The organism is Nicoliella spurrieriana (genome assembly GCF_023380205.1).
GTDB lineage: Bacteria > Bacillota > Bacilli > Lactobacillales > Lactobacillaceae > Nicoliella > Nicoliella spurrieriana.
Window position 1 is genome coordinate 461,372 of record NZ_CP093361.1, and the last position, 57,671, is coordinate 519,042.

General features: G+C 40.8%; 58 protein-coding genes and 1 other annotated feature. Of the genes, 35 read left to right on the top strand and 23 right to left on the bottom strand.

From position 1 onward, the window contains the following. Positions 1-189 precede the first annotated feature (189 nt). From MOO44_RS03730 to MOO44_RS03745, 4 genes are all read left to right on the top strand, one after another. On the top strand, positions 190-1,083 hold the full coding sequence (locus MOO44_RS03730) for an ROK family protein (RefSeq protein WP_260117079.1): 894 nt from the start codon (positions 190-192) through the stop codon (positions 1,081-1,083). Between the two features lie 41 nt (positions 1,084-1,124). Continuing rightward, a complete protein-coding gene (locus tag MOO44_RS03735) occupies positions 1,125-2,528 on the top strand; it encodes a glucose-6-phosphate isomerase (protein ID WP_260117080.1) in 1,404 nt (467 codons plus the stop codon). 245 nt (positions 2,529-2,773) lie between these two features. Further along, positions 2,774-3,211, top strand: a complete 438-nt coding sequence (locus MOO44_RS03740) for a GNAT family N-acetyltransferase (protein WP_260117081.1) — start codon at positions 2,774-2,776, stop codon at positions 3,209-3,211. A gap of 11 nt (positions 3,212-3,222) precedes the next feature. Beyond that, complete coding sequence (locus tag MOO44_RS03745) at positions 3,223-3,741, top strand: GNAT family N-acetyltransferase (RefSeq protein WP_260117082.1); 519 nt, start codon at positions 3,223-3,225, stop codon at positions 3,739-3,741. A 31-nt stretch (positions 3,742-3,772) separates the two neighbouring features. Here the strand turns inward: MOO44_RS03745 and MOO44_RS03750 are convergent, their stop codons facing one another. Together MOO44_RS03750 and MOO44_RS03755 are read right to left on the bottom strand one after the other, a co-directional pair. Continuing rightward, a complete protein-coding gene (locus MOO44_RS03750; RefSeq protein ID WP_260117083.1) occupies positions 3,773-4,558 on the bottom strand; it encodes a DUF4811 domain-containing protein in 786 nt (261 codons plus the stop codon). Positions 4,559-4,571: 13 nt separating this feature from the next. After that, positions 4,572-6,014 (bottom strand): MDR family MFS transporter, encoded by a 1,443-nt coding sequence (locus MOO44_RS03755; protein ID WP_260117084.1) that lies wholly within the window; start codon positions 6,012-6,014, stop codon positions 4,572-4,574. A 136-nt stretch (positions 6,015-6,150) separates the two neighbouring features. On the opposite strand from MOO44_RS03755, the gene MOO44_RS03760 reads away from it, so the two are divergent. Beyond that, positions 6,151-6,759, top strand: coding sequence for a TetR/AcrR family transcriptional regulator (locus MOO44_RS03760; RefSeq protein ID WP_260117085.1), 609 nt, complete (start codon positions 6,151-6,153; stop codon positions 6,757-6,759). A 15-nt stretch (positions 6,760-6,774) separates the two neighbouring features. On the opposite strand, the gene MOO44_RS03765 is transcribed toward MOO44_RS03760, so the two are convergent. Next, on the bottom strand, positions 6,775-7,383 hold the full coding sequence (locus tag MOO44_RS03765; RefSeq protein ID WP_260117086.1) for a cation efflux transmembrane domain-containing protein: 609 nt from the start codon (positions 7,381-7,383) through the stop codon (positions 6,775-6,777). Continuing rightward, a complete protein-coding gene (locus MOO44_RS03770; RefSeq protein WP_260117087.1) occupies positions 7,373-7,708 on the bottom strand; it encodes an ArsR/SmtB family transcription factor in 336 nt (111 codons plus the stop codon). Before MOO44_RS03770 ends, MOO44_RS03765 begins: the two co-directional genes overlap by 11 nt. Before the next feature lie 336 nt (positions 7,709-8,044). On the opposite strand from MOO44_RS03770, the gene MOO44_RS03775 reads away from it, so the two are divergent. The 5 genes from MOO44_RS03775 (at position 8,045) to MOO44_RS03795 (ending at position 13,228) form a co-directional block, all read left to right on the top strand. Next, positions 8,045-9,781 carry a DUF262 domain-containing protein gene (locus MOO44_RS03775; protein WP_260117088.1) on the top strand — a complete coding sequence of 579 codons (1,737 nt, stop codon included), beginning with the start codon at positions 8,045-8,047 and terminating at the stop codon, positions 9,779-9,781. Positions 9,782-9,793: 12 nt separating this feature from the next. Then, positions 9,794-11,629: a DUF262 domain-containing protein gene (locus MOO44_RS03780; protein ID WP_260117089.1), complete on the top strand. Its 1,836-nt coding sequence runs from the start codon at positions 9,794-9,796 to the stop codon at positions 11,627-11,629. A 73-nt stretch (positions 11,630-11,702) separates the two neighbouring features. Continuing rightward, positions 11,703-12,176, top strand: a complete 474-nt coding sequence (locus tag MOO44_RS03785; RefSeq protein ID WP_260117090.1) for a hypothetical protein — start codon at positions 11,703-11,705, stop codon at positions 12,174-12,176. 60 nt (positions 12,177-12,236) lie between these two features. Then, positions 12,237-12,941, top strand: a complete 705-nt coding sequence (locus MOO44_RS03790) for a hypothetical protein (RefSeq protein ID WP_260117091.1) — start codon at positions 12,237-12,239, stop codon at positions 12,939-12,941. 56 nt (positions 12,942-12,997) lie between these two features. After that, complete coding sequence (locus MOO44_RS03795; protein ID WP_260117092.1) at positions 12,998-13,228, top strand: SHOCT domain-containing protein; 231 nt, start codon at positions 12,998-13,000, stop codon at positions 13,226-13,228. 47 nt (positions 13,229-13,275) lie between these two features. Here MOO44_RS03795 and MOO44_RS03800 read toward each other — a convergent pair whose 3' ends face one another. Next, a complete protein-coding gene (locus MOO44_RS03800) occupies positions 13,276-14,556 on the bottom strand; it encodes an MFS transporter (RefSeq protein WP_260117093.1) in 1,281 nt (426 codons plus the stop codon). A 220-nt stretch (positions 14,557-14,776) separates the two neighbouring features. Here MOO44_RS03800 and MOO44_RS03805 point away from each other — a divergent pair, with 220 nt between their 5' ends. Next, positions 14,777-15,676, top strand: coding sequence for a tyrosine-protein phosphatase (locus MOO44_RS03805; protein WP_260117094.1), 900 nt, complete (start codon positions 14,777-14,779; stop codon positions 15,674-15,676). Positions 15,677-15,929: 253 nt separating this feature from the next. Here the strand turns inward: MOO44_RS03805 and MOO44_RS08720 are convergent, their stop codons facing one another. The 7 genes from MOO44_RS08720 to argF all read right to left on the bottom strand — a co-directional run bounded on the left by MOO44_RS08720 (position 15,930) and on the right by argF (position 21,876). Beyond that, on the bottom strand, positions 15,930-16,040 hold the full coding sequence (locus MOO44_RS08720) for a putative holin-like toxin (protein WP_423802919.1): 111 nt from the start codon (positions 16,038-16,040) through the stop codon (positions 15,930-15,932). Positions 16,041-16,317: 277 nt separating this feature from the next. Beyond that, entirely contained in the window at positions 16,318-16,464 is a 147-nt protein-coding gene (locus MOO44_RS03815) for a putative holin-like toxin (RefSeq protein ID WP_423802920.1), read from the bottom strand. Between the two features lie 255 nt (positions 16,465-16,719). Continuing rightward, the gene (locus tag MOO44_RS03820; RefSeq protein ID WP_260117097.1) at positions 16,720-17,850 is read right to left on the bottom strand and encodes an acetylornithine transaminase; all 1,131 of its coding nucleotides are present in this window, start codon (positions 17,848-17,850) and stop codon (positions 16,720-16,722) included. An 11-nt stretch (positions 17,851-17,861) separates the two neighbouring features. Beyond that, positions 17,862-18,587 (bottom strand): acetylglutamate kinase, encoded by a 726-nt coding sequence (gene argB / locus MOO44_RS03825; protein ID WP_260117098.1) that lies wholly within the window; start codon positions 18,585-18,587, stop codon positions 17,862-17,864. A 5-nt stretch (positions 18,588-18,592) separates the two neighbouring features. Further along, on the bottom strand, positions 18,593-19,780 hold the full coding sequence (gene argJ, locus MOO44_RS03830; RefSeq protein ID WP_260117099.1) for a bifunctional glutamate N-acetyltransferase/amino-acid acetyltransferase ArgJ: 1,188 nt from the start codon (positions 19,778-19,780) through the stop codon (positions 18,593-18,595). Between the two features lie 11 nt (positions 19,781-19,791). After that, positions 19,792-20,820 carry an N-acetyl-gamma-glutamyl-phosphate reductase gene (argC, locus tag MOO44_RS03835; protein WP_260117100.1) on the bottom strand — a complete coding sequence of 343 codons (1,029 nt, stop codon included), beginning with the start codon at positions 20,818-20,820 and terminating at the stop codon, positions 19,792-19,794. A gap of 18 nt (positions 20,821-20,838) precedes the next feature. Beyond that, a complete protein-coding gene (gene argF, locus MOO44_RS03840) occupies positions 20,839-21,876 on the bottom strand; it encodes an ornithine carbamoyltransferase (protein WP_260117101.1) in 1,038 nt (345 codons plus the stop codon). Positions 21,877-22,140: 264 nt separating this feature from the next. On the opposite strand from argF, the gene MOO44_RS03845 reads away from it, so the two are divergent. From MOO44_RS03845 to MOO44_RS03860, 4 genes are all read left to right on the top strand, one after another. Next, a complete protein-coding gene (locus tag MOO44_RS03845; protein ID WP_260117102.1) occupies positions 22,141-22,683 on the top strand; it encodes an NAD(P)-dependent oxidoreductase in 543 nt (180 codons plus the stop codon). Then, entirely contained in the window at positions 22,655-23,104 is a 450-nt protein-coding gene (locus MOO44_RS03850; RefSeq protein ID WP_260117103.1) for an NAD(P)-dependent oxidoreductase, read from the top strand. Before MOO44_RS03845 ends, MOO44_RS03850 begins: the two co-directional genes overlap by 29 nt. A gap of 162 nt (positions 23,105-23,266) precedes the next feature. Continuing rightward, positions 23,267-23,498, top strand: a binding site (T-box leader). 61 nt (positions 23,499-23,559) lie between these two features. Further along, positions 23,560-24,705 carry a 5-methyltetrahydropteroyltriglutamate--homocysteine S-methyltransferase gene (locus MOO44_RS03855; protein WP_260117104.1) on the top strand — a complete coding sequence of 382 codons (1,146 nt, stop codon included), beginning with the start codon at positions 23,560-23,562 and terminating at the stop codon, positions 24,703-24,705. A 50-nt stretch (positions 24,706-24,755) separates the two neighbouring features. Then, a complete protein-coding gene (locus MOO44_RS03860; RefSeq protein WP_260117105.1) occupies positions 24,756-25,229 on the top strand; it encodes an S-ribosylhomocysteine lyase in 474 nt (157 codons plus the stop codon). Positions 25,230-25,393: 164 nt separating this feature from the next. Here the strand turns inward: MOO44_RS03860 and MOO44_RS03865 are convergent, their stop codons facing one another. Beyond that, positions 25,394-25,945, bottom strand: a complete 552-nt coding sequence (locus MOO44_RS03865) for a TetR/AcrR family transcriptional regulator (RefSeq protein ID WP_260117106.1) — start codon at positions 25,943-25,945, stop codon at positions 25,394-25,396. A 136-nt stretch (positions 25,946-26,081) separates the two neighbouring features. Here MOO44_RS03865 and MOO44_RS03870 point away from each other — a divergent pair, with 136 nt between their 5' ends. The 3 genes from MOO44_RS03870 to MOO44_RS03880 all read left to right on the top strand — a co-directional run bounded on the left by MOO44_RS03870 (position 26,082) and on the right by MOO44_RS03880 (position 28,214). Further along, a complete protein-coding gene (locus MOO44_RS03870; RefSeq protein ID WP_260117107.1) occupies positions 26,082-26,933 on the top strand; it encodes a hypothetical protein in 852 nt (283 codons plus the stop codon). 116 nt (positions 26,934-27,049) lie between these two features. Continuing rightward, the gene (locus tag MOO44_RS03875) at positions 27,050-27,913 is read left to right on the top strand and encodes an NAD(P)-dependent oxidoreductase (RefSeq protein WP_260117108.1); all 864 of its coding nucleotides are present in this window, start codon (positions 27,050-27,052) and stop codon (positions 27,911-27,913) included. 82 nt (positions 27,914-27,995) lie between these two features. After that, the gene (locus MOO44_RS03880) at positions 27,996-28,214 is read left to right on the top strand and encodes a hypothetical protein (RefSeq protein WP_260117109.1); all 219 of its coding nucleotides are present in this window, start codon (positions 27,996-27,998) and stop codon (positions 28,212-28,214) included. Between the two features lie 80 nt (positions 28,215-28,294). On the opposite strand, the gene MOO44_RS03885 is transcribed toward MOO44_RS03880, so the two are convergent. The 3 genes from MOO44_RS03885 to MOO44_RS03895 all read right to left on the bottom strand — a co-directional run bounded on the left by MOO44_RS03885 (position 28,295) and on the right by MOO44_RS03895 (position 31,006). Next, on the bottom strand, positions 28,295-29,218 hold the full coding sequence (locus MOO44_RS03885; RefSeq protein WP_260117110.1) for an ABC transporter permease: 924 nt from the start codon (positions 29,216-29,218) through the stop codon (positions 28,295-28,297). A gap of 73 nt (positions 29,219-29,291) precedes the next feature. Further along, positions 29,292-29,912: an ATP-binding cassette domain-containing protein gene (locus MOO44_RS03890; RefSeq protein ID WP_260117111.1), complete on the bottom strand. Its 621-nt coding sequence runs from the start codon at positions 29,910-29,912 to the stop codon at positions 29,292-29,294. Further along, complete coding sequence (locus MOO44_RS03895) at positions 29,912-31,006, bottom strand: hypothetical protein (protein WP_260117112.1); 1,095 nt, start codon at positions 31,004-31,006, stop codon at positions 29,912-29,914. Before MOO44_RS03895 ends, MOO44_RS03890 begins: the two co-directional genes overlap by 1 nt. Positions 31,007-32,112: 1,106 nt before the next feature. Here MOO44_RS03895 and MOO44_RS03900 point away from each other — a divergent pair. Then, entirely contained in the window at positions 32,113-32,304 is a 192-nt protein-coding gene (locus tag MOO44_RS03900) for a hypothetical protein (RefSeq protein ID WP_260117113.1), read from the top strand. Between the two features lie 354 nt (positions 32,305-32,658). Here the strand turns inward: MOO44_RS03900 and MOO44_RS03905 are convergent, their stop codons facing one another. Together MOO44_RS03905 and MOO44_RS03910 are read right to left on the bottom strand one after the other, a co-directional pair. Continuing rightward, the gene (locus MOO44_RS03905; protein WP_260117114.1) at positions 32,659-33,891 is read right to left on the bottom strand and encodes an ABC transporter permease; all 1,233 of its coding nucleotides are present in this window, start codon (positions 33,889-33,891) and stop codon (positions 32,659-32,661) included. Between the two features lie 2 nt (positions 33,892-33,893). After that, the gene (locus tag MOO44_RS03910) at positions 33,894-34,781 is read right to left on the bottom strand and encodes an ABC transporter ATP-binding protein (protein ID WP_260117115.1); all 888 of its coding nucleotides are present in this window, start codon (positions 34,779-34,781) and stop codon (positions 33,894-33,896) included. A 277-nt stretch (positions 34,782-35,058) separates the two neighbouring features. On the opposite strand from MOO44_RS03910, the gene MOO44_RS03915 reads away from it, so the two are divergent. The 3 genes from MOO44_RS03915 (at position 35,059) to MOO44_RS03925 (ending at position 38,369) form a co-directional block, all read left to right on the top strand. Next, positions 35,059-35,577 carry a GNAT family N-acetyltransferase gene (locus MOO44_RS03915; RefSeq protein ID WP_260117116.1) on the top strand — a complete coding sequence of 173 codons (519 nt, stop codon included), beginning with the start codon at positions 35,059-35,061 and terminating at the stop codon, positions 35,575-35,577. Positions 35,578-36,115: 538 nt separating this feature from the next. After that, positions 36,116-37,312, top strand: a complete 1,197-nt coding sequence (locus tag MOO44_RS03920) for an MFS transporter (protein WP_260117117.1) — start codon at positions 36,116-36,118, stop codon at positions 37,310-37,312. A 52-nt stretch (positions 37,313-37,364) separates the two neighbouring features. Next, positions 37,365-38,369 (top strand): SEC10/PgrA surface exclusion domain-containing protein, encoded by a 1,005-nt coding sequence (locus MOO44_RS03925; protein ID WP_260117118.1) that lies wholly within the window; start codon positions 37,365-37,367, stop codon positions 38,367-38,369. Positions 38,370-38,505: 136 nt separating this feature from the next. On the opposite strand, the gene MOO44_RS03930 is transcribed toward MOO44_RS03925, so the two are convergent. Continuing rightward, complete coding sequence (locus tag MOO44_RS03930) at positions 38,506-38,679, bottom strand: hypothetical protein (RefSeq protein WP_260117119.1); 174 nt, start codon at positions 38,677-38,679, stop codon at positions 38,506-38,508. A gap of 1,121 nt (positions 38,680-39,800) precedes the next feature. Between MOO44_RS03930 and MOO44_RS03935 the strand changes: the two genes are divergently transcribed. The 13 genes from MOO44_RS03935 to MOO44_RS03995 are packed head-to-tail and all read left to right on the top strand — an operon-like array spanning position 39,801 to position 52,539. Further along, positions 39,801-40,982: a 2-isopropylmalate synthase gene (locus tag MOO44_RS03935; protein WP_260117120.1), complete on the top strand. Its 1,182-nt coding sequence runs from the start codon at positions 39,801-39,803 to the stop codon at positions 40,980-40,982. Beyond that, positions 40,972-42,006, top strand: coding sequence for a 3-isopropylmalate dehydrogenase (gene leuB, locus MOO44_RS03940; protein ID WP_260117121.1), 1,035 nt, complete (start codon positions 40,972-40,974; stop codon positions 42,004-42,006). Before MOO44_RS03935 ends, leuB begins: the two co-directional genes overlap by 11 nt. Positions 42,007-42,017: 11 nt before the next feature. Next, a complete protein-coding gene (gene leuC, locus MOO44_RS03945; protein ID WP_260117122.1) occupies positions 42,018-43,391 on the top strand; it encodes a 3-isopropylmalate dehydratase large subunit in 1,374 nt (457 codons plus the stop codon). Then, on the top strand, positions 43,392-43,976 hold the full coding sequence (leuD, locus tag MOO44_RS03950) for a 3-isopropylmalate dehydratase small subunit (protein WP_260117123.1): 585 nt from the start codon (positions 43,392-43,394) through the stop codon (positions 43,974-43,976). A 17-nt stretch (positions 43,977-43,993) separates the two neighbouring features. Beyond that, positions 43,994-44,794: a Fe-S cluster assembly ATPase SufC gene (gene sufC, locus MOO44_RS03955; protein WP_260117124.1), complete on the top strand. Its 801-nt coding sequence runs from the start codon at positions 43,994-43,996 to the stop codon at positions 44,792-44,794. Between the two features lie 15 nt (positions 44,795-44,809). Next, positions 44,810-46,093: a Fe-S cluster assembly protein SufD gene (sufD, locus tag MOO44_RS03960; protein WP_260117125.1), complete on the top strand. Its 1,284-nt coding sequence runs from the start codon at positions 44,810-44,812 to the stop codon at positions 46,091-46,093. After that, a complete protein-coding gene (locus MOO44_RS03965; protein WP_260117296.1) occupies positions 46,086-47,318 on the top strand; it encodes a cysteine desulfurase in 1,233 nt (410 codons plus the stop codon). Before sufD ends, MOO44_RS03965 begins: the two co-directional genes overlap by 8 nt. Continuing rightward, on the top strand, positions 47,305-47,760 hold the full coding sequence (gene sufU, locus MOO44_RS03970; RefSeq protein WP_260117126.1) for a Fe-S cluster assembly sulfur transfer protein SufU: 456 nt from the start codon (positions 47,305-47,307) through the stop codon (positions 47,758-47,760). The genes MOO44_RS03965 and sufU overlap by 14 nt, the downstream gene beginning before the upstream one ends. Further along, positions 47,753-49,156, top strand: a complete 1,404-nt coding sequence (sufB, locus tag MOO44_RS03975) for a Fe-S cluster assembly protein SufB (RefSeq protein WP_260117127.1) — start codon at positions 47,753-47,755, stop codon at positions 49,154-49,156. Before sufU ends, sufB begins: the two co-directional genes overlap by 8 nt. A gap of 14 nt (positions 49,157-49,170) precedes the next feature. Then, a complete protein-coding gene (locus tag MOO44_RS03980) occupies positions 49,171-49,476 on the top strand; it encodes a metal-sulfur cluster assembly factor (protein WP_260117128.1) in 306 nt (101 codons plus the stop codon). Between the two features lie 35 nt (positions 49,477-49,511). Next, positions 49,512-50,804: an NRAMP family divalent metal transporter gene (locus tag MOO44_RS03985; protein ID WP_423802921.1), complete on the top strand. Its 1,293-nt coding sequence runs from the start codon at positions 49,512-49,514 to the stop codon at positions 50,802-50,804. Between the two features lie 25 nt (positions 50,805-50,829). Beyond that, positions 50,830-51,504, top strand: a complete 675-nt coding sequence (locus tag MOO44_RS03990; RefSeq protein ID WP_260117129.1) for a hypothetical protein — start codon at positions 50,830-50,832, stop codon at positions 51,502-51,504. Between the two features lie 27 nt (positions 51,505-51,531). Then, a complete protein-coding gene (locus tag MOO44_RS03995; RefSeq protein WP_260117130.1) occupies positions 51,532-52,539 on the top strand; it encodes an NAD(P)H-dependent flavin oxidoreductase in 1,008 nt (335 codons plus the stop codon). 146 nt (positions 52,540-52,685) lie between these two features. On the opposite strand, the gene MOO44_RS04000 is transcribed toward MOO44_RS03995, so the two are convergent. The 4 genes from MOO44_RS04000 to MOO44_RS04015 all read right to left on the bottom strand — a co-directional run bounded on the left by MOO44_RS04000 (position 52,686) and on the right by MOO44_RS04015 (position 57,536). Next, entirely contained in the window at positions 52,686-53,948 is a 1,263-nt protein-coding gene (locus tag MOO44_RS04000; RefSeq protein ID WP_260117131.1) for a YhgE/Pip domain-containing protein, read from the bottom strand. Positions 53,949-54,046: 98 nt separating this feature from the next. Further along, positions 54,047-54,571 carry a TetR/AcrR family transcriptional regulator gene (locus MOO44_RS04005; RefSeq protein WP_260117132.1) on the bottom strand — a complete coding sequence of 175 codons (525 nt, stop codon included), beginning with the start codon at positions 54,569-54,571 and terminating at the stop codon, positions 54,047-54,049. A gap of 128 nt (positions 54,572-54,699) precedes the next feature. Continuing rightward, on the bottom strand, positions 54,700-56,172 hold the full coding sequence (locus tag MOO44_RS04010) for an APC family permease (RefSeq protein ID WP_260117133.1): 1,473 nt from the start codon (positions 56,170-56,172) through the stop codon (positions 54,700-54,702). Between the two features lie 20 nt (positions 56,173-56,192). Continuing rightward, positions 56,193-57,536 (bottom strand): aspartate aminotransferase family protein, encoded by a 1,344-nt coding sequence (locus MOO44_RS04015; RefSeq protein ID WP_260117134.1) that lies wholly within the window; start codon positions 57,534-57,536, stop codon positions 56,193-56,195. Positions 57,537-57,671 lie beyond the last annotated feature (135 nt).

The window sequence follows — 57,671 nt, forward strand, 5'->3', positions numbered from 1 at the left end:
AAAATAGCACAATACGAAAGCGCTTTCAATTATTTTCACTTAAAAAAATAAAAAATAAAAATAATGAGGCTTCCTGATTGAAAACGCTTTCAAATGGTGCTATCTTGTAATTGTAGAAAAGTAAATCTACAATTATTAACAATGATAATGATTTAAGTAAATAATTTTAACCAATCAGAGGTGGTTACGATGTTATTTGGAAGTATTGAAGCCGGCGGAACTAAGTTTGTTTGTGCAGTCGGTAACGAAAATTTTGAAATTAAAGATAGCGTGCATATTCCAACCACGACGCCTGAAGAAACACTTGGCCAATGTGTAGAATATTTTAAGAAGTTTCCGGACATTAAAGCAATTGGAATCGCATCGTTTGGGCCGATCGAAGTCCGGGTAGATAACCCTAAGTATGGCTACATTACTGATACACCAAAGAAACACTGGTCTAATACTAATTTCTTGGGAACGATGAAGAAGTATTTTGATGTTCCAATGTACTGGACGACTGACGTTAATGGTTCTGCCTATGGTGAATACATTACCTCGATCAAGAACCACAACCCAGTGCACTCATTAGTTTACTACACGATTGGAACTGGAGTGGGTGCCGGAATCGTTAATAACGGGCACTTCTTAGGTTATATCGGCCACCCTGAAGCTGGACATGTTAAGTTAAAGCGTGCTGAAGGGGATAAGGACTTCAAGGGGATTTGTCCATACCATGGCGACTGTCTTGAAGGGCTTGCTTCCGGACCTACTTTTGATGCCCGGACTGGTAAGAAGGGGAAGGATGTTCCATTGACCGATCCTGCATGGGATTACGTTGCTTACTACGTTGCCCAAGCCGCAGTTCAAGCCACCTTATTTATCAGACCGGAAAGAATTATCTTCGGCGGTGGAGTTGTGAGTGAAGAATTCCTCGACATGGTGCGGGTGCACTTCAAGAACATCTTTAACGACTACGTTGCCGTTGGTGATTTGAATGAATACATTCAAATGCCAAAGGTGCCACACAATGGTTCTGCAACCGTTGGGAATTTCTCATTGGCCCTTAAGCAATACTACAAGGATAATATTGTTAAAATCTAGTAAAATAATGAGTGATATCAATAACTATGAGGTGAGTATTTATGACAAACGTATCATTTGATGAATCAGCATTAGCAAACTTTGTTGAACCCAATGAATTAAATGAAATTAAGCCAATGTTAAACACTGCTCGTGACGAACTAGTCAACGGAACCGGCGTTGAAAGTGAAATGCGTGAATGGTTGACCCTTCCTAAGGATTACGATAAGGAAGAATTTGACCGAATTAAGCAGGCTGCAAAGCAAATTCAATCAGATTCAAAGGTATTAGTAGTAATTGGAATTGGGGGTTCATACTTAGGTGCTAAGATGGCCCTTGATTTCTTGCATGATAATTTTTATGAATCCACACCAGATGACCAACGTGATTTCCCACAGGTAATCTTCGCTGGGAATTCAATTAGTGGTTCATACGTGCATGACCTTGTGAAGTTGATTGGTGACCGTGACTTTTCAGTGAACGTCATTTCTAAGTCAGGGACTACGACTGAACCATCAATCGCATTCCGGATTTTCCGGAAGTTATTGGTTGCAAAGTACGGTGAAGATGACGCTAAGAAGCGGATCTACGTTACTACCGATGCTAAGAACGGTGCTTTAAGAAAAGAAGTGGCTGCTAACGGATATGAATCATTTGTTATCCCAGATGGAATCGGTGGCCGTTATTCCGTCCTTTGCCCGGTGGGATTATTACCAATTGCTGCTTCAGGGGTCGATATTGATGAATTAATGCAGGGAGCTGCTGATGCACAGGATTTCTACACCACCAAGCCATTGACTGAAAATGGTGCGTTACAATATGCAGCCTATCGGAATATCCTGTACCGGAAGGGCTATACCAATGAAATCTTGGAAAACTACGAACCTAACCTCCGCTTCCTAGCTGAATGGTGGAAGCAACTAGCTGGTGAAACCGAAGGAAAGGATAATAAGGGCATTTACCCTAGTTCCGCTAACTTTTCGACTGATTTGCACTCACTGGGTCAATATATTCAACAAGGAATGCGAAACCTAATGGAAACGGTCGTTAAGATTGAACAACCACCATTTGATGTTGACGTTCCAAAGACCGGCGATAACGGTGATGGAATCGAATACCTTGAAGGGCGGACCATGAACTACGTTAATGAAAAGGCGTTCGAAAGTGTTATTTTGGCTCACACTAATGGTGGGGTGCCAAACATGGTGGTTAACGTTAAGGACCAAAGCGCTTACAGCTTAGGTGAATTGATCTACTTCTTCGAATTTGGAATCGCAGTTTCTGCTTACTTGAATGGAATTAACCCATTCAATCAACCAGGGGTTGAAGATTACAAGAAGAACATGTTTGCCCTCCTTGGGAAGCCTGGCTATGAAGATTTGAAACATCAAATTGAAATTAATGCTGCTGCGAAGAACCAAAAGCAAGCCATTAATAGCGAAGAGTCTAAAAATACTGCTAAATAGTTAAATCTAAAATCTCCAGTTAAGCGAATTAACCGGAGATTTTTTGTATACAAATTATGATAAAGCGCGATATAATATTAATAATTAATGAGTAGGGTGGTGGTCAAATGCAATCAATGATTAATTATTTAGTCCGAGCTAAAAAGATGAACATCATTGTGATTGTAATTGATCGGGTGCGTTCAGTCTTGTTAAGACCTTTGGTTGTTCTTACTAAATAATCAGTAAAGAAAGGGGTTTTAACAATGAAATGGATTTGCTGTCGTTTTAATGAATTAACGAACCACCAAATTTGGGAAATGTACCACATTCGGGCTGAAACGTTTTGTGTTCAACAACAGCGGACGTTTGTGGATGCAGATAAGGAAGATTTAACTGCGCACCATGTTTTAGGATTCAACGAGCATGATGAATTAGTCGCATACGCCCGGTTCTACGAAGTCGGTGCATATTTGGACTTCGGGCGGGTGTTAACGGTGCCTGCAGTTCGTGGCAAGGGGATTGGTAAGCAGCTCATGGAGTACTTAATGCAACAAATTGAACGCGTTTATCCCGGTCATCGTGAAATTATAATTACTGCGCAGGCTGATAAGCAGGGGTTCTACGAACGGTTCGGATTCGTCCCGCAAGGGGATGTCTTTATCCATGAACAGACTCCACATATTAAAATGATTCGGAAGTAGGGAGCGATTAGATGGCTGATATTTATACTAGGCCGGGGCGATTAACTGACCTTCCGGCAATTATGGCAATCATTGCTGAAGCAAAGCGGTTTTTAAGCGATAGTGGGAGTCCGCAATGGCAGGATGGCTATCCAGATGAGTCAACGCTACGGAATGATATTGAAAACGGAACGAACTACGTCTTAATTGATGGTGGTCAGGTGGCCGGCACTGCTACATTATTATTTATCACCGAACCTAGTTACCATGATATTGATGGGGCCTGGCAAAACGATGATGATCGTTATGCCACCATCCATCGAATCGCCATTGCTAGTCAGTTCCGCGGCCATCATTTAAGTAACTACTTTTTTGCGAATTTAATTACAATTGCTGCTGTAAATAATATTCATAACGTGCGTTTTGACACCCACCGCCTTAATGTGGTGATGCAATCGATTGGAAAGCATTTTAACTTTCAATATCGAGGGATAATTGAGGTAAATGAACCCCGCGATCCAAAACGATTGGCGTATGAATTAAATATGTAACTAAAAAACCACCCAATTGGGTGGTTTTTGATTATTCCTTAAAGGTCTTAACCGTCTTTTTTAATTGCGCGGTTTGTTTTTGGACTAATTGTTGTTTGAACTCAGCAGCAGCTTGTTTAGCTAACTTTTGTTGGGCCGCTTTATCAGTTGCTAACTTTGGATTTTGAGTTAGGGCAGCCTTTAGCTTCGCCTGAACAAATGCCTGTCCCTGTTGCTTAATCATTGCTTGTTGTTGCTTAGTACTAGTTTGAGATTTCTTCATTTGCTTAGCTAGTTGTTGGGCTTGATTTTTGGAGAGATGAATCCAACTCTTTGGAATGGAGAACGTATTTACCCGTTTAACCAGTTTAAAATCGCTTTTATCATTTCCTAACTTCCAGTTATTAGCACCGAACCAAAATTTTCCGGCCTTAGTAAATTCCCAATTCGTGGTGGTAGTTTTTAAAGTTGCATGATTTCCACTAACGTACTTAATCTTGTTAGTCGTGAATTCATCCACTTGGGTGTGGCTAGGGGTTTTCTGGTCTGCAGTCTTCTTATAGGTTTGGACGTCATGTTTCTTTTGGGTACCCAGATTTTGGTAGACCATTAGGTTTAGGCCACTTTTACTTTGGGTCGCATAGATTCGACGATTCGTGGTGGTAGTTTTCTTATCCATCATGAAATGACTGTTATCATTTGCAATCGATGCCCAGGTTGATCCAAATAAAATTACTAATCCCAACGTCGTCAGGATTGCTCTGAGCGGGATATTCTTGATGTAGACGAAACTAATGAACGTTCCGAACACCCCGATTAATAGTGCAACAATTATCATTTAATATTCCTCCCTACTTAGCTTTCTTCTTGTCAGTTAAGAAGAACGTTACGATTAATCCTAGAATACAAAAGGCTGCGGCAAATAGAAATGCTGCGTGGTAACCATCGATAACGGCATTGATGGCTTGAACCTTATATGCAATCGGATTTTGGGTTAGCAAGTGATGGGCTGGTTTAGCATCGCTTGTGACGTTAGACAGGATAGAAACGATAATTGCTGATCCAATCGAACCACCAATTTGTCTAACCGTGTTGTTAGCCGCCGTTCCATCTGAGATTAATTCATTTGGAAGGGCATTCATTCCATAAGTGGTAACGGGCATTAATACCATTGCAATTCCGATCATTCTAATCGTGTAGAAGGTTACGATAAATGCAACTGGGGTCGTAGCATTGAGGTACATAAATGGAATGGTTCCAACAGTTAGAAGCAACACCCCAACCATTGCGAGCCGTCTTGCACCAAATTTATCAAATGCCTTCCCAGTAATGGGACTCATTAGCGCCATCATTAATGCACCGATTAATAGGGTCAGTCCTGAATCTAGTGCACTTAAGCCGTGGACGTTTTGTAGGTAGATAGGTAGGATTGTTTCCACTCCGAACATGGCGACCATCATAATTGTACTTAAGATGGTCCCAAGGGTGAACTTAGGATACTTGAATACTCGCATTTCCAAGAATGGTTTTTTGAGTTTAAGTTCCCGCCGAACGAAGATTGCTACCACGACGACTCCAATGATTAATGAAGTGATAACCGTCGTTGAGCCCCAACCGTCGTTTCCGACGGATGAAAATCCGTATAGTAATGCACCAAAACCAACTGTTGATAGTACAATTGATGCAATATCAATTTTTTCATTCGTAGTTGGGAGAACCGGGCGCATAAAGATTAATCCTAATATGATCACACCAATAATGATTGGAATTTCCATTCCGAACAGGTCCCGCCAGTTGAACGAATCAACGATCCAACCGGAAAGGGTCGGACCAATTGCGGGGGCCACGCCGACTACGATTCCAACAAGCCCAAGGGCAGCTCCTCTTTTTTCTGGTGGGAACAAAGAGAACATAATGGTTTGTAGTAGCGGCATCATAATCCCAGTCCCAAAGGCTTGGATAATTCTTCCCACAAATAGGATGGCAAAGTTTGGGGCCACATAGGAAACAATACAACCAATCAAGAACACGGTCATTGCACCAAGGAACAACCATTTAGTATTGATACGCCGTCCCAGAAATCCCGAAATCGGAATCATAATTCCGTTCACCATCAAGAATCCAGTGGTTAACCATTGCACCGTTGAAGTGTTAATGTCAAAAGCCGTCATTAATTTGGGCAGGGCAGTGGTTAGTAACATTTGTGAAAGGACACACGCGAATGTCCCAATTAACAAAATGGCTGAGATGATTCCAGTTCCACTTTGTTTAGCGCTGTTATTCTCTTTATTCATATTAATTCTCCTTACATCATTATGATTATGCTAAGGATAATTTTATGCTTAGGTAAATTTGATTACAATCACTAAAATTAATCATTTTGTTGCATTTTGGTTTTAAACCACTAAAATAAATAACGAGGTGTTATAAATGGCGAAATATATAAAGAAAAATGCTAAAACAGATGATTTAATTATTAGCACCACAATTAAACTTGCTAAGGAGCATGGCTTATTCCATGTAACAATTAGTAATATTATTAATGAAGCAAATATTAACCGGAGTACTTTTTACCGGCATTTTTTGGATAAATATGATTTAATTAATGAAATGGAAAATCGAGTTCTTAAAAGGATCCAGTTAAATCAACGGATGTTATACCAAACTAAAATTCATGAAATCAAGAATTTTGAAATTTCACGGGTGTTCTTTTTTACCCTATTAACAATTATTGATGAGAATCATGAAATTTTAGCCTTTTTATTTAGTAGGAATGGTGATCCAGCATTTAGCCAGCGGCTAGTTGGATTGTTTTTGGAAATGTCATATGAATCATGGAACTATATAATCAAAAGCGATGATTCTAAAGGAATGAAGTTATTTGCAAATTATTCTGTTGGAGCGATTTTAGCATCGATTAAATTATGGATTGATAATTATGATCAATATACTAAACAGGAAGTTTTTGATTTTCTAATTAAGGTTAGAAAGAGTGAAATCAGCGCTTTAGATCTAGATGAAAAAACGACTGGGAATTAATTTCCTAGTCGTTTTTTAGCCTTCTCGTAATTCAGGAATGGCTTCCTTTGCAATCAAGAATGCCACCCCCAGCGCTGCAATTGATTCTGCCCACCAGAGTCCAAATAACTGGGTGAGGACAATTCCAATTAACACCGTTGCTGCGAGGTATGCACAGGTAACGTTACACATACTTTCTTCAATTAATGCTTCCGACCTTAGTTGATGGCCTAATTTACGTTTCATTACGATTAAAATTGGCATGATGATTAACGATGCCACTGAAATTAAAATGCCACCCATGCTACTATCTGATGTTTCACGTGTAACAATATCAAAAACTGAATTAATGACAATGTAAATGGATAGAAGCACTAAAATCCAATTCACCAATTTACCCGCACGTTCTTCAGCAATCTTAATGCTAGTGGCATCTTCACCATTAAATTCCTTTTGGAGCCGCCAGACTAGGATGCTGCCAGCGATTACTTCTAAAACGCTATCCAATCCAAATGCAATTAGTAAAATGGAATGCGCTTTAAGGCCTGCAAAAAAGCCGACCATAAATTCAACTAACATCCAACTAATTGAAAAAAATTCAACTATCAATGCTCTTTTGGCAATCCTGCTGTGACTATTTTCCATGTTCAACCCCCCGCATCACATGATCAGAATGTTCTACTGCTTCGTTAATGATGTCAAAAATATGTGGATCATCAACTTGATATTCCTTATTTTTCCCCACCTGATTCACGTTAACTAATTGAAAATCACGTAAAATTTTTAATTGATGGGAAACCGCTGATTGCTCTAACTGAATTGCTTCAGCGATTTGGTTAACGCTCAATGCTTGGCCATCTAATAAGTATAAAATTTTTAAACGATTAATGTTACTGAGCATTTTGAAGATTGCTTGCACCTCTAATAAGTGCTGCTCATCAATATTAAATTTGGAATTAATATGAATCACCTCTCATATGAAAAATATATCATATTACAATTAAAAATGCAAAATTGACTATTACAGAATGTTAAAAAGCATTTACATTGCTTAATTTACTTTTGTTTATGCTCAAAATATAGTATCATTATTGATATACCAGTATGTTAATACAGGACAATATTAATTCATGGTATATCTAAGGTCGATCCTCATGCGGGATTTGGCCTTTTTTTCGTACCATTAATTAATTCGAATTATTTTGATCCCTGATCTAGCGCCCCAGATCTAACTTTGGTAAAATTTAAATAGACTAAAAAGACAATTGATCCACAAGTGTAGAACAATTGTCCATGGGGTGAAAAAATGGATTTTAGAGAAAAGGTGAATCCAACGGTGCAAAGTATTGCCGATTTATTTCGCGATAACCGTTACCGGATTCCCAGTTACCAACGTGGTTATTCGTGGGGGATTGATCAAATCACTGATTTATGGGACGACTTAATTGAAGTCGCCAACGGCGAACGTGATTCCCATTTCTTTGGCCAGTTGGTTACTTTTTTTGCGCACGATAATCGCCAAGAAATTATTGATGGTCAACAACGGGTCACCACCAGCCAAATTTTATTGGCGGTAATTAAAAATATTTCGAATGAAACGAAGAATGAAGCAAAACGTGGCCTTAATAGTGATAATGATGACACTTCTGATGGGTTTGCCGAAAGTCGCCAAATTTTTCAGCAGAGTGATAATGCATTGGACAATGGGGACCGACTCATCACTAGTAAATCAAGTGATGAAGATGATGTGCAAGCAGCACTTGTAAATTTGATTAAAAACGGCCGCCAGCTTGACGACAAGAAGACTGATAATGAAGCAATCAATAACATGTGGAAGGCTTATGATTACTTTGCACGGCAGCTTAATGCGGAAATCAAGACCTTACGGATTAACGACCGGGTGAATCGGCTGAAGAAAATTTTTGATGCATTTTTCAATCGTTTCTATATTGTTAAGGTCATCGCACCAAACCGGCAGGATGCGTTTACCATTTTTGAAACCTTAAATAGCCGGGGCGCTGATTTAACCGCTTCCGACATTATTAAAAGCCACATTCTCTCCTTGTTTAGTACCAATCCAGAGAAAACGGACTTCGCTAGTCACAAGTGGAACCAGATTGCCAGAACGCTAGGGAGTCAAAGTAAGTTAATTAATAAGTTTATTCGTTCATATTGGATGGCTAAAAATGGTCACATTACTGAAAATAAGTTATACCGCGTAATCAGTAAAAATTTAAATACCGAGCCTGAGGCAACGGCATTTCTTAATGAATCAACTAACTTGGTGTCCTTATACGCCGCCTTAATTGACAATCATGAGTACTTTTTAGATGAACGGATTAACCGGATTCTAGACATCCTTAGTAAAACCCACTTTACGTTGTACTACCCAATCGTGTTAGCGCTAGAACACGCTAAGTTATCCAATGATACAGTATTGCGGGTGCTCAATAAGGTGCTTTCGGTATTTACTAGGTACCGCTTGATCTGTGATAAAACCACGAATACCTTAGAAAATGCATTCTCAAACGTTGCCATCAAGATTTGGCATGGGGACTTACAAAGTGCTGAGGACATCGTGGCCGAATTAAACCAATATAACGTTAGTGATGCTGAAGTGGCATCTGCATTTTCAACGCTTCAAAAGGATGGTGGTTTAAAGGGGCCCAAACGATGGGTCTTGAATTATTTGCTAGCTAGCATCTATTTTGAAAGCTTTAATCTCTTTGAAAATGCTGACGAAATGTATCGAACTGTCTTTACGAACGGGATTTATTCACCACTTAGGATTAATGATGAAATTGAATATCCAGAGCTTAGAAATGCAATCGGCAACTGGACAATAATTGAAAAAAATTTAATCCCCGGTAAAAAAGCAGCCACTAATTTAAATGCAATTGTTAAGGTGTTAGCAAAGTCGAAGTTATCAATTAATGGGCAAATTGCGGACCACATTATTGATAATAAAAAACGCTGGAAACAAACTGATATTTTGGAACGGCAAAGACAATTAGGGACCGATGTTCCAATCATTTGGCACTAGGGGGGCTTTAAATTGAGTAATTATGACTATAAGAAGTTATCCTACTATAAGGACTTAAGTGACATTAAGGTGCCTAAATTCCAACGGTCTTTGGTATGGACTAAAAGCAAAAAAATGGACCTGCTTAGGACCCTGCATAAGGATTTTCCGTTCGGAGCATTGTTGATTACCCCTGATCATAGTGGGGATGCAAAGTATAGTTTATTGGATGGGCAACAACGCCTATCAACGATTCGGGCATACGATGAGCACCGGGTGGCCTATTGGAAACAACTCGATGCAGATCGCTATAATGATTATTTTAAGGAGTTTAATCTAAAATTAACTCAGAACCATCTGCAGCCAATTACTGAAGCAACCTTTAATCAAATCCTATCCGGTAGTGATCAGTTTAACCAGTGGCGTGAAGCCATGATTGCTGAAGTTAATGATGACGACCGGTTGAAACTACAGGTATATGAAGCATTTGATCGGTCGCTCTCCCCATTTATTGAACGGGTAATGGCCGCCATTCATGATTATATTGACCTAGACCACCTCGAAATTCCGGTCCTTGAATTTACCGGCAACGAAGTCGATTTGCCGGAAGTTTATGAAAACCTCAATAAGGGTGGGGTGCCGTTAAATAAGTATGAGATTCTAAGTGCATCGTGGTTTGATGAAAAGATTAAAATGCCAGCTGGCAGTCGATTAGGAAATGAAATTTTAGACCGGGTCAAAAAATATTACGAACGCCTAATTCAAGATGGAGTCTTTGCCATTTCTGATTTCTCTGAGGATGACATTACGAACAGTCGCGAAATTAATCTAGCTGAATTTGCAAAGGCGCTTGGTAAGTTGGTGGTGGATAATCTCTTTGCAGTGGTTAAAGATAGTCCGAACATGGTCAATGAGATTGGCTTTGGTTTAATGGGAATCATCACCGACGTTGATAATAAAAAAATTGCCATTATCCATAATCAAAAGGACTTAATTCAAGACCAATTGGAATCAATCTTGAATCAAGCAGACCGCCTGTCGAAAGCAATCAATAGTAAATTTACCCGGATTTTGCGAAAAAACATCTTCTTTGCGAGTCACCAGGGTGGCAACCGCGATGAATTTTCCTATGGACTATCATCAACTTTCAAAATTTTGTCATACTTTGCTAGTATGTGGGATTTAGACGACCATGACTTGAAAACGGCATTGGATAATATTCCAGCCTATTACGTTTATGATGGCATCACTAAGGCTTGGAATGCGCATGGTGATACGCGGTTATTTGATTATTACAGTAGCCATCGGACCCGTGACTACCTAACTAGGTTGGATCCCATGACCTTCAAACGGGCATTTAATAACTGGAATCAGGATAATCCCAACATTCATAAGCAGTTTAATCAAGAAGTTCGCGCGTTGATTACGATTCATTCGAATCTAACGTATCTTTCGAATAGCCTTTCAGCATCCGAAGATTATGAATTTGAACACGTGATTCCACGGGCGCGAATCTTTAAATATGATCCGGCCCCAAGTGCGGTCCACGTTAGTGCACTGGGGAATGGAATGTTTTTGCCAAAATCATTGAATAATAGTAAGAGTAGTAAGACCCTGTATGAATATGATAGTAATAATGACGGGGTCGATTATCAGAGCTTGCGGGATGATTCGGATTACTTTACCGCAGCCCAGTTCGATCAAATTTTCATGGCGTTAAAGCAAAGTCGCTTTGATGACGTTAATGCCTTCATTGATAAACGGGCTGGTCAAATGGCGGATCAAATCATTAGTGGATTGGACCCCAATACCGAGGTGTTTCACCAAATTAAACCGACCCGGAATCGGGGCCGGCTCTTCCGAAACTAAATTGGCAGGCAAAATGGCTGGAGACGTTAACTGATCCGTGTATAATGGAAATTAGTCGCGCTTCTTTGGATTAATGAAGGGGATTGATTATCAATGGTTAAATTACCGGTTCATTTATTTGCCCGCTGTTACCGTGACCAATTTGGAATGGGGTGGTTCAATGATTAAGTACTTGATCCTACGGTTTGGCCGTCCTTCCATCATGTTATTTGCATTAATGTCTGGAGTCATTTATTACTTATTGGTCAGGCTACCGTATCCAGCGGATGCTGATTTAACCCCGCTGCCGTTGATTTTAAAGGGGGGCTTGATTTTTTACCCCATTTGTGAGGTTGATTTCAAGCGGACGCCATTTTGTGATTTTGATGCCGTCTGGTCTGAATTTGAATCCGCAATTATTGAGCCTGAAAAACATGCCCGTTATATCGCTTGGTACTTACGGTTGCTCTTTTCAGTTCCCGTGTTTACGGCAGCTTTCATGTGGGGGCCACTATTGATAATCGTTGAAATCCGTGATTACTTAAAACATAAGCATCAGATTAATTGACAGGAATGATTAACATCAGACTTGTCTTTTTTATTCGATTAGATTGGAGGTGGGGATCACTTGAAAAACGCCAAATTTGAACTTTTGATTTTGATGGATGATCAGGGCTGCATCGCACTACCGGTAGAATTGATTTCTGGTAGCGATGGGGTCCAAATACAGCCGTTTGTGATTGCTGCGTACGCGTTGATTGCTAAAAATGGGGTGATTAGAATCCCACTAGAAGAAATTGGTGAAATTAAGACTGCTGATTTAAATGAATCGGCATTTATTCGCCAAGAGTTAGATGGTTATCGGCCGTTTTTTGCAAGTACTTCCGTGGAAGTAGCTGAGTTCTTGCTCACGAAGGACAGCATTGACCATCGCAAACTGAATTACCTGATCTATTTAGCATTCGTTGAATACCTAATGGCTGAAAATAGCAGTAGCGACCGCATCCAAAAGCAGTTATTTAGCCGACAGATTAAGGTTCATTCAGCGGGATTGGACTGCTTAAGGATGCTACGCGTGCCCTTGGATTCCGCTGGGCGCTATCGCCAATTGCGTCCTGAGCAAATTAACGATCAAATCGATCCAACAGTCGTTACCATTTTGAACCGGGTGTGGCAGCGATACCATAATTACAGTGCTGAGCAACTGGCTAAGCTGATTAGTCAAACCAGTGCAATGCAATTAGCCTGGTCTAATTTAAAGCAATCGGATGTGGACTCGATGGATCCGGCTGCCATTTATCAGTGTTATCAAGATGATAATGGGAAGGATTAATTTACTACCACCTAGTTAGTGGCTATAATAATACTAGTTAATAGGGGGGACTTTTAATGCTATATGCAATCTTAATTGTGATCGTGTTCTTTGGCCTTTACATGTGGTTAGCCAGTAGACGTCAACATAAGCAGGCGCAAAACGTTAACCATCAAGCCAGTGTAGTTAATGATAGTGATGATCAAGACGTTCAATTAAAGCACTTAAAAGCATTACTTGATTCGGGTGCGATTGATAAGGAAGATTATCAACAGGCAAAGCAACGGATTTTAAAAAATAAAATTTAATTAATTTAAAAAATGGACTCAATGATCGAATTGAGTCCATTTGTGGTTTACATATGATGGTCCTTGAAGTACCTTAGGAAAAATGGGGTTAAAAGTAGGATGTAAATACTCATTAGCACCCCGTTGATGATTAGAATCAATCCGCCCGGCCGGATAAAACCAAAGAGAATGGAGTACGTTAGGACCCCCAATGGCATGATCGACATACTGAGGCTTTGGTCTAATGACATGACCCGGCCTAACATATCATTGGCCACCGTTTTTTGAATCAGGACCTGGAGCGTGATGTTGATTAACGAGGTGGCGATGCCAAATAGCACTGATAGGGTCCCACCAATGATACTAACGGTTACCTGACTGGGGTGGATAATGAAGGTTAGGCCGATCAGAGCGATAAAAACGTTCATTAAAATAAATGGCACCATGAACTTATAACGGTATCGGACCTTACTTAGCATGATTGTAAACAAACTACCGATTAAAATTCCGATTGAAGATGCTGCGTTTAATATTCCGAGGGGCCCGTTGCCCAGGTGTAATTCAGTCTTAATGATGTATGGGTATCCGACCGTTAGGGATGAGTAAACAAAGTTCACTACCAACCCGGCAACAATGGTGTATTTAAAAATTTTTTCCTGATTAATGTAGCTGAGGACGGCTTTGAATTTGGCGAACTGGGTTCCCTCGGAGGTAGTGGGACGTTCTTCGACTACCTTTACATAATGAAATTTCATGGATAGTAAAATCAATAGCGCAACCAGATTAGCAATGAGTTCCATGATGATGAAGAAATCAAACCCTAAGAAGCTATAGATCCCCACCGCAAACAACGGCGCTAAAATAGTTGATAGGGCGCTAGCGCTTTGTGAAATCGAACTTAGCTTTTGGATGAAGTCATCATTGACTAGTTCATGAACGGAGGCACTATAAGCGGTTAAACTAAGGTTCGCTGAAATTGACGTGCCAGTCAGGAGCAGTGCTACCGGGATAAACAGGGCCATTCCTGAAAACAGGCCCATCGTTGCATAGAAAATGGCAATGATAATGATGCGCAGCGTACTACTGATGACTAGTAAGTGTTTATGGCGATATGTATCGACCCAATTACCAATGGGGACCATGAATGCAATGGATACGATGGGTGCGATAATCGAGGTCATTCCAAAGCTGATTGGCAGCTTGGTCTGATCAAGGAGCATTAATCCCAGGGCCATTGAAAACATATTGCCAGTGAAGGCACTGATGAAATTGGAAATGGCATCCTTGATAATTTGAATTTTGGAATCGTGGTTACTAATGGTTGGTAACGTTGCTGGGGATGAATTCATTGAATCACCGGTCCTTTAGTTTGATTTATCCTTAATCATATCATCTTGGGGTGATTTGATGGCATGATATGGTATGTATTTTTATATACGGAATCCGTTTGAAATGGAAATTTTAGGGGTTATTGAATGTTACAGTTAATACATAACTTTTACATTCTATTTACCCTAAATTTAAATTAATTGGCTATAATGGAGCTATCATAACTTAGGAGTGAACTAAATGAATCAATCAATGAAGAAATTTGTGTTTGGATCGGTAACGACGTTAACATTATTTACTAGCATTGCACCAGCGGTTACTAACGTGGTCACCACCACTGCGAACGCCAGTTCAGTTACTAACTTAAAAAAGCAAGCTGGCAAGCAGATTAAGCTTACTGGAGCTGTAAACGTTCGTGATTTAGGTGGCTATACTAATCGTAAGGGGCAAACGATTAAGGCGAAGCGGTTAATTCGCAGTGCCCAGTTGAACAAATTGACTAAGAGTGATATCAAGAAACTAACTGAACAATATCATGTAGCCGTTGACGTTGATTTTAGAACTCCTAAGGAAGTCGCTAAGGCTAATGACCCGAAGATTAAGGGGGTTAAGTATGTGAAGGCACCGGTGGTTTCCGATAAGGAAAACGAAGCAGATATTAAGGTATTTAATAAAGATGGTGAAAAGGGGATGATTCTCTATTACACCTACTTTATTAATAAGACCGGCCGGAAGGAATATCGTAAATTATTCAACGAGCTATTAAAGGTGCCGGATAACAAGGCCGTCCTATATCACTGTAGCTATGGTAAGGATCGGACTGGATTTGCGACCGCGTTGATTCTGACCGCACTAGGGTTTGATAAGCAGACCATCTATAAGGACTACCTGCTTTCCAACAAGTACCGGAGCGCCGCAACGAAAGCAGACTTGGCAGCAATGAAGAAGAACGGGGCTTCTAAGAAGGAATTGAAGAACGAATATTACAATGATATCGTTGAAAAGCAATACTTAGATAAAGCATATTCACTAGCTGAAAAGAAATACGGTTCAATGATGGGTTACCTTAAGCAGGGGCTTGGGTTAACTAACACTGACATTCAAAAATTACAGAGTAAGTACTTAACTAAGGCTAAATAAGCAAACTTCAGCTAAAAAATGGAGTTAATTACTAAATCATAATTTAGGGGTACCATTATTAAGTCAATGCTTGAATAGTTGACATCACGAATAGATAAATATATTATGAATATATAGAAAAAGCGTCCTGATGTAGTGGTCAGGACGCCCTGATCAACAAGCTACTTCAAAGGCAGTGGCTCATTTAATTAAAACGACTATAACAAATTAGCCGCCCGTTTAACTTTGCCGAAAGTCTGGGGCGGCTTTTTTGTTACTTTCTTTTGTTGATGTAGTCTAGCAATGCGATTAAAAACATGCCAAACGTCAACATTAGGATTAGTGCTTGATACACACTCATCGTAACTAGCCCGTTGCCTTCCATTAGATTTGTGATGCATAGCCATCACCTCCAATCAAAGTGGCGAGCCACCGCCCTCAAAACTTCTTGTCAATCTGGTTTATTATATCATAGGTTAGAAAATTAAAATAAAGATAAAATATTATATTTAGCCATCATTATTGACATATAATATCCGCATCGATATTATAGAGGTATAGAAAAATAGCCCTGATTACGCTCAGGACTCTTTGATCAACAAGCTGCTTCAAAGGCAGTGGCTCATTTAATTAAAACAACTATAACAAATTAGTCGCCCTCATCAAACTTTACCAGAAGTATATGGGGCGGCTTTTTTGTTACTTCTTTTGTTGATGTAGTCCAGCAATGCGATTAAAAACATGCCAAACGTCAACATTAGGATCAGTGCTTGATACACACTCATCGTAACTAGCCCGTTGCCTTCCATTAGATTTGTGATGCATAACCATCACCTCCAATTAAAGTTGCGAGCCACCGCCCTCAAAACTGCTTGTCAATCTGAACCATTATAACATAATAATAGTGCTGATAAGCAGTGTTATATTAACGATGTGATTCAAAAAAACACTGAGTAAATCCTTAATTAAAACTAAATCAGCAAACCAGACCTAAAGTAACTAGGGTGGGTTGCTGATTTAGTTTTGATTTTAACGGACCATTTGGCGTCCAGTATATTTGAAGGCTATGCAATCACTTGCTTAATTTGATGGACTGCGCTGGCTAGCGCATCTTCGCTAATCACGAGTGGTGGTAATAATCTTAGTGTATTGCCACGTGCGGAAATAGCTAGGAACCCAGCGGATTGGAGTTGGCTAATCACATCCCCCACCTTAAGGGCATCTGCGAGGTGAATCCCGATCATCAATCCCTTGCCAGAAATTGATTTTACATTTGCCAATGGCTTGATTTCACTCTCCAAGAGGCTGGCTAACTTAGCACCCTTTTCCTGAACAGTCTTTAAAAATTCAGGGGTGAGCTGGTCCAACACGGCTTCGGCTGAGGCCATGACCACTTTGTTGCCGCCAAACGTGTTCCCGTGTGAACCAGGGGTGAATGCGGCGGCGGTCTTTGACTTAGCAAGCATGGCACCAACTGGGAGGCCGTTAGCTAATCCCTTAGCAACCGTGATGATGTCAGGACTTAAGTCAAATTGCTCAAAGGCGAACTTGTAGCCCGTCCGGCCCATTCCGGATTGGACTTCATCAATGATCAAAAGTGTGTTGGTGTCATGACACTTAGCTTGAACGGCTTGTAACCAGTCATAGTCACCAACGTTGACGCCCCCTTCACCTTGAACGACTTCCATGATAACGGCAGCTGTATCATCGTCAATTGCATCTAGTGAAGCATCACTGTTGTAATCAACGAACTTGATATCAGGCACCAATGGACTAAAGCCATCCTTAATGTGGGGGTAGCCAGTAACGGAAAGTGATCCGTACGTCCGACCGTGGAAGCCGTTATCGAACGCAACGAGATTGGCCTTGCCAGTCGCCTTCCGCGCAAGCTTGATGGCTGCTTCATTGGCTTCGGTCCCTGAATTACAGAAGAAGGCGAGGTAGTCCTTTGGACAGAGCTTAGCGGCAACGGTTTCGGCCTTACTATTTTCGTAGAGGTTAGAAACGTGCCAGATGTGTTGAACTTGATCTGCTACCGCTGCCTTAATTTTGGCATTGCTGTAGCCGAAGTTACAGACCCCGATTCCAGCAGCTAGGTCAACGTATTCCTTCCCGTTCTTATCAATTAAATGGTAGTCGTGTCCATCAACTGGTTCGATGGGAAATTGTTCGTAAGTATGAATTAAATGGGTCATGTTGATTCCTCCTAGAGTACGATTGTGGTGCCGACTTTAATAATATCGTTTGTAATGGATACTTCTGGAATGCCGTTATCAAGGGCTTGAAAAGCAGCCTTGACCTTAGGCACCATTCCATTGATCAATTTTTCATCTTCAAATAGTTGGTTGGCAGTATCCCGATTGAGTTGGTCTAAGACCTGGTTATCAAGCATTACACCGGGCACGTCAGTTAATAGGACTAATTGATCAGCATGGACAATACTGGCAATTGCTTCAGCAGCCATGTCAGCATTGACGTTTAACTTTTGGCCGTCAGGTCCGGTGGCAATTGATGCACATAAGCCCACGGATTGGCCGGTCATGACGTCGATGTAGTTAGCCTTCACCCGTTTGATTTGGCCGACTTCACCGTACTTAGCCTGGTCAACGTAGTCGGCAAATAAGAATGGATAGTCACTAGCGTTCATCATGTGGCTTTGAATACCGTGAGCAGCGAATTGCTTATGCAACTCTGGTTGGATAATTTGGGTCAACACGTTATCGGTAATTGACATCATTTGCTTATCAGTTACCCGAATTCCGTTGATCTTAGTGGCTGGCTGGCCCACGAAATTACCACATGCTGAGATTAAGTTACCGCCACCGTGGACGATTAAGATTTGTTCACCTTGGGCTTGTAGTTGTTTGATTGATTGGAAGAAGGCGGGGGTTAAGTTTTTGACCATGTTACCGCCAATTTTAATTACGATCATTTAAATCACTCCTCGTATGCTGCGTTGATTTCAACGTACTTATAAGTTAGGTCGCATCCCCATGCCACGCCGCTGTAATCGCCAGCTGCTAAGTCCACGGTGATGTTAATGTTGTCACTTGCTAGTTGTTTTCTTAATGCATCCATATCAAAGGTTTGAATCTGACTGTCCTTGATAATGGCCGTATTTTCAATGCTAATTGCAAGGTGGTCGAGGCTAATTTTAGCTTCGGTCTGGCCAAGCGCCTGGACAATTCGGCCCCAATTAGCGTCTTCACCGAAAATCATTGCCTTGATTAGATTTGAACCTACGATGGCCTTAGCAACGTGGTTGGCATCCACTTGACTGGCGGCGTGGAACACGTCGGCTTCAATCAACTTGGAGGCCCCTTCACCGTCACTAGCAACCATTTTAGCCAGTCCGGTTAGGACGTGGTCAAAGGCAGCAACGAATTCAGCAAATTCCGGATGCTGGTTAGTCAACGGGTGGTTGTTTGCATCGCCACTCGCCATTGCGATCACCATGTCATTGGTCGACATGCAGCCATCCACTGTAATTTGGTTGAACGAATTAACGATCTTAGCACTTAGGATGGCTTGGAGGGTGGCACCATCAATGTTAGCATCCGTTGAGATAAAGCTAAGCGTGGTCCCCATGTTAGGGTGGATCATCCCCGAGCCCTTAGCAAATCCGGTAACGGTTACCAACTGGCCATCAATTGTCGTTTCAACACAAATCTTTTTGGATGTCGTATCGGTGGTGATGATGGCTTCGGGGGCTGCGGTGCTGTCCGATAGGCTGAGCTGGTTTAAACCATTTTCGAAGACGTCCATTTCGAGTTGCTTCCCAATGATACCGGTCGAAGCGACCCCGATTAAATTAGGATCGATGCCCAGTTTTTGCCCCACCATTTCGGTTTCACGATGGACGTTTTGAATTCCCTCGTCACCAGTAAATGAATTTGCATTGCCGCTGTTGACCACAACTGCTTGGAGCTGGTGGGTTTGATCAATGGTGTGCTTAGTCACTTGGACTGGGGCAGCTTGAAACTGGTTTTTAGTGTAGACCCCAGCAGCAGCGCAGGGGTGGTTAGCCGCTAGCCAACACATGTCTAATTGACCGGATGACTTGAAGCCAGCGTGGACGGCGCCGGATTGAAAGCCCTTGGGCCATTTAAAATCAATGATATTCATGGTAAATCCTCCTATGGTAAGACCGGGGTTAATTTCAATCCGTAGTCGGCATCGTATGCAAAGAGCAGGTTGAAGTTTTGAATTGCTTGTCCGGCAGCGCCCTTGATCATATTATCAATGACACTATCGACTAATAGATACTTAGTGACGGGGTTATAACTGAGGCCGATGTGGCATTCGTTAGTCCCAACCACTTCCTTGACCGTTGGTAATGAATCGTCAGCCACCTTTACGAATGGGTGGTCCTTGTATACCTTTGCGAATTGGTCCTTAAGCATCGCTTCGGTAACGCCATCCTTGACCTTAACATAAATCGAACTCATGATGCCGCGGTTAAACGGAACTAAGGTGGTCATAAACTGGATGTGGTCGACTTTAGGGTTCCATTGTTTTAGCATCGCCATGATTTCTGGGATGTGCTTATGCTCGTTTGGCTTGTAAATTTGGAGGTTGTCGTTTGCCTGAACGAAGTGACTGGAATCACTTAGCTTTTTCCCGGCACCGGATAGTCCCGACTTAGCATCAATGACGATGTTATCCAAATCGATGGAATCATTCATCATCAATGGGGCGAGGCCTAATAAAACGGAAGTGGCGTAACAACCCGGGTTGGCGACGTAGTTTTTACCAGGGTTAGTGGTTAAATCAGCTAATCCATAGTAAGCTTGCTCTAATTCAGCCTGTGGAGCAGTGGGTTGGTGGTACCATTTTTCGTATTCTTTCGGATCCTTTAATCGAAAATCACCAGACAGGTCGATCACGGGGAAGTCAGCATCGATGAACGGCTTTGCGAGCTTGCTCGTCACCCCAGCGGGGGTTGCGAAGAATACGGCATCATTTTCATCGATGATGGTCTGACTATCGTATGGCTTAACGGCCTTTGAGTAGTATGTGTATTGAGGAGCCAGGGTCTTCAACGGCACGGCTTCCTTAATATCGTGTTGGTAGATGTTGATTTTAATAATTCCGGGATGCTTTTGTAAGAGTCCGAAAAGGACCATGCCGGCGTAACCGGTGATTCCAATAATTGCAACGTTCATGTTAAAACGACCTTTCGATTAAAGATGGGGAATGTACATATTACCTAATGTAGCGGCGATCATTGCTTTGATGCCGTGTTTTCTATTTTCAGCTTCGTCAAATTGGCGGGCGTACTTACTGTTGAACACTTCGTCGGTAATTTCTAGTTCACTGAGGTGGTATTTTGCATACACTTCTTGGCCCACTTCGGTGTTTAAATCGTGGTAGGCTGGTAGACAGTGCATTACGATTAGCTTGCCGTCGAGGTTACCAGTCATTTCAAGGGCTTTCATGTTCACTTGGTATGGCGTCAATAGGTCGATTCGTTCCTGCCAGTTATCCTCACCCATTGAGACCCACACGTCAGTGGTAACCACGTTTGCGCCTTTTAGACCGCTTGCTAAGTCGGCAGTGATTTCAATCTTAGCGCCACTTTGCTTAGCGTAGTCCTTTGCGATGTTTACAACATCATCAGCTGGATCTAATTCGTCCGGACTAACGATGGCAACGTCGATGCCGACCATTGCACAACCAACTAGTAGGCTGTGGGCCACGTTGTTACGTCCGTCACCCAGGTAGGCAATCTTGACACCATCGAAGGAACCAAAGTTTTCCTTAATTGTGATTAGATCAGGAATCGTTTGGGTCGGGTGCCATTCATCGGTTAAGCCGTTCCAAACTGGCACGCCGGAGTACTTAGCCAACGTTTCAACGTCTGATTGCTTGTAACCACGGAATTCGATTCCGTCATACATACTACCCAAGACCTTGGCGGTGTCTGCGACTGATTCCTTGTGGGAAAGGTGAATATCATTCTTACCCAAGAAGACGGGATTGGCACCCAGTTCGAAGGCAGCGGTCGTAAATGCTGATCGAGTTCTGGTTGAATTTTTTTCAAAAATTAATGCGAGGTTTTTGCCCGCTAAGTATTTAGTGTAGTTATTTTGCTTGGCTTCTGCCTTTAAGTGTAGGCCGAAGTCAACTAAGTATTTCATTTCATTTGGGGTTAGATCGGTTTCAGCAAGGATGCTCTTGCCGTGGAATTGATTTGAGAAGAAGTTAAATTGACTTTGCATATTGGTTCCTCCAATTAATTATATTCAATTAATTTGAATATAATGTTCTTTACGTGAATTTATATTCATTATACTAACACCATTTTGGTTTTTATTCAACTGATTTTTGCATTTTTATTCGATTAATTTTAAAAATATGTATATATATGCTGATTATGCATGAATATTTGGCTAAATATTAATGAAAATTGAATAATCAGTTAAATAGGCAAATTAATTGCCGCTGACTTAAAATAAGCGTAATGTATTTTTGAGGTGAAGAACATGAATATTTTAGTCGCAATTGCAAACGATAATTTTAACCCAGCGCAATTAAAGCAGGCGTTCAATGCGAACCCGGCATTAAAAAACGATCACGTTTACTATGATTTTGAACATCCCGATTTTGATCCTGATCAAATTGACGTCATGATTGGCTATAATCAAAAATTATTGAATCAAATGCTCGATAGTGATTCGGCCCGTTTAAAATGGGTGCAGGCGCTATCAGCGGGGGTTGATTACTATCCACTAGCTAAATTGCAATCTAAGCACGTGATTTTAACGACTGTAAATGGAATCCATGCCGAACCGATTGCTGAATCAGCAGTGGGAATGATCTTAGGACAGTACCGCTTCCTAGTTGAATCGGCCCGTAAGCAGGGGTGGGTAAAACCCACGCACGATTTAAAGATGATTAAGGATAAGCATGCGGTAATCTTTGGCACTGGGCATATCGGTCGCCGGATTGCCGAACTGCTCACTGCATTTGGCGCTAAAGTGGTGGGGGTTAACCACAGTGGGGCATCCCGCCACTGGCTTTACTGAAACGGTTAGCACCAATGATTTGGCTGATGCGCGGATTACCAATGCTGAAATCGTGGTCAACGCATTGCCACTAACTGCTGCAACCCGTGGAATGTACAACCAAGCCTTCTTTGACCGGTTGACCCACCAACCAATCTTTATCACGATTGGCCGGGGACCTAGCACCAATACCGATGACCTATTAGCAGCGATTGATAATGGCAAACTAGGTGCTGCGGGCTTAGACGTTACTGATCCGGAACCGCTGCCAGCAGACCATCCGCTATGGCAGCGCGAGAACGTCTTGATTACTTCACACATTTCAGGGATTCATGCCGAATACCTGGATGAATCAATCGCCATTTTTAATCAGAACCTGAGTCAATTTAATGTGAATGGTCAAGTGGCGATTAACCAAGTTGATTTTAAGAAGGGCTATTAATTGAAATAATGGTCAGAAATTGGCGCTAAATCAAGATTTTAAAGCCCTTTTGGCCAACTAAAATGCTGGTAATTATGATTCAATTAAAAAATTATTAGAAAAAGTGTTGACATTTATAATCAAACTTCGTAGAATGTAATCAATCAATTAAAACGAATTCAAATAAACAAGATGATCAGGAGAGTACCGCTTAAAGATGGTTCAGAAAGTCTACGTTTGCTGTGAGTAGACCGATTCGATAACCGGGAAGATGGCCTGTAATTTGGCGGCGTCGATATTTAAACGCCGATGGGGTGGCAACCATTATTCACTGCACACGTTGTTTGACGTTAGTGAGGGAGATTGTGTAAACAATGTCCGAATTAGAATGGTACCGCGGGAATCCGCTTCTAGTATTGCACTAGGAGCGGATTTTTTTATTTGAATTGATTTATTACCGAAGGGGAGTTATTAAAATGCCAGAATTTAACGGACAACCATTACACTACGATATTGTTGGAAGTTTCTTAAGACCCAAAGAACTAAAGGATGCTAGAAAAGATTTTGAACACCATGCGATTGATCACGATCAATTAACTAAGGTTGAAAATGATGAAATCACCAAGTTAGTGGCCAAGGAAAAAGAAGTCGGCCTAAAGATTGTGACCGATGGTGAATTCCGGCGTAGTTACTGGCACCTAGATACGTTCTGGGGCTTTGATGGCATTAAGCACACTAAACAGGAACACGGCTACTTTTTCCATAACCTGGAAACTAGAAATGATTCTGCTCAAGTAGAAGGCAAGATTAAGTTCAATTCGAACCATCCTGACTTATCGGCATACAAGTTCCTATACAACTTAACTAAGGATGACGATTCTATCGTTGCTCGACAAAGTATTCCATCACCAGCACAGCTATATACCGAGTTAGTTCGTGATCCTACGAACATTGCTGCTTTAGAAAAATTCTATGGTAAAGATACTGATGCATTGGTTCATGATATTGGGAAAGCCTACCATGATTTAATTTTGGCTCTTTATGAGGTTGGTTGTCGTGACGTAAAACTTGATGATTGTACGTGGGGGGTTCTATCAGATAAGAAACTTTGGAATGTCTTTGCTGAAAATGGTCAGAGTGTAGATGACTTAAAGCAGCTTTACCTACGTTTCAATAATGAAGCAATTAAGGATCTTCCAGATGACCTCCGCATCAGCACCCACGTTTGCCGCGGCAACTACGCATCGACTTGGGCAGCAAGTGGTGGCTACCAACCAGTTGCCCACACGTTATTCGCTGAGGAAAATGTTGATGCTTACTACCTTGAATTTGATGATGATCGTTCAGGAGATTTCGCACCACTAAATGAAGTTACCCCTGGTAAGGAAGTCGTATTAGGGTTAGTAACTAGTAAGCAACCGGAACTTGAAAATCCAGAGAATTTGGTAAAACGGATTCATGAAGCTGCTGAGTTTGTTCCATTGGATAAGTTATCCTTGAGTACCCAATGTGGTTTTGCCTCAACTGAAGAGGGGAATCACCTGACTGAAAAGCAACAATGGAAGAAAATTAAGTTGGTCATTGATACTGCAAATGAAGTTTGGCAAACAGTAGAAAACTAATATATATAATGAAGGAATTTAAATTTTAAAATAGAAGGGTTGATTCATTTATGGCTAAAGTAGAAAGTTTCACACTAGATCACACTAAGGTTCACGCTCCATACGTTCGTTTAATTACTGAAGAACAGGGCGCACATGGGGATGTCATCTCTAACTACGATTTAAGATTGGTGCAACCCAACGAAGAAGCAATTCCTACTGCGGGGTTACACACGATTGAACATTTACTGGCTGGATTGCTACGCGACCGCTTAACTGGCGTAATCGATTGTTCACCATTTGGTTGTCGGACCGGGTTCCATTTGATTACCTGGGGTTCGCATTCAACTGAAGACGTTGCAAAGGCATTGAAGAGCTCACTTGAAGCAATTGCTAACGACATTGAATGGAAGGACGTACAGGGAACCACTGCAGAAAGCTGTGGGAACTGGCGTGACCACTCATTATTCTCAGCGAAAGCATGGGCTAATACGATCTTAGACCAAAAGATTAGTACCGACCCATACGTTCGCCAAACGATTTAGGGCAAATTCATTTAACCGGGAGGGATGGATATGGCATTTTTTGATAACTACATTGTGCGTGCAGTCTTACTAGTTGGTTTTTGGGTGGCATATCTAGCCCTGGTCAGGTTTGTGTTTAGAAAAAAATAATAATAGCGGGGTTACTCAATTGAGGAATCCCGCTATTATTTTTGGCTGAACGAATCCAGAATATGATTTAATTCATTAATGACTGCTAATTGATGTGTAACTGAAAAACGAGCTGGATTTTGAACGTAGTATTTAATGGTAATTAATACGATTCCAGCAATGATTTCAATTACCAATGGATCATTAGAAACATGGTGATTACTTAATTGTTCTGTAATTAACGTTTTCATCTCCACGTTAATATCAACGTTTGTGGTGTGAATCATTTGTAATGCAACCAAAGATTGCCGCAACGATTGGTTGTTCAGCATAAAATTCACGGTAGCAACCAAGTTCATAGTTCCTGATTGCTCGCCATTATTAGCAAAGTGGCTTTTAATTATTTCGGTATACTGGTTCAAAAAATTATTTTCCACGTGTTTAGCGAGGTCGTATTTATCTTGAAAATGATCATAAAACGTCTTAGGATTAATTTCAGCTTGTTTAGCGATTTGAATAACACTAACCTTCTGAAATCCCCTATCAATTACTAATGCGATAAAACTATTTTCAATTTCACGGATGGTTCTTTTTACCCTTAAGTCCATTAGGTGCCCCTTAATTATGTAATAGATGCTTTCATTATATTACTTAAGTAATAACTTCGCCAAGTTTAACCATTGTTGATGGGATTAAATTTCATTATGATTAAATCATCAATTAATTAGTAGGGAGAAATTATTCATGGCAGATTATCAAATTAGATTTAGCGTTGATGGACGGACAATTTTAGAATCAGAAATTTTGGGGATGGAACTTAGTCGCTATCACCATGTATTTGATGTTTTTGATCGAAAGGGGCTGCCGATTTCTTTAAATGGCAATCAACAAACACTTAACCAGCTGAAAGAGCTAAGCTTAGCCGATGCTAAGGTGGCACTCGCTCAAACTAGGGCAGCAATGGGGAAGGCTAAAACATTGGCAGTTTTTAGACCGGAACTTGACCGTAGTGATCAGATGTGGGAAACGATTGCTAAGCATGCCGATTCTAATGAACCGTTACAACAAGCAATCGTAGAGGTAGAAACTGATAATATTTCACTGGTTCAGTTCATGATGTTTAACCAAGGGCTAGCTAAGGCGAATAATTTGTACCTACCATCAACGATTCACCCGGAACACTATTACTTTGATGCCCAAAAGGGGGGCCGGCAGGTAATTGTGGAAACGTTTGGCATGTACAAAGATCCATCCTATTTAGATTTAAAACCAGCTGGGCATGCTAGTTATCCCATCACTCCTGATCATGATGATGATTTGATTATGGCAGGCGATACGTTTTTAGCAGATAATGGTTTGAACACCACGATTATTGGGATGCACCAGTTAAAGAATAAACCCAATGGAATGAAAGTTAAGTTGGGCGTCTTTTTACCAGCATCAGCTCCGAAGGAAATTATCGAAGGACACAAGTGGCACTTGATGGTTGAATTTAATAATGGACTACACCTTGCTGCTAAGCAACACCCTAATTTTATTCAAAAAATGGTGTTTAAAGCCGTATTGAATAAGTTAAAACGAAATCTCAATAAATAATAATCACTCCGGATGGAAACATCGGGAGTGTTTTTGATGTAAGGCGGTTTAATTGAAGTCGGGGTTTGAATTTGCATATAATGGACTCAACAAATAAAAATAAAGAGGGCATTGAGATGAAAATTGGCTTTATCGGTACTGGGGTCATGGGGACTGGCATGATCAAAAACTTAATTAAAAATGATTATGATGTTACCGTTTATAACCGCACCAAAGCCCATGCTAAGGATGCAATGGATGCGGGAGCTAAGTGGGCGGATTCGCCCAAGGCTTTGGCTGAATCAGTTGACGTGGTTCTAACGATTGTGGGCTTCCCCCAGGATGTGGAGGAAGTTTACTATGGTGATGATGGATTGTTCCAGTCTGCTAAAGCGGGACAAACGTTGATTGAAATGACGACCAGTAAACCGAGTTTGGAAGAACGGATTGCAAAGACTGCTGATGCCAAGGGGATTAAGACGTTAGACGCCCCCGTTTCAGGTGGTGATGTGGGTGCTAAGAACGGCACCCTAACCATCATGGTTGGTGGCGAACAGGATGTCTTTGATGAAATGAAGCCGGTTTTGAGTGCCATGGGTTCAAATGTGAATCTTTTCGGTGGTCACGGAAAGGGTCAACACACCAAGATGGCCAACCAAATTATGATTGCCGGCACCATGACCGGCTTATCCGAAATGCTGGCTTACGGTAAAGCAGCCGGCCTAGATTTGGATGCACTAGTTAAAACCGTTTCACAGGGGAGTGGCGATAACTGGAGCTTGGATAACTACGGCCCCCGCATTTTAGCAGGGGATTTCAAGCCCGGCTTCGCTGCTAAGCACTTCCTAAAGGATTTAAGAATCGCATTACAAGAATCTGAAAAGATGGCCGTTCCAATGCCCGCTACTGAAAAGGCCAAGGAACTCTATGAAAAGATGGTCGATCAAATGAACTTGGGGAATGATGGAACTCAAGGGTTAGTGAAACTATACGAAAAATAATTAGTTGAATGTTTAAAAATCCCGTGGGTTCTAATCACGTGGGTTCTAATCACGGGATTTTTTAGTAAGGAGTGAATTTGATATGCATCAAGTGCGTGAATATTTGATGATTGTTTCATACGCCATTTTATTAATTGGAATCATCCTCGATGGTCTGGGGTGGTGGTTATTTAAGCTACGCGCATTGCGGAACAAGCCTGCGTGGGATGGTATTGGTGGCAAGCTGTTGAAGTTTGGAATTGTGCTTACCATGATTGGATTTGTGATGGTGGGATTTTCGCTGTATTGGTTGGGCCAGTGAGCGTTTTTTTATAATTAAAAAGGGGGATCTTAAATCAAATTACCGGTTTAAAATCCCCTTTTAATGATGCAAATATTAATTTATTTATTTTTATTATGAGCTTCAATAATGCTTGTTCCAATGATCATTAACAACATAACCACGATTGAGCTGCTTAGAATTACCATTCCATCCGTAGCGGTTAGATAATCATTATTAATATTTGTGCCTAGTTGAAATGTAGCGATATTAAATCCGTTATAAAATGAAAATGGAATTAAATGCGCTAGACTGCTAATGGGTTTAAAGAAATAAATCCCGATTAGTGCCCCAAAGGTAATAATATTAACGAAAAGTAACGAATTGAGTTTGTCTTTCAAAATGCTGACAATTAAGTAACTAAACATGACCATGAAAATAATGAAAAGGATTTGAATCACGATTAATGGAACGATAATTTGACTTAGGTTTACGTATGCTCCAATATCTTGATTTTGCAACATGGTATTGATTGGATAGTTTAAATTACCAAAACCACCACCCAACAACCCTAAAATCATGGCAGTTAGTAACGATATTAAGATGATTCCACCATAGATTAAGCAACCAACTCCAATGTTCACGAGAATGAATTTAAATTTTTCGATTGGGATTAGGGTAGATATGCTGATGTTTTCAACGTAGTTAGTGGCAAATAAGTTTACTAAAATGGTAATCATAGCAATTAAAATGATGCCCATCATGTAATCAACGCCAACTTTTTGCATCAATGTTACTGATGTTTTTGGTTGATCAGTTGATTCGTATTTTAAATGGGAATGGTGTAAATATGATAGGAGCAAATTAGTCTTCGTTAACTTATTAGCAATTTCATTCGAGTGGGCCTGTTTAATTAATTGAGTATTGTGTTTAAATAATGTGACGTAACTTTGTTGCGAATCGGCTTGATAATGGGCTTGATTTAAATTACTTTGCATGGCGTCATTACCACTATTAAGACTGGTAATCAGCACAAACGTTAACAAAACCGGTACCACTAAAACAAGAATAAGATTTAATTTATTTTTGAAAAAGCGCGTCATTAAAAAATGCCCATAATTAATCATCTGAACTCACGACCTGACAATTTTTAATTGTTAACACAGTATTCGCATACGGCATGATTTCATCCTTATAGTGTGAGGAAGTGATAATGCACTTGGACTGAGCCATTTGATTTAAAATTTGCATTAATTGTTTCCGACTATCCTCATCCAAGCCGTTGTTAATCTCATCCATGATCATATAATCAGCATCACTAATTAAATACATTGCGATTAGGAGCTTTTGCTTCATGCCTAGCGAATACTTGCGAATGGCCTTTTTAACGTAGCCCTGCATATTCCATAGTTTAATGACTGATTCGACTGGAACCGTTGAATGCCATTGTGATTTTACAAATTTTAAGTAGTCTAATCCGGACAGATTTAAATCGAACCAATTTGAGCTTTCATAGTAAAACAACTTGCTACGTTGGCTGGAAATGGGGCGTTCATTAATTGTAATTCCCTGATTACTGGAATTAATTAGGCCTAATATGGCTCTGAAAATAGTTGTTTTGCCAGAACCATTGGGGGCAACGATTAGATATAGGCCCTTGTCATTGAATGTATATGTGAAATTATTAATTACCCGCTGATTCGGGAATGAAACGGTTAGCTTATTTACCCGTAGCGTCATTATGCAGCCTCCTTAGAATGCTGGTGCTGATTTAAAATTACAATCAGACCGAGGATCACTAAAATTGATATTGGAAGCACTATAATTGCATCCGTAAAATCAATTGAACTACTTAGATAAAGTGAGTTTCCTGAAATAATGCCCACCGAATCTAAATAAGTGGTAGGCAGAAATTGCGCAATGTCCCTCAGGAAGCCAAAAATATGGGTAGCAACGCTAAGCATAATTAGGATTGCGCTGCTAGTGATTACAGTGCTAATCAATTTTTTGCAGATTAGTGAGACTAAGTAGACGGTGCTAGTTATAAAAATCATAAGTAATAATTGTAACATCAAGGTCTGACCAAAGATGGTGGCGATTGGAACGTACTTCATGCTTCCATTACTGTTTACAAAAAATGGATAGTCAAGGCGGATGGTTCCAACGATAAGGGAACTCATAATTAAATTAAATAAGTTCAATAGTAAGTAATAAATATAAAATCCGCTAGTTCCAAATGCAATTTCTAATATTGATTGCTGATTAGCCGCTATTGGAATTAGCTGGTTTTTATTAATTGATTCATAGAATTTATGATTGAATAAGCGACTAAGCACAAAAATCATTACGAATGTAATCATGAAGGGCATTAGTATGTTATTGATCCACATTGTAAAAGTTAAACTATGCGTGGGATATTCCTCTGATTCAGGATCATTAATGCGGTGTTCACTTAAGTAGTCCATTAATAGATTGTTTCTTTGATTTATTTTCATTATCCAGTCGGGAGTATCAGCAGTATGAAGATCATTATTATTAACAATTTTTTGAAAATGATAAGCAGCTAACCAATCGTGTTTTGCGATGGCATTAGTAACGTTAGTGTTTATTTTGATCAGATATCGGCTTATTGATGCTGGTTGCGCATCCTTAGATTTTAGTAATGATTTATTATATTGAATCCTATTTTCAGCAAAATAATACAGATTAGAACTTTTTTGATTGCTGATATTAACAAATAGTAATCCAAGGCTAAAAAGTGGAATTAATAAGAAAATAATGATGTTAATCCGATTGCTAATGATACTTCTCCACAGAAATTGTATGTACGACATTTAAACATCCTCCTAATGGTTACAGCATGTATTAAATTATGGCACAAATCATTGAATTTTTCATTTTGATTAAACAAAGTGCTCCTATGATAATAATATAGACTATTTTTATGGTGGTGTCCTTTTCTTGGATATATTTAGATTACGCTTACAATTATGCTAGTAAGGTGCAAATTAAGTAATAATGGCTTAAACATGCAGCATTTATGCTGAATATTAAAGCGAATTGACTATAAATATCAACACCATTAAAAATAACAAAAAGATGATTAGTCGATAGCGAAAAATATAGATATTATCCTGATTATCCACAGCTAATTTACTATCTACTAGCTCAGCATATTCATATGATTTAATTCATTCCGATTCTTTGAATGGCCATCATTATTACAATGCATTGGTATGAAACTTTCATTCGATACTAAAGCAGGAGTGTGGATTTCACTAAAAATTTAGTTCATTGGCGTATGCAAGATTATCACTTAGCAAATAATACGCAAATACCTAAATACAATTGTGTCTTTATTACGACTAAAAAAGACATGCTGGATAACGTTATTATAACGCTGTTTAGCATGTCTTTTTTTAGATTAACAAGCATTTTTGAGGGCGGTGGCTCGTAACTTTGATTGGATGTGATGGCTATGCATCACAAATCTAATGGAATGCAACGGGCTAGTTACAATGAATGCTTACCAATCGTTATCGTTGTTGATACAATAACTGTCGTTACTGTTTACGATGTTCATGTATTTCAACGACCGCAAGTAACAAAAAAGCCGCCCCAAGCTTTTGACGAAGTAAATTGGGCGACTAATTGTTATAGTTGTTTTAATTAACTAAGCCACTGCCTTTGAAGCAGCTTGTTGATTAAGGAGTCCTGATGACCGTCAGGGGTCTTTTTCTATACCTATATAATACATATCAAGGGGCAACTAAGTCAAATATGAAAGCCCATTAATATTTTTTAATCAGGAATAAGAAAGATCTACTAGATAACGTTAGCATAATGCTGATTAGTAGATATTTTTGATATGTTATAATGGCTAAGATTAGCAAGCATTTTTGAGAGCGGTAGCTCGCAACTTTGATTGGAGGTGATGTTTATGCATTACAAATCTAATGGAAGGCAACGGGCTAGTTACAATGAACGCTTACCAGGCGTTATCGTTATTGATGCAAGAACTATCGTTATTGTTTACGATGTTCGTGTATTTCAACGACCGAAAGTAACAAAAAAGCCGCCCCAGACTTTTGACGAAGCAATGTGGGCGGCTAATTTGTTTATCTGTTTATAAACTGAGTCGCTGCCTTTGAAGCAGCGTATTGATTAAGGAGTCCTGATGGCCGTCAGGGCTCTTTTTCTATATCTCCATAATACATATCAAGGGGCAACTAAGTCAAATTTGAAAGCCTTTTTTAAGGGATGGATCAATGCTTCTATAATTAAATTTCGGACAAAATTTAATAATCCAATTCCCCACATGATGAGGGCCAGAACTAATGTTTACGATCCTTTAAATGAGTACTGTCCCAGTTACCAAAATATTGGCATTAAATAATCACTTTCCATTTTGTCCAAAGAATGTATCATATCCTTGCTTATATTCTGAACTCCGTTTATAAATCCACTTTTGATAAAATTTAAAAATTCATTTACCATTATTGGGATATACAAGGTTTAATAATGAATTCAAAATAGATTCATTACTGTAGTAAAAAATATGTGATGAGTATGTTTTCAAGGCAACTTTGTATAAAATTAAAGCTAATAATAACGATAAGAAGATAGCGATGAATGAATTATTAAATGTAACTACCCCATATGCTAATCTAACAGTCATAATTGTATGATTAGTAAATGGGATATAAGATAAGGCTTTAGATATTAGAGAATTAGGATTACTTTGAGTTAAAAAACTTAGTAAATATGGAATAATGACAAAGGTTGAAGTTATAGTCGCTGCTTGTGATACATCTTCTATTTTAGAAGTAAATGAAGCAATTATTACCGACAGTAGTATAAATAGTAATATGGCAAGAATTGCTAGAATGCTAACTATTACTATATATTCAATGCTTATTCCTTTAAGATAACTATCAATTCCAAACGGATTTGTTATATTATTCATTTTTAAAAATACAAATGCAATAAAGCCGATAATGATATATATAATAACTTGTGAGATCATTAGCCAAGAAATCCCTAATAGTTTTCCCTTTAAATGATCCTTAGCAGGAATAGCAGCAATTATTTCATCTATTAAATGATTGCCCTTTTCTTTACCGACTTCAGCACACATTATACTTACATAACTATTTAAGAATAAAAATGTTATGAAGACAATCATTTCACTAAAGTAATTTGCAAAAGTACTATTTTTAACACGATCTTTTTCCCTGTTTAGTGGAACATCTTTTATTTTAACGTTATTACTAGTTATGCGTTTCCACTGATTAATATTCAATCCCAATTTAGCTGCATATTTTTGAGAATTAATAATAGATATATTTTTATATAGTTCCTTTACTGGATTAGTTGCATTCGAAGAAGAATTATATTTATAAGATATTTTGCTCATATCTTTATTAACGTATAGGGCACCATCAATTATATTAGATTTTAAGCTCGTTTTTATAGCCTTAGGATTAATTTTTCTTACTGTATAAGTACTAGATTTATTTTGAATCAATAAACTTCTAATATTAGAATTACCTACAACAGCTATTTGAGCCTTATTATCTTTTATTTGATTATTATTATATTGATTTAGTCCAAATATTAAGAACAACATAGCAAGTGGAGCTAGTAACATCCAGTAGTATGCAAATGAAAAAAATCTTCTTTTAAAAAGCATCTCAGCTACTGTGAATATTTTATTCATTATTAATCTCCCTCATTTATAGAATTTTTAAAAATGTCATCCAGACTAGGGTACATAATCCTATAACCTGTTAAATTATTATTATTTTTAGCATTATTCAAAGCTATTTGAGCATGTTTATATGTATCAAAAGTAATAATTTTACCAGGATAATCGTTAATATAAGATTTAGCACCCTCTAAATCCTCAATATTTATATCTATTCCTTCTAAATATAATTTATTTTTAGGGAAACTACTACGAATATCATCTAAATATCCATATAATTTTTTATGTCCATTAACCAAAAGTAGTATTTTATCAGATATTAACGAAACGTTTTTCATATTGTGAGAAGAAAAAATTATAGTTGCCCCTTCATTTCTAAGTTGCCCAATAACATTAATTAATATATCAATATTAACTGGATCCAGACCTGAAAATGGCTCATCTAATATAATTAGTTTTGGTTTATGAATTAAAGCTGTTATTAATTGCACTTTCTGTTGATTTCCCTTAGATAAGTTTTTTATCTTACTTTTTAACTTTCCTTTTACATCTAATTTTTTCATCCAATACAACAAATTACTGGTAATATCAACTTTTTTCATATTATGTAGTTTAGCAAAGTATGAAACTTGCTCATTGATTGTCATATCAAGATAAAGTCCTCTTTCTTCCGGTAAAAATCCTACATAATCTAATGTATTTTTATCAATAGGTTTATTATTAAATTTAATGGTTCCTGAATCTGGTTTAATAAAGTTCATAATCATTTTAAAAGTTGTTGACTTGCCAGCACCATTTTGACCAACTATTCCTAAAACTTCACCATTATCAATGTCAAAGCTTATTCCATTAACAGCGTTTAATTCACCAAATTTTTTTGATATTCCATCAACATTTAGCATATAAAATACCCCCTTCTTTTTTAAAACTGTAATATATAATATCATATTTTATAGAATTAGCAGTTTAAATCTTCATAAGATGAAAATGGTTATTTGATATTTAAATTTTGCAGATTAAATCATGTTTAATCCACTTTTGAATTAGTTGTGCTAAAATAAAGATAGTTAAATACTGGTATGTGCAGTCGTAACCAAATAAACAGTGCCGTTGAAATGAGGGTTGGAGACTTCCCTTGTTTCAACAGGCGCTGTTTTTTATTTTAAGGGGGAAACTAATATGGCTGGAATTTATTTAAGAGTTGCCACTGAAGATGATCTGGATTCGATTATATCGATTATTAAAGATGCTCAAGGATTACTAAAAGCTGATGGAAGCAATCAATGGCAAAATGGATACCCCACTCGGCAGATCATCATGAATGATATTCAAAGTGGATCAAATTATGTATTAATCGTTGATGGAAAAGTTGCTGCTACCGCATATTTAATGGGTGGTGAAGAACCCACATTTAATACAATTGAAGGCAGCTGGAATCGTCCCAATGAGCAATATATTACCATCCACCGAATTGCATTGGCTAGTCAATACCATGGACTGCATTTAGGTTCTTACTTACTGTCAAATTTAATTACTGTGTCAGTGATGAAGGGCTATCAAAACATTAGATTTGATACTTGGCCGGTTAACAAACGCATGCAAGGACTAGGGGAGCGATTTGGCTTTGAGTATCGGGGAATGATTCAGGATGTTTATGACGGGAATACTAAAGAATGGGCGTATGAATTGAATTTATGATAGAAATAATTTGAATTGATATTAAAAGAATATTTCTTCTGAAAATTGTTAGTTAGCCATTGTAAAATTTAATATCTAGACTAGTTCTAATTAAAGGACTCTATCACTCATTAGATTAAAGTTAATGGTGATAGAGCCCCTTTAGGTTAAACATTTAGTTGATTATAATATCCAGTGGGACATTAATAATGGCGATTATTAATTATCTTCATAATAATTAAGCCGTTTAAAATTAGGAGCATCGCCTGAAAAACTTTAGAAATAATATTTTCTGAAATACTAGGGGTAGCACCGATTAAAACGTATATCAATGAGCTAACGAAGAAAACTAAACTAAGTAGCCAGTTCTTTTTCAAATTATCCCTCCTGGCATTTAATTTGGATGTCCTTTTAATCCAATTAGTCAATACTCATAGTAGCGATTCATAGCATGGTTGTCAATTTTAGTAGGGTTTGTCATGTTTGTCATGTTAGTAAAATTTAGCCTTTATTATAATTTTCGGGGGGGTATACTATTTAACAATAGAGGGGGCATTGTATGAAAAAAGACACTAAATTAATTGGACTATTGATGAGCTCACAAGCACTATACCTATCCGCCATGAGTGTGGACATGACAATTACAGCACTAGTGGGGACCGAATTAGCACCTAGTAAAATATTAGCTACGCTTCCAATGGCATTAATTTCGATTTTAAGCGTAGTGGTTGCCCCGCAGATTCCTAAATTAGCCGGGCGCATCGGGTTGAAGACCCTATTTATGGTTGGCGGCATTATCGCAGCCTTCGGTGGGCTAAGCTCGTGGGCTAGTATTAACGTTCACTCGTTTTTACTATTATGCTTAGGGACTTCCTGTGTGGGAATCTACCAAGCAATTGCGAATTACTACCGTTACGTGGCCGCTGATGTTTCCAAGGGTAATGAAGTTCGGAGCATTTCTTTGATCCTATCCGCTGGAACGGTGGCTGCAATTGTGGGGCCTGTGCTAGCAACCTGGACTAGTCAGGCATTGTTGCCAATATACTCAGGCGCATATTTACTAGTCGGGGCATTGGGATTGTGTGCAATGACGGTGAACAGCTTTTTACCCCGTCAGACAGTTAACCAAACGATAAGTCAGCCGAATGCCGATCAAGGTGCACCACAACAAACGGTTCGCTTAGCAACATTGGTCAAACGGCCAACGTTTCGCAACGGGGCCTTGCTATGTCTTTGTAGTTGTTTTTCAATGGCGTTAATTATGTCAGGGGCCCCGATTTTTATGCAAACGATGTTGCATAGTACTCCAGAACAACGGATGGTCGGCATGCAACTACATATGTTGGGGATGTACTTACCAGTGATCTTATTGCTATTTACCGCTAAGTACATTCGAATGAAGGGGCAAATTTTATTTGCGCTTGCAATTGGCATCATTGCAACCCTGGTTAGTATTTTACACGTCAATGCAATTAGCGTAATGTTGACTTTGCTTTTGATTGGTGTCTTTTGGAGCTTCAGTTATGCATCAGGGAGTTCACTGTTGACTAAATCCTACTCTGCTGCTGAACGACAGTCCGCACGGGGCAAGGGTGAATTAGCACCGGTCCTCGGATTAGCAATTGGGAGTTTACTAGCGGGGCCGTTCAATGCATGGTTGGGTTGGCAATTCCAAATGGGGTTTGTAATACTGTTTATCTTAGTGACCATGGGATTGATAATGTTTGATTGGAAGCGCATTGCTTCTTTTTGGTGACTATGTTATTATAAATTTATTGAATTTACATAATAGGTGGGGGAGTTAAATCATGAAACCATTTAGCCGAATGTTGGAATTAGCACTAGTGGGGGGATTATTGTTAACAACGTGTTCAGTAACTACCAATGCTGATCAAAGTATTAATTTATTTAAAGCGCAAACGACTAATGATGCGACGGTTGCTACCACGCAAAAGATTCAAAAACTAACGCAGGCAGATTTGAATCATTTTATTCCAACGCAAGCTCAAAAAGTGATTGGCAACCAGGTAACTGATCCTGGTTCTGATGCTATTTTCATTCCCAAAGTTAATTATCAAGCTAGCCAAAATCCACAAAACCAGTTAAAAGTGCCTAATGGTTACACACTAAAAAAATTAAAATATGCAGCTAGCAATAAGGCGATTGGTAATTATCGAATCCAAATTCAGATGGGTAAAATTGGCTTGCGGGGCTTGGCAATTAATTCATTTACCCCTGCTAAACGGGATTTAAAGCGCCCCGTCAACTTGAATCGAATTACGTTTGCACAGAGCAAGGAATTAACTCGGTTTGCACTTTTAATATTGAACCCCGCGATTCAAAAATTGGGCGGAATTCCATACCGTGCGACCACTAATTCAATCCAATTTGCTCAAGCCAGTGCAGATGTTTATAGTAAGGATAATTGGAACAACACTGGTGATAAAACCGGGCATGATCCAAAGGTTAAACCAGTTGTTTCCAAGGCTTTTAACGTTAAAGATGTTGCTGAGGAAAACTACAGTGATAATCCGTCGTTTAATCTCACGAGCCCAAAGCTGAAGCAACGAACGGTTTCAATGGCTACTTTAAAGGCCACGATTTATAGTTCAATGGCAATCCAAATGTATGAGGACGGACCATCTTATTGGGGCCACGCGACTGCTCTAATGAACCTAGACATTCATCCCAAGTACCAACCTAATTATTTTGGGGTCGGTTTTGATAAATTTGGTGGGATTCATTTCATGATGGTCCCACATAATCATTTGGTGAATCGAGCATTTGTTTTAGGGCAAGTGGTCGTTGAATAAGACTCCGATGATTAAATTTTAAAACCAGATTTTTAAATCAGCTGCTACTTTGAAGCAGCTTACTAATTAATGAAACTTGATTGCAGTTAAGGCTCTTTTACATTCTAATCGCTTTCGAATGGCAAAAAATTGCCAATTAGAAGTACAAGTAAAAGAAATTTGATTCAAAATCACTTTCTGCAAGTTTATTTCCCCAGTCAACGATTGGTTTGATGAATTGATTTACCTCTTCGGTAACGACTGCTTCCGTTTCTTCAACCGCATCATTTGGGTTCACTTGGATGTTTTCTACGTTTTCTGCATTAATCATATTGACCACTCCATTTCTAAATTAATAACCATTAACTAAAAACGTCCTTTTTGACTCGAATGAATCGAAAAGGACGTTTTTGAACGTGGTACCACCTTTATTCACTAGTTAATCAATTTGATTCTGACTGAATAAAGGGGGTCACCATGAACTAATCGTAATCAGTTCGACCAATATCATTCTTTCGTTCATAAGCCCTGCGCCCTTTCACCAACCGAACGCTCGCTGATTAGGCCTTATGAATTAGTCCAATTAATATTACAAGTCTTAATAGTTACGAATGATATATTAAATAATTTGATATGTCAAAGTTATTTTTGGTGTTTAAATTATAAAAATTATAAACTAGATGAATTAATCCTTGCTCAAGCCTGGTGAAATCTAGAATTTCATTTTAATCAATAAAAATTAAAAAAGATTAGATCATCAAATGGGTGGATTGGCCATTTTGAAATTGCAGTAATTCAAAATAGCTTTAATTTTACCAAAATGGGGGTAAAAAAGATTAATTTCAAAAAAATTTCAAAAAAATTGCTTTTTTGATCAATTTATTAATCAAATGTTGATATATCAACATTTTTAACATTAGTAATTCTAATGCTAGCGAGTTTGATATTAGTATTTATGAAACTATATTAAAAATATAGTTTCATAAATCATGATTGGTTGTCCAAGATATAATTTTCAACGACTTTTCTTTTAAAATCATGCTTGCTATACTTCACATTGTTAAATAAACGTTAGCGATTTTAAATAGCAATTAACGTTTGGTTTCTAACTTTACATTTTGAATATTAAAATGATTAATTCCAGATTAGTAATTATTAAGTACTTTTTAGAGAGCGTTGGCATGGTGAAACAGCGTATTTACTTCTTAAATGAAAAGCTGGGGTTCGATAGAATTTTTTTCGAGAAATTTGGGTGTGACGACCTTTATCAACGTCTGAGTATCGATGCTAATGATTAGGATCCGTACTTGATGAGGCTAATTATGTGAGTAATTAGCGAATAAAGGTGGTACCGCGCTAAAGCGTCCTTTCCTAAACTTGGTTATTTTAACTAGGCTTAGGAAAGGGCGTTTTTTTTATTTTAATGAAAATGATGGAAATGGAGTGTTGACAATGATTAATGCAAACGGTAAGAAAATTCAAATTTTTGATACAACGCTACGGGATGGTGAACAAACGATTGGGGTTAACTTTTCGATCGCACAAAAGATTCAAATTGCTCAGCAACTAGAAAAGTGGGGCGTGGATGTGATTGAAGCTGGTTTTCCAGTTGCTTCCCCTGACGACTTTAAGGCAGTTAAGGCGGTTGCTGAAAGTGTTGATCGGGTTTGTGTCACCGGATTAGCGCGCGCTAAGCAATCAGATATTGATGCCTGTGTTAAGGCCACTGCCAATGCAAAGCACAAACAAATTCATGTTTTCATTGGAACGAGCCCAATTCATCGTAAGGATAAGCTCCATATGACCAAGGCAGCGAACCTAGCAGCGATTAATAAGTGGGTCAGATATGCCAGACAGTTCTTCGATATCGTTCAGTTCTCACCAGAAGATGCAACGCGGACTGAGCCTGATTATCTAGCGACCGTCTGCAACACTGCAATTGAAGCTGGTGCTACGGTAATCAACATTGCAGATACGGTGGGTTACACCAACCCAATTGAATTTGGTAAATTATTCGATTACCTTCGCGCCCACGTTGATAAGTTTGATGAAGTAACCTTCTCAGTTCACTGTCACGATGACCTTGGCATGTCAGTTGCAAATGCGATTGCCGGGGTGGAACACGGGGCATCTAGAATTGAAGGCACCGTGAACGGCATTGGTGAACGGGCAGGTAACACGGCCTTAGAAGAAGTAGCCGCTGCCTTCATGGTTAGAAATGATTACTACCATTATCAAACGAACATTAACTTAAAGGAAACCAAGCGGACTGCTGACATGATCAGCGAGTTTACTAAGATGCCAATTCCACATAACAAGGCTGTAATTGGTCAAAATGCATTCTCCCATGAATCCGGGATTCATCAAGATGGGATGCTCAAGAACCGGAACACATATGAAATTTTAACTCCCGAATCAGTCGGGATGGGTGCTACCCACATTATTCTAGGCAAGCTATCCGGATCCCATGCAGTCATGCAGGAACTAAACCACATGGGGTATGAAGTGACGAGGGAGGACATGGTCAATATCTTCCCAGCATTTAAGGCGGTGGCCGATAAGCAACCGATCGTTAATGACCACGACTTAGCGATGATTATGGAACGAATGGGAGTGATGGTTCATGCCGAATAAGATTACCGTATTGACTGGTGATTACATCGGTCCAGAGATTATGGCAGCCGGATTAAGGGTGCTAGAAGCCGTTAGCAAGGCGGGGCACTTTGAATATGAAGCGACTACGATGCCATTCGGTGGCCATGCGATTGATGAGTGTGGCGAACCATTACCACAACGAACCATTGACGAGTGCAAGAACAGCGACGCAGTGTTGCTTTCAGCAATTGGTGGTCCCAAATGGGACGCTGCGCCTAAGCGGCCTGAACAGGGGTTGTTAGCAATCCGCCAGGCCCTCAATTTATTTGCAAACATTCGTCCAACTGAGATTTCACCGGCGATGATGCAGTATTCACCACTCAAGAAGATCGAACCAGTCAACTTCGTAATCGTTCGCGAATTAACCAGTGGGATTTACTTCGGAACCCCGCGTGAACAACATGCAGACTACGCACTTGATACCATGCGTTACACAAAGGCTGAAATCGAACGGGTCAGTCGGGTAGCCTTTCAAATGGCACAGCACCGGAACCACCGCGTTACACTGGTTGATAAGTCCAACGTGTTAGCAACCAGTAAGTTCTGGCGGGTGGTTGTCGATGAGGTTGCTAAGGACTATCCGGATGTGGAATTGAACTACAGTTATGTGGATGCTGCTTCAATGAAGATCATTAGTAGCCCGGAACAATTCGATGTGATTTTAACTGAAAACTTATTCGGTGACATCCTAAGCGATGAAGCCGCACAAATTACTGGATCGCTAGGCACGATTCCATCCATGAGTACCGGTGATCAAAAGCCGGTCCTATATGAACCAATTCATGGTTCGGCCCCAGACATTGCGGGGCAGGGAATTGCCAATCCATTTTCAATGATCAATTCGGTCAAGATGATGTTAGCCCATTCGTTTGACCGGGCCGACCTAGCTGAACGAATTGGCAAAGCCGTTGATCAGGTGGTCGCGGATAACATCGTGACGCCTGATTTAGGTGGTAAGTACGGGACGAAGGAAGTTACCGATGCGGTAATTAAAAATTTATAGGGGTGATAATAATGGCCAAAACAATGATTGATAAAATTTGGGATTCACATGTAATTGATGGAGAGGAAGGAACACCACAATTATTATATGTAGATTTGCACTTACTTCATGAAGTAACTTCCCCCCAAGCCTTTGAGGGCCTTCGTGAAAATCACCGCCCGGTGCGTAGACCTGATCGGACGTTTGCTACGATGGACCACAATGTGCCAACCGTTGATATCTTTAACATCAAGGACATGATTTCGAAAAAACAAATTGATACGTTAGGAAAGAACTGTAAGGAATTCGGCGTTCGGCTTGCTGGAATGGGTCATAAGGACCAGGGGATTATTCATGCGATTGGCCCACAACTCGGGTTGACGCAACCCGGAATGATTATTGTTTGTGGGGATTCACATACTGCTACCCACGGTTCATTTGGTTCGATTGCCTTTGGAATCGGGACCAGTGAAGTGGAACACGTCCTAGCCACCCAAACGATTTGGCAATTGAAGCCTAAAACGATGGGGATTCGGGTTCACGGCAAGTTGCCAAATGGCGTGTTTGCAAAGGACGTCATTATGAGCTTGATTGCTCGCGAAGGGGTTTCATTTGGAACTGGGTATGGCGTTGAGTTCTACGGTGACACGATTCGTGACATGAGCATGGAAGAACGGATGACCCTTTGTAACATGGCAATTGAGGGTGGTGCTAAGATGGGCTGCGTTCAATCTGATCAAAAGACGTTTGACTATGTTCGGGGCCGTAAGTATGCCCCTAAGAATATGGATAAGGCAATTGAACATTGGAAGCAATTTAACACCGATGACGAAAGTGCTTTCGATAAGATTATCGACCTAGATGCAACCCAATTAGCACCATTTGTTTCATGGGGCACGAACCCTGGAATGGCAATTCGGATTGATGACACCACGCCTGAAATTAGGGATGCAAATGATAAGAAGGCCTATGATTACGTCGGCTTGAAGCCGGGCACTTCCCTTAAGGATGTCGATATCAAATGGGCATTCTTCGGTTCTTGTACCAACGGTCGGCTTTCTGATTTAAAGATTGCGGCTAACATCTTAAAGGGCCACCACATCGCGGATGGCTTAACCGCTTGGGTGGTCCCAGCATCACGGACGATCAAGGAAACCGCCGAAAAAATGGGCATCGATAAAATTTTTAAGGATGCCGGTTGTGAATGGCGTGAACCTGGTTGCTCAGCGTGTCTAGGAATGAATCCAGACCACGTCCCAGCTGGCGTGCACTGTGCTTCAACTTCGAACCGGAACTTTGAGGGGCGCCAAGGAGTTGGGTCAAGAACCCACCTTGCTAGTCCCGCCATGGTCGCCGCTGCTGCAATTCATGGTCACTTCATTGATATTAGAGAGGAAGCGATTTAAATGGAAAAAATCAATATTTTTACCTCCACGAGCGTTCCGTTGATGAACAACAATATTGATACGGATCAATTAATCCCCAAGCAATTTCTAAAGAACATTTTAAAGACCGGGTTTGGCAAAAACCTACTATATGATTGGCGCTATTTAAAACCCAACGTTCCCAATCCTGATTTTGTTTTAAATAAACCAGAACGGGCAGGGGCACAAATCCTAGTGACTGGTGACAATTTCGGGTGTGGTTCCTCCCGTGAACATGCGGTATGGGCACTTAAGGATTACGGCTTTCGGGTGATTATTGCAGGTAGTTATAGTGATATCTTCTATATGAATAGTACCAAGAACGGGGTATTAGCAATTAAGTTGCCCCAAGCACAACGCGATTTCTTAGCTCAGCTACCCGCTGATCAACCGATTACCATTAACCTACCGGAACAAAAGGTAATCGCAGCCGGTCATGAATTTGACTTTGACATTGATGAACGAATTAAACACAAACTAGTAAACGGGCTTGATGACATCGCGATTACGATGAAGGAAATGGATAAGATCGAAGCCTACGAAGCAAAGATGCCGAACTTTAATTAATCCAGGGGGAAGAGTAGATGACTAAATTAGAAGTAAAGGACCTACACGTTAGCTTTATCGACGAGGAAGAAGAAACGACTAAGGAAATCCTAAAGGGGGTTAACTTAATCATAAATACCGGTGAGACCCACGCCATCATGGGGCCCAACGGAACTGGGAAATCGACGTTATCTGAAACGATTATGGGGAACCCGAACTACACGGTTACCAGTGGCGATATCATGATCGATGGGCAAAGCATCTTAGATAAGACGGTCGATGAACGGGCCCGGGCAGGATTATTCCTAGCGATGCAGTATCCCGCTGAAATTAAGGGGATTACGAACGCCGAATTTATCCAAGCTGCGGTGAACGCGCGGCGGGCTGAAGATGACCCCGAACCGATTCGCCAGTTCTTAAACCGCTTGGATGATAGTTTAAAGATTTTGAACATGAGCGAAGCAATGGTGGAACGGTACTTAAATGAAGGCTTTTCCGGTGGTGAAAAGAAACGGAACGAAATTTTGCAGATGATGATGATCAAACCGAAGTTTGCCATCCTAGATGAAATTGATTCCGGATTAGATATTGATGCCCTGCAAGTGGTATCTAGAGGGGTAAATTCCATGGATGGCAGTCAATTAGGGACCTTAATGATTACCCACTACCAACGGATTTTGAACTACATTAAACCGGATTTCATTCATGTGATGATGGGTGGACGCATCGTTAAGACCGGTGATATTAGCCTAGCTGAAGAATTGGAAAACAACGGGTATGCAGCTTTGCGGGATGAATTAGGACTAGACATTGATTTGACCGATGAAGACGTTTATTAAGAGGGGGAACGACTGATGATTAAAGACAAGTTTATGCGTCAGGTATCACCGACCATGATTGCTGAAGCTCGATTTGATAACGAACCCGAATGGATGACGCAATATCGGACAGCTACCTTTGAATCAATGGGCCAGTTATCATTACCAGTAATTGCCAAGATGGATTATCATACCTGGCGCTTCGTTAGTAACGCTAGTCAACACCAAGCAGTGACGACTCCGCTTGATGATGATACTAAGCATGAACTGCAGCATTATAACTGCGCAACGATTGGTAAACGGGTCTTTCGTAATGAACCCAATGCTGAAATGATCACCGGTGGGGTGATTTGCTGTGATTTTGCAACCGCGTTACATAAGTATCCGGAAATGATTAAATCATACTTAGTAGATAACCAATCTGGTGCTACGGACCGCCTCAATTGCTTACAAAATTCATTAGTGAATAACGGGATTTTTATTTACGTTCCGGCGGGCGTGCAGTTAAGTGAACCCATCAAAATTGCAATGATGGAGGATAACTATCAACCTGACACGACCTTTAGTCGCGTCATTGTGGTCGCTGCTAATGATAGCAAGGTCGATATTGTGCAGAAGTTGGGCAGTATTGGGGATGCCAAAAAGGTGACCCACGTTAACATTGACGTTTATGCCAAACCCAACAGCGAAGTGCAATTCTTTTCATTAGATGCAATTGGCGCATCCAACACCGCCTACGTAATGCGCCGGGCGCAGGTTGGTCGCAGGGCGAAGATGAACTGGATGATTGGCTCGTTCAATGATGGCAATACCATTTCAGACATCGCCACTAATTTAAACGGTGAGGGTTCCAAGGGTAATACCCGGGTGGTTTCAATTGCAAGCCACCGGCAACAACAAGGAATTAACACGAATATTACGAACTATGGACGACACTCCGATGGTGAAATTAGCCAACGGGGCGCCATTTTAGACCAAGCTCGAATTGTATTTAATGGGATTGGGAAGGTGGCCCATGGTGCGCACGGCGCTAACAACCAACAGGAAAATAGCGTGCTCATGTTATCGGATGACGCCAGTGGTGATGCCAACCCAATTCTACTAATTGATGAAAACGACGTGATTGCCGGCCACAAAGCTAGCATTGGTAAAATTGATGAACGGCAATTGTACTACTTAATGAGCCGGGGGATTAAACCGGAAGTTGCGAAGAAGTTAGTAATTCGTGGTTTCTTAGGGATTATCCTATCACACATTCCATCAGCTACGATTAAACAACAAATGATCGATATTATTGAAGGGAAGCTTGCAAATGATTAAAGCCAACGTTAAAGCGGATTTTCCAATTCTCCACCGGCAAATTAATGACGAACCGATGGTGTACTTAGATAATGCGGCAACCTCGCAAAAACCACGGATGGTGATTGACCGGGTAACTGAATATTACTTTCAGCAAAATGCGAATGTCCACCGCGGGGTGAGTTCGCTTTCGATGGCTGCGACCGATGAATATGAAGCTGCTCGGCAAGCGGTTAGTGATTTTATTCACGCTGAGGGTCCTGATAACGTGGTGTTTACCCGTTCGACGACCGAAAGCCTGAACTGGATTGCCAGTGGGTATGCCGACTCTGTGTTACAACCGGGGGATGAAATTGTCATCACGGTGGCTGAACACCATAGTAACATTGTTCCCTGGCAACAAGTTGCCAAGCGCCACCACGCTAAATTAAAGTACATTCGTTTGAATGCATGTGGGCGGTTAGATTTAATTGATGCTAAGCATCAAATTACCGACCGGACGAAGATCGTTGCCATTAACCACGTTTCCAACGTGATGGGTGCTGAGAATCCGGTGGCAAAGGTGAGTCACCTAGCTCATCAACACGGGGCGGTAATGGTGGTGGATGCTGCCCAATCAGCACCGCACATGCCGATCGATGTTCAAGCACTGGATGCTGACTTCCTGGCCTTTTCAGGACATAAGATGTTAGCGCCGACCGGGATTGGCGTCCTCTATGGAAAGCAAGCAGTGTTGGCCGAAATGAACCCGGTACAATTTGGTGGTGAGATGATCGATGAAGTGACCCAACAAACGGCCACCTTTCAAAAGAGCCCGCTGAAATTTGAAGCGGGCACGCCCAATATTGCGGGAGCGATTGGGCTCCACGCTGCGATTAACTACCTGAGTGCGATGGGGATGGAGTCGATTCATGATCATGACCTCCAATTAACGACTCGGTGTATTGAACGACTCCGGCAATTAGGCGGTGTGACGATTTATGGCGATTCCGATCCCGCAAACCACAACGGGGTGGTGACATTCAACGTGGCGGGCATTCATCCCCACGACGTTGCGACCGGCTTGGATATGGAAGGAATCGAAGTAAGAGCTGGACACCACTGTGCCCAACCACTAATGGATGTCTTGGGAGTCGAGTCAACGGTCCGGGCGAGTTTTTATTTCTATAATGATGCTACCGATGTGGACCGTTTCATTGACGCCCTGAGCAAAGTAAAGGAGTTTTTTACCGATGGCCTTAGCTAAATTAAATCAACTTTACCGAAGCGTGGTGCTAGATCATGCAAGCCACCCGCGCAACTTTGGTGAATTAACCGACCGCACTGCCGACTTAGTATTAAGAAACCCCAGTTGTGGTGACATTATCAACGTACAGGTCCGAATCAACGCTAACGTGGTTGAGGATGTTAAATTCATGGGCGAGGGCTGCACGATTTCAAAGGCTTCCGCTAGCATGATGACCACCGCTGTGAAGGGCAAATCGATTGCTGAATGTAATCAAATTATTCAATTATTCTCAGATAACATTATTAATAAACAAATTGCGCCAGCAGATGAAGAACGGCTTGGCGATGCATTGCTACTAAGTACGGTTGCTAAGTTTCCAACGCGGATTCGCTGTGCGACCCTTGGGTGGCATGCGCTGGATGAATTAATCAACGATAAGGGAGTGGAACAACATGACTGACATTACTGACGTATTGCCCGAAAATGACTATCAATTTGGCTTTCATGACGACGTGACCCCGGTATTTTCCACCGGAGAGGGCTTGAATGAAGACATCATTAGACAGATTTCAAAGGAAAAAAACGAACCTAAGTGGATGCTTGACTACCGGTTACAGTCGTATCACACCTTTTTACAAATGGATGATCCTGACTTTGGTCCGGACTTAAGCGGGTTGGACTTGGAACACATGAAGTACTACCAAAAATCAACCGACCAAAAGTACCGGGATTGGGATGACGTGCCAGATAAAATTAAGGAAACCTTTGATCGAATCGGGGTCCCGGAAGCTGAACGCAAGTACTTAGCTGGGTCTTCGGCCCAATATGAATCTGAATCGGTTTACCATAACATGAAGGACGAGCTTGCAAAGCAGGGGATTATCTTCACGGATACCGATACGGCCCTCCAACAGTACCCGGAATTATTTAAGAAGTGGTTCGGAAAGTTAATCAAACCGACTAATAATAAATACGCGGCATTAAACGGTGCGGTATGGTCAGGGGGAACCTTTATCTACGTTCCTAAGGGGGTAACGGTGTCTGCACCGATCCAAACCTACTTTAGAATCAACGCTGCTAATTCAGGGCAATTCGAACGGACGTTGATTATTGTTGATGAACACGCCCACCTTGAATATGTAGAAGGCTGTACAGCACCTACATATAATTCAGATAGCTTACATGCAGCAGTGGTGGAAGTAAACGTGTTACCACATGCATATTGTCGTTACACTACGATTCAAAACTGGTCCAACAACGTTTATAGTCTAGAAACGAAGCGGGCCCAAGCATTAGAAGATGCCGTAATGGAATGGGTCGACGGAAACTTGGGTTCGAAGGTGACGATGAAGTACCCATCCGTGTACTTAAATGGCCGCGGGGCCAAGGGAACGATGCTTTCGATTGCGGTTGCCGGAAAGAATATCCACTCTGATACCGGAGCCCAGATGATTCACAATGCGCCTGACACCTCATCATCGATCATTTCTAAATCCATCGCTAAAGATGGCGGTTCGGTTGATTATCGAGGGAAGGTCCGGTTTGCAAAGAATAGCCCCGGTTCCCACTGTCACGTGGAATGTGACACGATTATCGTTGATGATCAATCCACCAGTGACACGATCCCCTATAACGAAATTTACAATAGTGATGTGTCAATGGAACACGAAGCAAAGGTCTCGAAGATTTCAGAAGAACAACTTTACTACCTCATGTCACGGGGGATTACAGAACAAAAGGCGACGGAGATGATCATCATGAGCTTCATCGAACCGTTTACTAAGGAACTACCAATGGAATACGCAGTGGAATTGAACCGCTTGATCAGCTTTGAAATGGAAGGCTCGATTGGCTAAGGAGGATATTAACCATGGAAATTGAAAGAAATAAGTATGTGGATGCACTAGAAAACGTGATTGACCCGGAACTATTTATTGATATTGTCAACTTAGGCTTAATCTACAAGGTCGAAGTGGACGATGATAAGCAATGTGTTGTGACCATGACGTTAACAATCATGGGCTGTCCATTAAGTGACTACCTCTTTGATCAAATTAAGGAACAACTAATGGGGTTCCCAGAAATTGATAACGTAGACGTCAACCTAGTATGGGAACCAGCCTGGTCAATTGATAACATGTCACGAGAAGCACGGATGCAACTAGGGATTCATTAAGCTAATAATTAACAACTAGAAGGGAAGTGAGCGTCATGAGCGTAAACGTAGAAACCGAACCAGCGATGGATAATCAAATCGTGATGGATGATTCAAAGCGAAGCTGGCTGAAGCAAATTAAGAACTGGATGATGGTGGTGGGACCGGGGTTAATTGTGATGTTAGCCGACACCGATGCTGGGTATTTAATCACTGCTGCGCAATCCGGGGCTAGCTACGGGTACGCAATGGTGCTGCCACAAATTCTGTTGATTCCAATTTTATTTATGGTGCAAGAAATTACGGTCCGACTGGGGATTATTACCAAGAAGGGCCATGGGGAGCTAATTCGTGAATACTTTGGGAAGAAGTGGGCGTACCTATCTTCGATTACCCTGATGGTCTCATCGGTCGGGGCCTTGATTACCGAATTCATTGGGATCGCCGGGGTCGGCGAACTATTTGGGATTTCGAAGTGGTTTACCGTTCCCGCTAGTACGGCGGTCTTGATCATGATTGCATTCATGGGTAGCTACCGGCGGGTCGAAAAGATTGGAATCATGTTTGGGATTTTCGAATTGACCTTTATTATTGGAATCTTCATGGTTCACCCCAACATGGGGTCTTTGATGGAGGGAATTCAAACGATTCCACTCCATGATTCGTCATACGTCTACCTAATTGCAGCCAACGTGGGTTCTGTGATCATGCCCTGGATGATTTTTTATCAACAAAGTGCAGTCGTTGATAAACGCCTGACCCCGAGCATGATTAAAAAGGAGCAAACCGACACCTTTGTGGGTACCTTTATTACCCAGGGAATCATGATTGGCTTCGTAATGCTATTTGCAGCAACGGTGTTCAAAGATCACCTTCATGCTAATGAGGAAACGGTCGGTGACTTGGTCAATTCATTGGCGAACTACATTGGGATGGGCGCCTCCAAAGCAATTCTGGGCTCTAGCATTCTAGGTGGTGCGCTAGTGGCAGCAATTGTGGTGGTCCTAGCTGGGACTTGGGGTATGACCGAGGTGTTGAACTGGAAGCATAGCTTGAACGAACGGTTGAACCGTTCTAATTGGGGCTTCTATAGTATGTACGCAGGAACATTGATTTTCAGTGCCGCATTGGTCCTATTCAACCAAAACTTGGTATCAATTGCAATTAGTGTTGAAGTCGTAAATGCATTGATGATTCCAGTAGTGCTAGGGTTCTTGTTGCTACTAGAAGCCCGCGCATTGCCTAAAAAATACCGGATGAAGGGGATTTACCGCTTTACCGTAATTAGCCTATCACTAGTGGTGATGGCCTTCGGTGTGTACATGATTGGCCCCGCACTGGGAATGTAGTTTAATTAAGAAGGGGAGTAAGATTGTGAAAATTAAAGATCAGTTATATATTAACCCGTTAGAAAACGTTCAGAGTGATGAAATTAGTAAGTTACGCTCCGAACAATCAGATAGTAATTTATTGAAGATTGCCCATGTAGCAGCCGTTCGAGAAGTACATTTAAATGACTACCACTCAGAAATGGACCTACATAAGATGACGGTTCCGCAAAAGGCGGAGCAGCAATCACAAATTGTAAATCGATTTTTTGCGGAACAACCAGTAACGATTAACCGGGTAAGGAGAAATGCCACGTTAACGAACTACTTACGCGATTGGTACGGCCGTGATTTAGGGATGACCGACCAAGAAAGTGCCCTCAGCATGGCCAAACAAGTGCACGGCTTTTTAGATAGTGGTGCTGATTGGTACTACCTATCCCAAGTGAACAATGGTGAGCATGCATTTGATGCTGACTTATTAGGGGGAACCGGCGACGGTAGTTTCATGGATTACTTTACGACCTACTATACGCAGGGCGATAAGTACATGAATGAAGCGACTGCTGACGGTCGCGATGAAGAATGGGTCAGAATGATTTTTACCCAACGAATCAAGAATGCGACCGCCTTTTTAAAGCCAGACCGGTTAATTGAAATTGCTGATCAATTTAAAGATGATATGGAGATATATAATGCGATAATTAGCAACCAGAACTAGTGGTTGCGCCTAGGGAGATGGATGGTTATGAAAACGCAAGCAAAGATGGTTACCGATATTTTGAAGATTAAATACCCGATTATTCAAGGGCCAATGTCATGGATTACGAACGCTGAATTTGTCAGTGCCGTGTCCAATGCAGGGGGCTTAGGGGTGTTAGGTGCAAATGCCGGTCAACGCCAAAAAGCCGATGGACCGGCCGATGCGGCTGAAAAAATGCGGCGTGAAATTCGCCGGGTCCATACATTAACGAACCATTCGTTTGGCATCAACATTGTAATGCATGATGCTAGCGATGACGTGAGTGAATATACCCAGTTAATGTTAAACACCGCATTTGAAGAGGGCGTACACTACTTTGTAACGGTCGGAGCACCGAATCCAGTGGTGTTTGATCAAATCAAGGCCCACCATGGCGTAATCATTCACCGTCCATTAACCCCAACGGTTGCTAACATGCAGGCTGCCGAAGCAAACGGGGCTGACATCCTAGTTGCAACTGGGTGTGAGGCTGGTGGTGTTTATCCTAATCAACGGGTAAGTACCGCTGAAATCATCGCAAAGGTGGTCGACCATGTGCACGTCCCAGTGATGGCTGCTGGTGGCATCAACAGTGTTGATGACATTCGCGCTTTAGAATCATACCATGTGGCGGGCTTGTTCGTGGGGACGCTATTTATCGCCACCACGGAATCGCCATTAGCCGCTAGCGCAAAGCGGTTGATCATTCAATCTAAATCTGGTGATTTGATCGATGTTTCAGCAAAGCTTCGTTCCATCAATACTGCAAAGGCCAAGCGCTTAAATCGGGCGTTTACCAATGCGGATAGTAACGTTGATGTGAATGCTGAAATCAAGAAGATGGGTGGTATGAAGCGGGGGATGCTTGATGGTGAAATCGATGACGGAATTGTTTCCGTTAATACCAAAATTGATAGCATTAACCAAGAACGCTCAGTTGCTGAATTAATGGTCACCCTGGGTCACTCCTGGGAAATAGTAATGAATCACGACGTTTCGATGGCATCGGAATAGCTGAGAATGAATTAAAGGACTGCCTTACGATCTTTGATCGTGAGCAGTCCTTTTTAGTGTATAAAGATTAGATTGAGGGACTAAAAAGGCCCCATCATCGTTAGCGTTTGGCTAATGATGATGGGGCCTTTATTGTGCACTATTTATTAAATGCTTGGCGCATTATCCTCTTTATTTCTCAATAGACTTGAGAGATAGATCAATCCTGCAGCAACGACTCCAATGATCAAGATTACCCATACTGCGGGGGCCATTGTTGATGAACCATCTTGGTAGTAAAGGGAGTTATTGAACATTTGAAGACTGAAGCGTAGTGGGAGCCAACTGTAAATGAAGGTTCTGTAGAATGAACCGAGCATTTCTGGAGCATAGCTCATCATCGAAGTGGAGAAAATCCAAATAACGATTAGAATTGGCCAACCACCCAATCCGGTCCAATCGAGGACGGTCGTTTGAATCAGGTAGAAGACAAACATATTGAAGAATAGTAGTAGAATTACCTGACCTACGTTCGGGAATGGAACTCCATAAGCAACTAATAATAGGTAAATAGTAACTGAAAGGATGATTGACATTACAGCGCCTGAAAGCATTTGACTATTAATTTCAGAAATTGAGAAACGGCCATCTGGGCTGGTCTTCTTGTGTTCACGCCATAATAGGATGGCAGGAATCATGGAACCAAACCATGCAAGGACCACGAGCAACATTGGTGCGGCCCCACGGGCACTCTTACTAGGAATCTTGTGAACGTTAGTGGTTTTTACGTTAATTGATTGGTTAACAGTCGCCCATTGAGCAGCCGTTAATGAAACGTTTTGCTTAGCAAGAACGGCTTGCTTTTGTTGGGTAATTCTTTGATTCAAAGCTTGCCCCATTTGAGGAAGGGCAGTTGTCAATGCGTTTGCGGCAGTGGCGTTCATCCCTTGGTTAATGATAACGTCGATGCCAGCAGTTGTTGGCTTCTTTTGTAAGGTTGCAGTCGCAGCCTTTAGTTGTGCTTCCATTTGGGTCGGGAGCGCAGTTGCCTTTTGTTTAGCAGCAGTTAGTTTTTGGCTAATGATGGTGGCCTTCAAGTAATTTTGCTGGTCAGTTAAGTTAGTGTCAAAATCTTTTTTGATCACCACAGCGCCATAGTACTTCTTATTCTTGAAGCCCTGATTAAGTTCAGATTCCTTCTTAACGTGGATCCACTTAATAGCGGATGATTTCTTATCGAACTTCTTTTTCAATTGGTGTTCAATTTTATTACTGGTCGTGCCGTTTGAACTATTTACCAATGCAACCGGAAGTTGTTTCATCTTCATGGTGGTATTGGTACCAACCTGTGCGACTGAGAATAGTCCAAGAACTACGATCATTAAAATGGCGTATAGCCAAAATGCTTTACTCTTAATTACTTTAAACATATTAACGATCTCCTTTAGAATTAATTTATCTTTCTATCTAATATCTTAAATTATTCTAAAGCAGATTCAATCATCAATTTACGATAAATGTCTTATTTTCAAAATAAACCTAAAATCCCCTTACTGGTAACAGCTTGAGTGAATGCGATTACCTGTTCATTGTTATATTGGGGATTATTGATCCACAGTTTAATGATCCCCACGATTCCGTTAGCGTGGTAACTACTCAGCAAGTTAGCTTCTTGGAGCGAAAGATTGGGATTTATTTCCATTAACGAGTTCCGGACTAATTCAATCATTTTAGCTGCTAATCTGTCATCAAAGCCGCTTTTTGACTGGGGATTGAGTAAAATTTGTAACTGTTCCTTATCATCTGCAAAAATCTGGATGATATTACGGACGTTTTCATCGGCAAAAAAGGAATGGCTTTTCTGAAAATCAGAAATCATTTTATAACGATGGGCTTCTAATCTAGCGATGATTTGATTTTCATAAAATTCCACTAGTGCTTCTTTATCAACAAAGTAACGGTAGAACGTACTCCGATTAACTTTGGCTTGAGCAGTAATCTCGTTAATCGAAATTCGATTGAGGGGCTTCTTAGATAACAGTTTTAAGGTCACGTCAATTAGTTTCTGGCGTGTTTGGTTTGCTTTATTAGCATAAATTCCGATGGGAAGGACCTCCTTGATGAGACTAAAAGGAGCTACTGGATTGACCAGTAGCTCCTGAAAAGATGTGCTTTTATTTATTATTTATTTCTCATTTCTTGATTTAAATCTTGGTTTTCCTCAGTATCACGTTGATCAGCAATCGTTGAATTAGCGTGGGTAATACTGTAAGTGAAGTAAATGATAACTCCAATAACGAACCAAACTAATGAGTAAATCTTAGCTTCAACATCAAGACCCCAGAAGATTACGAGAGAACCTAAGAAACCAAGGGCAGGGAAGATGGGGTAGAATGGAGCTCTAAATGGAGCAACTGGTAAGTCCTTACCTTCCCGCTTTCTAAGTGGGTACATTGCAAGTGATACGAACATGAATGCAATCAAAGTCCCAGTAGAAATCAATTCAGCTAGGAATGTGAATGGGAAGACCCCACCCATTACGATTCCTACAATCGTGATGATCCAAAGAGCAGTACTTGGCAAGTGGTTCTTGTTAAGCTTACCAACACCCTTTGGTAGCATCTTGTCACGACCGAATGAGTAAATCAACCGTGAACCAGCCATCATCATGGCGATCAATGCAGTGAACATTCCAAGCACAGCAACTGCAGTAACCACTGAAGCGATGATAACGTGACCTTGTTGTCTCAATGCCCAACCAACTGGTTCTGCATTGTTAGCGTAGTTGGTGTATTTGAACATCCCAACCAATACTAATGACACACAGACGAAGAAGATGGTTCCGATAATTAATGAACCGATGATTCCACGTGGCATCGTCTTCTTAGGGTTCTTGGCTTCAGCAGAATTAGAAGCAATTGAATCAAATCCAATGTAGGATAGGAAGATAGTGGAAGCTCCGGCGTAGATTCCTTGCCAACCACCAAAGTCAGTGCCTGGCTTGTGAGCAGGGACGAATGGAACGTAGTTTTGCGCCTTGATCGCAGTCGCACCAACGACGATGAACGTAACGATAGCAAGTAGCTTAAGTACAACCAATAGGTTCGCAACCTTAGAACTCTTATCATCACCTAAGAATAGGATGAAGGAAACAATTGCAACGGTTAGAACGGCGATGATATCAACCACCCCACCGTTAGTTCCTAATCCAAATGCAAGTGCATTTGGTAATTTCCAGCCCAATGGCGAAATTAATCCTTGCACATTGGCGGATAGCCCGGATGCCACGAAGGCAACGGCAATTAAGTATTCAGCTAGCAACGCCCAACCGACGATCCAGCCCCAGAACTTTCCAAAGACCACGCTGACCCATGAATAAGCGGATCCAGCAAATGGTAATGATGACGCCATTTCGGCATAGTTTAAAGCAACTAATCCAGCCACGATGGCCGCAACTAGATATGAAAACACAACCGCTGGACCGGTATGTTGCGCAGCAACAATTCCGGGCAACGTAAAGATTGAAGTCGAAAGGATGGTTCCAAGTCCTAACGCCAAGAAGTCCTTAACGGTAAGCTTCTTTTCGAGGGCCTGATCCTTTTGTTGATAAAAGTGGAAGTCCACTTTTTCATTCATTTTTTTCCATACTGACATAGACAAAACTCCTTTGTATTTTACCAGCCGATTCCCTTAAGAGCGGCCGACTCTTTTATTTTACCATTTTTTAAGTCTTCCATGGCATGTTTTATGATTTCTAATCCGCTTGTTAATTCATCTTCGGTGATGACTAACGGAGGCTGAAACCGTAAGATGTTACCACGGACGGTAATCATTAGGGCCCCTAATTCAAAAATCCGGTAAATTAACTTAGTCGCAGCAAGCCCATCGGCCTTACCGGTTTTGGGATCAACAATGTCAATTCCACCATTTAATCCGTATAATCGGACGTCACCGATAAAATCGAATTGCTTTGCGAGGGATTGAAAGTATTTTTCAGCAACAAGCCCCAGGTCGTGACTGCGTTGAACGAGGTGTTCTTCTTCAATCACATCTAATGTCGCATTGGCTGCAGCCGTCGTCACCGGGTTACCAGCTGTCGTGTAGACATTCCCTGGTGCATCTAAGGCATCGATGACCTCCTTGCGACCGACCACAGCGCTAAGTGGTAATCCGGACGCAATGGACTTACCAACCGCGATTAAATCAGGGGTAACTTCTGGGAAGTGGTCGATTGACCACATTTTACCAGTCCGACCCATTCCCTGGTTGACCTCATCCACCGCTAATAAAATGCCATTAGCATGGGCAAATTCGGCGACTTGATTTAAGTAGCGTTCTGGCACCTTAGCGAACCCACCATCACCTTGAATAGCCTCGATTTCAATCAATGCGGTTTCATCGGCAGGCAGGTAGGTATCAAATGGTAATTTGAAGGCTTCAAACATCCGATCAATGAACGCATCTTCGCTTTCGCCAGCATGCCGATACCAAGGACTAGGAAATGGCACTTTAACGACGCCCGGTAAGAGGGGGCCAATTTTTCTAGTCATGTTTAAACTGACGCCTGAAGTGGTAATCGAACCATAGGTGGATCCATGGTAAGCACCGGTAAAGCTAACTATGTATTGCCGACCCGTGTAGGCACGTGCATACTTGATAATTGCATCATTAGCATCAGAACCCGAATTCCCCCAGGTTACCTTAGCGGGACCATCAATCGGGGCGATTTCAGCAAGCCGTTTGGCTAACTTAACCTCCGGTTCGTTTGCGAAGTAGGCAGGCGTATATTGAATTAGCTTACTAGCTTGCTCCTGAATCTCCTTAACGACTTTGGGATGTGAATGACCGGTATTGGTAGAAGATGCACTCGATAGTAAATCGATGTATTGATTTCCATCAGCATCGGTTAAAATTGCACCTTGCCCTGATTCGATTACGATATCAAAGTACTTAATTCTAGAACCCTTAGCAAAGTACTGATGTTCTTCGTCCATCAAATGCTTGTTATCATCAGTCATATTGAGCATTCCTCCTTTGATAATTTCATCATAATTTAATGTTATAAATGTTAAAATTATGATTTTATAATCAGTTTTTAATTATATATCAATTGCTTAAAATGTCAATCATGTTTTTGGTTTCGAAGTCACTTA

Excerpts from the sequence above, each read along its gene's own strand:
- MOO44_RS03745 (WP_260117082.1), top strand. The coding sequence starts at position 3,223 with ATGGCTGATATTTATACTAGGCCGGGGCGATTAACTGACCTTCCGGCA.
- sufB (WP_260117127.1), top strand. The coding sequence starts at position 47,753 with ATGACTGACATTACTGACGTATTGCCCGAAAATGACTATCAATTTGGC.
- MOO44_RS04015 (WP_260117134.1), bottom strand. The coding sequence starts at position 57,536 with ATGACTGATGATAACAAGCATTTGATGGACGAAGAACATCAGTACTTT.
- argJ (WP_260117099.1), bottom strand. The coding sequence starts at position 19,780 with ATGAATATCATTGATTTTAAATGGCCCAAGGGCTTTCAATCCGGCGCC.
- MOO44_RS03815 (WP_423802920.1), bottom strand. The coding sequence starts at position 16,464 with ATGGAAGGCAACGGGCTAGTTACGATGAGTGTGTATCAAGCACTGATC.
- MOO44_RS03845 (WP_260117102.1), top strand. The coding sequence starts at position 22,141 with ATGAATATTTTAGTCGCAATTGCAAACGATAATTTTAACCCAGCGCAA.
- argF (WP_260117101.1), bottom strand. The coding sequence starts at position 21,876 with ATGCAAAGTCAATTTAACTTCTTCTCAAATCAATTCCACGGCAAGAGC.
- MOO44_RS03900 (WP_260117113.1), top strand. The coding sequence starts at position 32,113 with ATGCATTACAAATCTAATGGAAGGCAACGGGCTAGTTACAATGAACGC.
- MOO44_RS04000 (WP_260117131.1), bottom strand. The coding sequence starts at position 53,948 with ATGTTTAAAGTAATTAAGAGTAAAGCATTTTGGCTATACGCCATTTTA.
- MOO44_RS03995 (WP_260117130.1), top strand. The coding sequence starts at position 51,532 with ATGAAAACGCAAGCAAAGATGGTTACCGATATTTTGAAGATTAAATAC.
- MOO44_RS03890 (WP_260117111.1), bottom strand. The coding sequence starts at position 29,912 with ATGACGCTACGGGTAAATAAGCTAACCGTTTCATTCCCGAATCAGCGG.
- MOO44_RS08720 (WP_423802919.1), bottom strand. The coding sequence starts at position 16,040 with ATGGAAGGCAACGGGCTAGTTACGATGAGTGTGTATCAAGCACTAATC.
- MOO44_RS04010 (WP_260117133.1), bottom strand. The coding sequence starts at position 56,172 with ATGTCAGTATGGAAAAAAATGAATGAAAAAGTGGACTTCCACTTTTAT.
- MOO44_RS03910 (WP_260117115.1), bottom strand. The coding sequence starts at position 34,781 with ATGCTAAATGTTGATGGAATATCAAAAAAATTTGGTGAATTAAACGCT.
- MOO44_RS03905 (WP_260117114.1), bottom strand. The coding sequence starts at position 33,891 with ATGAATAAAATATTCACAGTAGCTGAGATGCTTTTTAAAAGAAGATTT.
- MOO44_RS03870 (WP_260117107.1), top strand. The coding sequence starts at position 26,082 with ATGGCAGATTATCAAATTAGATTTAGCGTTGATGGACGGACAATTTTA.
- MOO44_RS03895 (WP_260117112.1), bottom strand. The coding sequence starts at position 31,006 with ATGTCGTACATACAATTTCTGTGGAGAAGTATCATTAGCAATCGGATT.
- MOO44_RS03930 (WP_260117119.1), bottom strand. The coding sequence starts at position 38,679 with ATGATTAATGCAGAAAACGTAGAAAACATCCAAGTGAACCCAAATGAT.
- MOO44_RS03880 (WP_260117109.1), top strand. The coding sequence starts at position 27,996 with ATGCATCAAGTGCGTGAATATTTGATGATTGTTTCATACGCCATTTTA.
- MOO44_RS03800 (WP_260117093.1), bottom strand. The coding sequence starts at position 14,556 with ATGAATTCATCCCCAGCAACGTTACCAACCATTAGTAACCACGATTCC.
- MOO44_RS03875 (WP_260117108.1), top strand. The coding sequence starts at position 27,050 with ATGAAAATTGGCTTTATCGGTACTGGGGTCATGGGGACTGGCATGATC.
- MOO44_RS03735 (WP_260117080.1), top strand. The coding sequence starts at position 1,125 with ATGACAAACGTATCATTTGATGAATCAGCATTAGCAAACTTTGTTGAA.
- MOO44_RS03785 (WP_260117090.1), top strand. The coding sequence starts at position 11,703 with ATGAAGGGGATTGATTATCAATGGTTAAATTACCGGTTCATTTATTTG.
- MOO44_RS03855 (WP_260117104.1), top strand. The coding sequence starts at position 23,560 with ATGCCAGAATTTAACGGACAACCATTACACTACGATATTGTTGGAAGT.
- MOO44_RS03860 (WP_260117105.1), top strand. The coding sequence starts at position 24,756 with ATGGCTAAAGTAGAAAGTTTCACACTAGATCACACTAAGGTTCACGCT.
- MOO44_RS03775 (WP_260117088.1), top strand. The coding sequence starts at position 8,045 with ATGGATTTTAGAGAAAAGGTGAATCCAACGGTGCAAAGTATTGCCGAT.
- leuB (WP_260117121.1), top strand. The coding sequence starts at position 40,972 with ATGCCGAATAAGATTACCGTATTGACTGGTGATTACATCGGTCCAGAG.
- MOO44_RS03765 (WP_260117086.1), bottom strand. The coding sequence starts at position 7,383 with ATGGAAAATAGTCACAGCAGGATTGCCAAAAGAGCATTGATAGTTGAA.
- leuD (WP_260117123.1), top strand. The coding sequence starts at position 43,392 with ATGGAAAAAATCAATATTTTTACCTCCACGAGCGTTCCGTTGATGAAC.
- MOO44_RS03755 (WP_260117084.1), bottom strand. The coding sequence starts at position 6,014 with ATGAATAAAGAGAATAACAGCGCTAAACAAAGTGGAACTGGAATCATC.
- sufD (WP_260117125.1), top strand. The coding sequence starts at position 44,810 with ATGATTAAAGACAAGTTTATGCGTCAGGTATCACCGACCATGATTGCT.
- argC (WP_260117100.1), bottom strand. The coding sequence starts at position 20,820 with ATGAACGTTGCAATTATTGGAATCACCGGTTACGCCGGCATGGTCCTT.
- MOO44_RS03740 (WP_260117081.1), top strand. The coding sequence starts at position 2,774 with ATGAAATGGATTTGCTGTCGTTTTAATGAATTAACGAACCACCAAATT.
- MOO44_RS03865 (WP_260117106.1), bottom strand. The coding sequence starts at position 25,945 with ATGGACTTAAGGGTAAAAAGAACCATCCGTGAAATTGAAAATAGTTTT.
- MOO44_RS03730 (WP_260117079.1), top strand. The coding sequence starts at position 190 with ATGTTATTTGGAAGTATTGAAGCCGGCGGAACTAAGTTTGTTTGTGCA.
- MOO44_RS03760 (WP_260117085.1), top strand. The coding sequence starts at position 6,151 with ATGGCGAAATATATAAAGAAAAATGCTAAAACAGATGATTTAATTATT.
- MOO44_RS03915 (WP_260117116.1), top strand. The coding sequence starts at position 35,059 with ATGGCTGGAATTTATTTAAGAGTTGCCACTGAAGATGATCTGGATTCG.
- MOO44_RS03925 (WP_260117118.1), top strand. The coding sequence starts at position 37,365 with ATGAAACCATTTAGCCGAATGTTGGAATTAGCACTAGTGGGGGGATTA.
- sufC (WP_260117124.1), top strand. The coding sequence starts at position 43,994 with ATGACTAAATTAGAAGTAAAGGACCTACACGTTAGCTTTATCGACGAG.
- argB (WP_260117098.1), bottom strand. The coding sequence starts at position 18,587 with ATGATCGTAATTAAAATTGGCGGTAACATGGTCAAAAACTTAACCCCC.
- leuC (WP_260117122.1), top strand. The coding sequence starts at position 42,018 with ATGGCCAAAACAATGATTGATAAAATTTGGGATTCACATGTAATTGAT.
- MOO44_RS03795 (WP_260117092.1), top strand. The coding sequence starts at position 12,998 with ATGCTATATGCAATCTTAATTGTGATCGTGTTCTTTGGCCTTTACATG.
- MOO44_RS03820 (WP_260117097.1), bottom strand. The coding sequence starts at position 17,850 with ATGACCCATTTAATTCATACTTACGAACAATTTCCCATCGAACCAGTT.
- MOO44_RS03750 (WP_260117083.1), bottom strand. The coding sequence starts at position 4,558 with ATGATAATTGTTGCACTATTAATCGGGGTGTTCGGAACGTTCATTAGT.
- MOO44_RS03805 (WP_260117094.1), top strand. The coding sequence starts at position 14,777 with ATGAATCAATCAATGAAGAAATTTGTGTTTGGATCGGTAACGACGTTA.
- MOO44_RS03920 (WP_260117117.1), top strand. The coding sequence starts at position 36,116 with ATGAAAAAAGACACTAAATTAATTGGACTATTGATGAGCTCACAAGCA.
- MOO44_RS03980 (WP_260117128.1), top strand. The coding sequence starts at position 49,171 with ATGGAAATTGAAAGAAATAAGTATGTGGATGCACTAGAAAACGTGATT.
- MOO44_RS03965 (WP_260117296.1), top strand. The coding sequence starts at position 46,086 with ATGATTAAAGCCAACGTTAAAGCGGATTTTCCAATTCTCCACCGGCAA.
- sufU (WP_260117126.1), top strand. The coding sequence starts at position 47,305 with ATGGCCTTAGCTAAATTAAATCAACTTTACCGAAGCGTGGTGCTAGAT.
- MOO44_RS03985 (WP_423802921.1), top strand. The coding sequence starts at position 49,512 with ATGAGCGTAAACGTAGAAACCGAACCAGCGATGGATAATCAAATCGTG.
- MOO44_RS03935 (WP_260117120.1), top strand. The coding sequence starts at position 39,801 with ATGATTAATGCAAACGGTAAGAAAATTCAAATTTTTGATACAACGCTA.